The 57,671-nt window shown below is 42.2% G+C and carries 45 protein-coding genes and 1 tRNA gene (1 of these 46 cut by a window edge); 15 read left to right on the top strand and 31 right to left on the bottom strand.

Annotated features, from left to right (window positions below; genetic code table 11):
- Nucleotides 1-708, top strand: the end of a protein-coding gene (locus tag FHW89_RS20920; protein ID WP_172337000.1) for a DNA polymerase III subunit gamma/tau. Its footprint begins 1,104 nt before the window's first position; only the last 708 of its 1,812 coding nucleotides appear in the window; its start codon lies beyond the left edge, outside the window; the stop codon is at nucleotides 706-708.
- Between the two features lie 66 nt (nucleotides 709-774).
- On the opposite strand, the gene FHW89_RS20915 is transcribed toward FHW89_RS20920, so the two are convergent.
- Together FHW89_RS20915 and FHW89_RS20910 are read right to left on the bottom strand one after the other, a co-directional pair.
- Nucleotides 775-1,239 carry a hypothetical protein gene (locus FHW89_RS20915; protein ID WP_172336999.1) on the bottom strand — a complete coding sequence of 155 codons (465 nt, stop codon included), beginning with the start codon at nucleotides 1,237-1,239 and terminating at the stop codon, nucleotides 775-777.
- Nucleotides 1,240-1,296: 57 nt separating this feature from the next.
- The gene (locus FHW89_RS20910) at nucleotides 1,297-2,004 is read right to left on the bottom strand and encodes a hypothetical protein (RefSeq protein ID WP_172336998.1); all 708 of its coding nucleotides are present in this window, start codon (nucleotides 2,002-2,004) and stop codon (nucleotides 1,297-1,299) included.
- 214 nt (nucleotides 2,005-2,218) lie between these two features.
- On the opposite strand from FHW89_RS20910, the gene FHW89_RS20905 reads away from it, so the two are divergent.
- Nucleotides 2,219-3,448, top strand: a complete 1,230-nt coding sequence (locus FHW89_RS20905; RefSeq protein ID WP_172336997.1) for an NADP-dependent isocitrate dehydrogenase — start codon at nucleotides 2,219-2,221, stop codon at nucleotides 3,446-3,448.
- 137 nt (nucleotides 3,449-3,585) lie between these two features.
- Complete coding sequence (locus FHW89_RS20900; protein WP_172336996.1) at nucleotides 3,586-4,566, top strand: type I phosphomannose isomerase catalytic subunit; 981 nt, start codon at nucleotides 3,586-3,588, stop codon at nucleotides 4,564-4,566.
- A 49-nt stretch (nucleotides 4,567-4,615) separates the two neighbouring features.
- Here the strand turns inward: FHW89_RS20900 and FHW89_RS20895 are convergent, their stop codons facing one another.
- The 12 genes from FHW89_RS20895 to FHW89_RS20840 form a co-directional block, all read right to left on the bottom strand.
- Nucleotides 4,616-5,038, bottom strand: coding sequence for a response regulator (locus tag FHW89_RS20895; RefSeq protein ID WP_172336995.1), 423 nt, complete (start codon nucleotides 5,036-5,038; stop codon nucleotides 4,616-4,618).
- A 13-nt stretch (nucleotides 5,039-5,051) separates the two neighbouring features.
- Nucleotides 5,052-6,530 carry a PAS domain-containing sensor histidine kinase gene (locus FHW89_RS20890; protein WP_172336994.1) on the bottom strand — a complete coding sequence of 493 codons (1,479 nt, stop codon included), beginning with the start codon at nucleotides 6,528-6,530 and terminating at the stop codon, nucleotides 5,052-5,054.
- A gap of 449 nt (nucleotides 6,531-6,979) precedes the next feature.
- Complete coding sequence (locus tag FHW89_RS20885; protein WP_172336993.1) at nucleotides 6,980-7,639, bottom strand: DNA alkylation repair protein; 660 nt, start codon at nucleotides 7,637-7,639, stop codon at nucleotides 6,980-6,982.
- A complete protein-coding gene (locus FHW89_RS20880) occupies nucleotides 7,639-8,103 on the bottom strand; it encodes a YciI family protein (protein ID WP_172336992.1) in 465 nt (154 codons plus the stop codon). The genes FHW89_RS20885 and FHW89_RS20880 overlap by 1 nt, the downstream gene beginning before the upstream one ends.
- Before the next feature lie 360 nt (nucleotides 8,104-8,463).
- Nucleotides 8,464-8,880: a hypothetical protein gene (locus FHW89_RS20875; RefSeq protein ID WP_172336991.1), complete on the bottom strand. Its 417-nt coding sequence runs from the start codon at nucleotides 8,878-8,880 to the stop codon at nucleotides 8,464-8,466.
- Between the two features lie 16 nt (nucleotides 8,881-8,896).
- A tRNA-Cys gene (locus FHW89_RS20870) sits at nucleotides 8,897-8,969 on the bottom strand.
- Nucleotides 8,970-9,668: 699 nt separating this feature from the next.
- Nucleotides 9,669-10,598, bottom strand: coding sequence for a type IX secretion system membrane protein PorP/SprF (locus FHW89_RS20865; protein ID WP_172336990.1), 930 nt, complete (start codon nucleotides 10,596-10,598; stop codon nucleotides 9,669-9,671).
- A 57-nt stretch (nucleotides 10,599-10,655) separates the two neighbouring features.
- Nucleotides 10,656-19,145 carry an MBG domain-containing protein gene (locus FHW89_RS20860; protein WP_172336989.1) on the bottom strand — a complete coding sequence of 2,830 codons (8,490 nt, stop codon included), beginning with the start codon at nucleotides 19,143-19,145 and terminating at the stop codon, nucleotides 10,656-10,658.
- 68 nt (nucleotides 19,146-19,213) lie between these two features.
- A complete protein-coding gene (locus tag FHW89_RS20855; protein ID WP_172336988.1) occupies nucleotides 19,214-20,173 on the bottom strand; it encodes a methionyl-tRNA formyltransferase in 960 nt (319 codons plus the stop codon).
- A gap of 30 nt (nucleotides 20,174-20,203) precedes the next feature.
- Nucleotides 20,204-20,743 (bottom strand): phage tail protein, encoded by a 540-nt coding sequence (locus FHW89_RS20850; RefSeq protein WP_172336987.1) that lies wholly within the window; start codon nucleotides 20,741-20,743, stop codon nucleotides 20,204-20,206.
- A 525-nt stretch (nucleotides 20,744-21,268) separates the two neighbouring features.
- Nucleotides 21,269-22,168 carry an AraC family transcriptional regulator gene (locus FHW89_RS20845; protein WP_172336986.1) on the bottom strand — a complete coding sequence of 300 codons (900 nt, stop codon included), beginning with the start codon at nucleotides 22,166-22,168 and terminating at the stop codon, nucleotides 21,269-21,271.
- Nucleotides 22,169-22,212: 44 nt separating this feature from the next.
- On the bottom strand, nucleotides 22,213-23,028 hold the full coding sequence (locus FHW89_RS20840) for an SDR family oxidoreductase (RefSeq protein WP_172336985.1): 816 nt from the start codon (nucleotides 23,026-23,028) through the stop codon (nucleotides 22,213-22,215).
- Between the two features lie 702 nt (nucleotides 23,029-23,730).
- Here FHW89_RS20840 and endOF3 point away from each other — a divergent pair.
- The gene (gene endOF3 / locus FHW89_RS20835) at nucleotides 23,731-24,732 is read left to right on the top strand and encodes an endo-beta-N-acetylglucosaminidase F3 (protein WP_172336984.1); all 1,002 of its coding nucleotides are present in this window, start codon (nucleotides 23,731-23,733) and stop codon (nucleotides 24,730-24,732) included.
- Between the two features lie 117 nt (nucleotides 24,733-24,849).
- On the opposite strand, the gene FHW89_RS20830 is transcribed toward endOF3, so the two are convergent.
- From FHW89_RS20830 to FHW89_RS20805, 6 genes are all read right to left on the bottom strand, one after another.
- Nucleotides 24,850-25,704 (bottom strand): HD domain-containing protein, encoded by an 855-nt coding sequence (locus FHW89_RS20830; protein ID WP_172336983.1) that lies wholly within the window; start codon nucleotides 25,702-25,704, stop codon nucleotides 24,850-24,852.
- A 209-nt stretch (nucleotides 25,705-25,913) separates the two neighbouring features.
- Entirely contained in the window at nucleotides 25,914-27,014 is a 1,101-nt protein-coding gene (locus tag FHW89_RS20825; protein WP_216650647.1) for a phytase, read from the bottom strand.
- A 60-nt stretch (nucleotides 27,015-27,074) separates the two neighbouring features.
- Nucleotides 27,075-28,328, bottom strand: a complete 1,254-nt coding sequence (locus FHW89_RS20820; RefSeq protein ID WP_253952282.1) for a right-handed parallel beta-helix repeat-containing protein — start codon at nucleotides 28,326-28,328, stop codon at nucleotides 27,075-27,077.
- Nucleotides 28,329-28,356: 28 nt separating this feature from the next.
- Nucleotides 28,357-31,122, bottom strand: coding sequence for a TonB-dependent receptor (locus FHW89_RS20815; RefSeq protein WP_172336982.1), 2,766 nt, complete (start codon nucleotides 31,120-31,122; stop codon nucleotides 28,357-28,359).
- 388 nt (nucleotides 31,123-31,510) lie between these two features.
- Nucleotides 31,511-33,091, bottom strand: a complete 1,581-nt coding sequence (locus FHW89_RS20810) for a tetratricopeptide repeat protein (protein ID WP_253952281.1) — start codon at nucleotides 33,089-33,091, stop codon at nucleotides 31,511-31,513.
- Between the two features lie 251 nt (nucleotides 33,092-33,342).
- Nucleotides 33,343-33,501, bottom strand: a complete 159-nt coding sequence (locus tag FHW89_RS20805; protein ID WP_172336981.1) for a hypothetical protein — start codon at nucleotides 33,499-33,501, stop codon at nucleotides 33,343-33,345.
- A 351-nt stretch (nucleotides 33,502-33,852) separates the two neighbouring features.
- Here FHW89_RS20805 and FHW89_RS20800 point away from each other — a divergent pair, with 351 nt between their 5' ends.
- Nucleotides 33,853-34,290, top strand: a complete 438-nt coding sequence (locus FHW89_RS20800; RefSeq protein WP_172336980.1) for a DoxX family protein — start codon at nucleotides 33,853-33,855, stop codon at nucleotides 34,288-34,290.
- Between the two features lie 12 nt (nucleotides 34,291-34,302).
- Here the strand turns inward: FHW89_RS20800 and FHW89_RS20795 are convergent, their stop codons facing one another.
- Both FHW89_RS20795 and FHW89_RS20790 read right to left on the bottom strand, forming a co-directional pair.
- The gene (locus FHW89_RS20795; RefSeq protein WP_172336979.1) at nucleotides 34,303-34,884 is read right to left on the bottom strand and encodes a TetR/AcrR family transcriptional regulator; all 582 of its coding nucleotides are present in this window, start codon (nucleotides 34,882-34,884) and stop codon (nucleotides 34,303-34,305) included.
- 113 nt (nucleotides 34,885-34,997) lie between these two features.
- Entirely contained in the window at nucleotides 34,998-35,753 is a 756-nt protein-coding gene (locus tag FHW89_RS20790) for an SDR family oxidoreductase (RefSeq protein ID WP_172336978.1), read from the bottom strand.
- A 264-nt stretch (nucleotides 35,754-36,017) separates the two neighbouring features.
- On the opposite strand from FHW89_RS20790, the gene FHW89_RS20785 reads away from it, so the two are divergent.
- Nucleotides 36,018-37,850, top strand: coding sequence for a hypothetical protein (locus FHW89_RS20785; RefSeq protein WP_172336977.1), 1,833 nt, complete (start codon nucleotides 36,018-36,020; stop codon nucleotides 37,848-37,850).
- 521 nt (nucleotides 37,851-38,371) lie between these two features.
- On the opposite strand, the gene FHW89_RS20780 is transcribed toward FHW89_RS20785, so the two are convergent.
- The 4 genes from FHW89_RS20780 to FHW89_RS20765 all read right to left on the bottom strand — a co-directional run bounded on the left by FHW89_RS20780 (nucleotide 38,372) and on the right by FHW89_RS20765 (nucleotide 41,965).
- Nucleotides 38,372-39,358 (bottom strand): FecR family protein, encoded by a 987-nt coding sequence (locus tag FHW89_RS20780; RefSeq protein WP_172336976.1) that lies wholly within the window; start codon nucleotides 39,356-39,358, stop codon nucleotides 38,372-38,374.
- A complete protein-coding gene (locus tag FHW89_RS20775; protein WP_172336975.1) occupies nucleotides 39,355-39,930 on the bottom strand; it encodes an RNA polymerase sigma-70 factor in 576 nt (191 codons plus the stop codon). Before FHW89_RS20775 ends, FHW89_RS20780 begins: the two co-directional genes overlap by 4 nt.
- Before the next feature lie 118 nt (nucleotides 39,931-40,048).
- A complete protein-coding gene (locus FHW89_RS20770) occupies nucleotides 40,049-40,624 on the bottom strand; it encodes a porin family protein (RefSeq protein ID WP_172336974.1) in 576 nt (191 codons plus the stop codon).
- Between the two features lie 273 nt (nucleotides 40,625-40,897).
- Complete coding sequence (locus FHW89_RS20765) at nucleotides 40,898-41,965, bottom strand: hypothetical protein (protein ID WP_172336973.1); 1,068 nt, start codon at nucleotides 41,963-41,965, stop codon at nucleotides 40,898-40,900.
- Between the two features lie 338 nt (nucleotides 41,966-42,303).
- Here FHW89_RS20765 and FHW89_RS20760 point away from each other — a divergent pair, with 338 nt between their 5' ends.
- The 3 genes from FHW89_RS20760 to FHW89_RS20750 all read left to right on the top strand — a co-directional run bounded on the left by FHW89_RS20760 (nucleotide 42,304) and on the right by FHW89_RS20750 (nucleotide 43,912).
- Nucleotides 42,304-42,807 carry an RNA polymerase sigma factor gene (locus tag FHW89_RS20760; RefSeq protein ID WP_172336972.1) on the top strand — a complete coding sequence of 168 codons (504 nt, stop codon included), beginning with the start codon at nucleotides 42,304-42,306 and terminating at the stop codon, nucleotides 42,805-42,807.
- A gap of 4 nt (nucleotides 42,808-42,811) precedes the next feature.
- Complete coding sequence (locus FHW89_RS20755) at nucleotides 42,812-43,456, top strand: hypothetical protein (RefSeq protein WP_172336971.1); 645 nt, start codon at nucleotides 42,812-42,814, stop codon at nucleotides 43,454-43,456.
- Nucleotides 43,457-43,558: 102 nt separating this feature from the next.
- Nucleotides 43,559-43,912 carry a DUF488 domain-containing protein gene (locus tag FHW89_RS20750; RefSeq protein WP_172336970.1) on the top strand — a complete coding sequence of 118 codons (354 nt, stop codon included), beginning with the start codon at nucleotides 43,559-43,561 and terminating at the stop codon, nucleotides 43,910-43,912.
- A 100-nt stretch (nucleotides 43,913-44,012) separates the two neighbouring features.
- Here FHW89_RS20750 and FHW89_RS20745 read toward each other — a convergent pair whose 3' ends face one another.
- Complete coding sequence (locus FHW89_RS20745) at nucleotides 44,013-45,908, bottom strand: chloride channel protein (protein ID WP_172336969.1); 1,896 nt, start codon at nucleotides 45,906-45,908, stop codon at nucleotides 44,013-44,015.
- A gap of 413 nt (nucleotides 45,909-46,321) precedes the next feature.
- Here FHW89_RS20745 and FHW89_RS20740 point away from each other — a divergent pair, with 413 nt between their 5' ends.
- The 3 genes from FHW89_RS20740 (at nucleotide 46,322) to FHW89_RS20730 (ending at nucleotide 49,604) form a co-directional block, all read left to right on the top strand.
- The gene (locus FHW89_RS20740; RefSeq protein WP_172336968.1) at nucleotides 46,322-47,017 is read left to right on the top strand and encodes a Crp/Fnr family transcriptional regulator; all 696 of its coding nucleotides are present in this window, start codon (nucleotides 46,322-46,324) and stop codon (nucleotides 47,015-47,017) included.
- 74 nt (nucleotides 47,018-47,091) lie between these two features.
- The gene (locus tag FHW89_RS20735; RefSeq protein ID WP_216650646.1) at nucleotides 47,092-48,999 is read left to right on the top strand and encodes a chloride channel protein; all 1,908 of its coding nucleotides are present in this window, start codon (nucleotides 47,092-47,094) and stop codon (nucleotides 48,997-48,999) included.
- 11 nt (nucleotides 49,000-49,010) lie between these two features.
- Entirely contained in the window at nucleotides 49,011-49,604 is a 594-nt protein-coding gene (locus tag FHW89_RS20730) for a DUF4202 domain-containing protein (RefSeq protein ID WP_172336967.1), read from the top strand.
- Here FHW89_RS20730 and FHW89_RS20725 read toward each other — a convergent pair whose 3' ends face one another.
- The gene (locus tag FHW89_RS20725) at nucleotides 49,605-50,900 is read right to left on the bottom strand and encodes a pepsin/retropepsin-like aspartic protease family protein (RefSeq protein ID WP_172336966.1); all 1,296 of its coding nucleotides are present in this window, start codon (nucleotides 50,898-50,900) and stop codon (nucleotides 49,605-49,607) included.
- A gap of 161 nt (nucleotides 50,901-51,061) precedes the next feature.
- Here FHW89_RS20725 and FHW89_RS20720 point away from each other — a divergent pair, with 161 nt between their 5' ends.
- Together FHW89_RS20720 and FHW89_RS20715 are read left to right on the top strand one after the other, a co-directional pair.
- Complete coding sequence (locus FHW89_RS20720; RefSeq protein WP_172336965.1) at nucleotides 51,062-53,524, top strand: AsmA-like C-terminal region-containing protein; 2,463 nt, start codon at nucleotides 51,062-51,064, stop codon at nucleotides 53,522-53,524.
- 315 nt (nucleotides 53,525-53,839) lie between these two features.
- A complete protein-coding gene (locus tag FHW89_RS20715; protein WP_172336964.1) occupies nucleotides 53,840-54,700 on the top strand; it encodes an RNA polymerase sigma factor RpoD/SigA in 861 nt (286 codons plus the stop codon).
- Between the two features lie 197 nt (nucleotides 54,701-54,897).
- On the opposite strand, the gene FHW89_RS20710 is transcribed toward FHW89_RS20715, so the two are convergent.
- The 3 genes from FHW89_RS20710 to FHW89_RS20700 all read right to left on the bottom strand — a co-directional run bounded on the left by FHW89_RS20710 (nucleotide 54,898) and on the right by FHW89_RS20700 (nucleotide 56,448).
- Nucleotides 54,898-55,089, bottom strand: a complete 192-nt coding sequence (locus FHW89_RS20710; protein WP_076378023.1) for a cold-shock protein — start codon at nucleotides 55,087-55,089, stop codon at nucleotides 54,898-54,900.
- A gap of 275 nt (nucleotides 55,090-55,364) precedes the next feature.
- Entirely contained in the window at nucleotides 55,365-55,742 is a 378-nt protein-coding gene (locus FHW89_RS20705) for a two-component system response regulator (protein WP_172336963.1), read from the bottom strand.
- 133 nt (nucleotides 55,743-55,875) lie between these two features.
- On the bottom strand, nucleotides 55,876-56,448 hold the full coding sequence (locus tag FHW89_RS20700) for a thymidine kinase (RefSeq protein WP_172336962.1): 573 nt from the start codon (nucleotides 56,446-56,448) through the stop codon (nucleotides 55,876-55,878).
- Between the two features lie 72 nt (nucleotides 56,449-56,520).
- Here FHW89_RS20700 and FHW89_RS20695 point away from each other — a divergent pair, with 72 nt between their 5' ends.
- Entirely contained in the window at nucleotides 56,521-57,573 is a 1,053-nt protein-coding gene (locus tag FHW89_RS20695) for a hypothetical protein (protein WP_172336961.1), read from the top strand.
- Nucleotides 57,574-57,671 lie beyond the last annotated feature (98 nt).

The following is a 57,671-nucleotide window of genomic DNA, read 5'->3' as shown; positions in this document are numbered from 1 at the left end:
GTAGCTTCGCCGCTTACAGCAACATCCGCCGCAGACGGGTCATTAAAAAAAAAACCTGATACCTCAGCAGTAACAACACCAGTACAAGCTAACAAAATAGTTAACGAATCGCCGGTATTGAGTGATACACCGCTATCTTATAATACCACAAAACCACAAACCGTTGAAAATAAACAGGTAGCAGAATTAAAAGAACAACCGTCTGCCGAGAAGCCAAAAATATTTATACCCTCCCCAAGCCTGGGTTCGTTATCCATAAAAATACCCTCGCTTACCGATACCGGCAAAACGCCTGAAGAAGAAGCCGATGAGGAAGACCCTTATTTGAAAGGTGATGACCGGGAGGATTTTACCATGGATAACTTTTTACAATGCTGGAGCGATTTTGCCGCCAAGATCAAAACCGATGGTAAAAAAAACCTGGTAACCATATTTATAGCCAATGCCCCGCGAATGCTTAAGCCTTATGAGTTTGAGATAGTAGTGGGTACCAAATTGCAGGAAAATTTATTTAAAGAAGAAAGGCCCGCTTTGCATAATTATCTGCGGGGCCGCTTAAAAAACTTTACCATTGAAGTAAATGCACGTGTAGATGAACAAGAGGTGGTAAGAAAACCATATACAGCGATAGAAAAATTTCAGTACCTGGCTGCCCGTAATCCGCAGCTCGTGGACCTCCGCAACCGCTTTAATCTTGATTTTGATTAGGAGATTAGTGAGTTGTGAGTGAAGAATAGTAAGAAAACTCACAACTCATCACTCACAGCCCAAAACTTATTTTAAAAATTCCGAATCATTTTTAGGATAACCTTCTTCATCCAGATCGTCACGGTCATCTTCCGGAGTGTGTGCTAATGCAGAATCTGCAGGGTCTACCTCTACAATATCGCCCTCGTCAATGTGCATGCCAAGATCGTCAACATCTGTTTCCAATGATCTTTTTCCGGCATATTCGTCATCGGTATCGTCATAGGGGTTGGCCTCGTCATAAGTGGAATTCATATCGTTACCATTTTTAACCGAGGTTTTGTACGGGTCAGGATGATCATAATCCGGATCGTTGCTTTTTACATCATATTCAAAGCTATTATCATCAGGGTTGTAATTAAGGTTTTCCGTGTCGATGGTTTCGCCTAATTCATCCTTTAATGTTCTGTCCCGATCGGCGCTATTATCATTTAAAGCGTCATCGTCTTCATAATCATCATCAAATCCGGGGTTTATATTTTGATTGTTCATCGTTTTTTGCTTTGATTAAATATACCAAAAAACCTTGCCAAAATTCAAAAAGAGCAATTAATAATATATCTGTTTGCGGTACGATATAACACGGCCTATGGCCACTTTTATGCCCAGGCTTAACTGTGTAAACGCGTCTTTATAGCGGCCGGTCTTGTATCCGTCAAGGTTATCATCTAATACCTTGTTGTATTGATAACCCAGGTCTATTTTGATGCTGGGTTCATTGTACTGGTTAAACAACTTTATCTCGTAGCCCAGCCTTATGGGTATATAAGGTATCTGACTGTTATTATCACCCGGAGCTTGAACACCTGCCGGCAATGTGTTATCTCCTCCCCTTTTTACATGGTTCACCAGATACCCAATACCTGTTGAAATGTAAAGGCCTTTAAACGCATTGGCTACCTGACTCTGTGAATAATCTATCACCTCTCCGGCCTGCAGCTGCACCCTTAAGCCAAAGGCCCAGAAATGATTTTCAAATGTACGGCCATAGCCCAGACTGGGGTCACCGGCTTTAAGCTTACCAAATTGGCCTTCGACAACATAGTTTACAAATGGGCCATGGTTATATGTAAAATTAAACTGGGCAGATGGCGTGTATTTTAAAGCCTTGGTTACATCTGTACTGATAGGATAATTGAGACCGACCGCGGCGCCAACATCATATTGTGCATAGTCGTAACCTAATTGGGCTTTTGCTAAAAATGCGGCTGTACATAAAATAAACGTGAGGGCTGTTCTTAATATCAGTTTTGTCATAAATAGACATTAGGGGGCTATTAATTGGCAATCTGTTTTAATTACCAACGTTGAGTTTCATCAAAATAGTATCTGTGCCTGCAAACACAATAAACTTGCCATAATAAACAGTTAGTCAAAACTAAATCAATAAATTTCATTTGCTATTAATGGAAATGGTAAAGTCTATTTAATATATTTGAAGCCATTAAAATAAAAAACAACAACATCAGGTATGTCAAAAATTAAAGTAGAAAATCCGGTAGTTGAACTGGATGGAGATGAAATGACCCGAATTATCTGGAAATTTATCAAAGACAGGTTGATAATTCCTTATCTTGATCTTGATATCAAATATTATGATCTGGGTATCGAGTATCGTGATGAAACTAATGATCAGGTTACTGTTGATGCCGCAAATGCTATTCTAAAATATGGCGTAGGTATTAAATGTGCCACTATTACACCTGATGAAGCCCGTGTAGAAGAGTTTGGTTTAAAACAAATGTGGAAATCGCCAAACGGAACTATCCGCAACATTTTGGATGGTACCGTTTTCCGTGAACCCATTGTAATGTCCAACGTACCGCGCCTGGTTCCTAACTGGACTGCCCCTATATGTATTGGCCGTCATGCATTCGGCGATCAGTACCGTGCTACCGATTTTGTTACTAAAGGAAAAGGTAAACTAACCGTAACTTTTACTCCCGAAGATGGTGGTGCAGAGCAATCATACGAAGTGTATAATTTTAAGGGCGATGGTGTAGCCTTAACTATGTATAACACGGATGAATCTATCAAAGGATTTGCACACGCCTGCTTTAACCAGGCATTAATGAAAGGCTGGCCTTTATATTTATCAACCAAAAACACCATCCTGAAAAAATACGATGGTCGTTTTAAAGATATTTTTGAAGCGATTTATCAGCAGGATTACAAACAAAAATTTGCTGAGGCCGGTATCACTTATGAGCACCGTTTAATTGATGATATGGTTGCATCTGCTTTAAAGTGGAACGGTAACTTTGTATGGGCTTGTAAAAACTATGACGGCGACGTACAATCAGATACCGTAGCGCAAGGTTTTGGTTCATTAGGTTTAATGACCTCTACCCTGGTTACACCAGATGGTACCGTTATGGAAGCCGAAGCTGCGCATGGTACAGTAACCCGTCACTACCGCGAGCACCAGGCTGGTAAACCAACTTCAACAAATCCTATCGCTTCTATCTTCGCATGGACAAGAGGTTTGGAATTCCGTGGTTTGTTGGATAACAACCAGGAATTGGTAAACTTCTGCAAAACTTTAGAGCAGGTTTGTATCGAAACTGTTGAAAGCGGCAAAATGACCAAGGATTTGGCCATCACCATTAAGCCAAAGGTTGAACATGGTACAGATTACCTTTACACCGAAGAATTTTTAGCTGCAATTGACGAAAACCTGAAAGTTAAATTAGGTAAATAAGCAATAGTTAAAACTATAGGAAAACCCGCTCTTTACTAGCGGGTTTTTTTGTGCCTATAAGTTTTTAGTAAAAAAAGCTGAATCGGTTTACCTGTTTCTTTTTTAACTACTAACTTAGCGATATAAAAACAAAACCGATGTCAGCATTATATCCGTTAAAATTTAAAACTATTTATAAAGACAAGATATGGGGTGGTCAAAAGATCAAAACCTATTTACATAAAGATTTTGGTTCGTTACCAAACTGTGGCGAAACCTGGGAAATATCGGGTGTAAAATCTGATGTATCTGTAGTTGATGATGGTGCGCTCGCAGGTGAGTCGCTTGCCGATCTGCTGGAGAAATATCAGGGCGAATTGGTAGGTGAAAAAGTTTACGCGCATTTTGGTAATATATTCCCTTTGCTGGTAAAATTTATCGATGCCAATGAAGATCTGTCTATCCAGGTGCACCCGAATGATGAACTGGCCAAAAAGCGCCACAATTCATTTGGAAAAACCGAAATGTGGTATGTAATTGAAGCCGACCCGGGTTCAACACTGATAGCGGGTTTTAATCAGGAACTTACTGAGCAAATTTATCTTGATAAATTTAATAACGGGCATCTTACCGATATTTTGAATAAAGAAGATGTTACAGCGGGCGATGTGTTCTTTTTACCGGCAGGCAGGGTACATACCATTGGTAAAGGTTTGCTAATCGCCGAAATTCAGCAAACATCTGATATCACTTACCGTATATATGATTTTGACCGGGTTGATGATAAAGGCAACAAGCGCGAACTGCATACTGAAGAAGCCCTGGCCGCTATCGACTATAAACATTACCCAGAGTATAAAACCAAATATCAGCCTAAAAAAGACGAAACGGTAAAACTGGTTACTTGCCCGTACTTTACAACCAACCTGCTTGATTTTACACATGGTACTTCTAAAGATTACTCAGCATTGGATTCATTTGTGATCCATGTGTGTGTGGAGGGGGATTATACTATCAAGTACAATGAAGAGGCATACACTGTAAAAATGGGTGAATGCATCCTGCTACCTAAAAACATTGACCAGGTTGAGCTGGAAACAACCGGTGGCTTTAAAATACTGGAAAGTTATATTGAATAGTATAGCAATGAGTACAGGTACCATATTAAAGTACCTGTACTAAATTCTTCTACTGTCTTGCTAATCCTGGCAAATCTTTGAAGATCTTTTGAAGTTGCTGAATATCCACCGGTTTGTAGATATAATCGGAAATTGAAGCGATATTTCTCGCACGGTCAATATCATGCGAGTCAATAGAAGAGCTAAGCATGTAAACGGAGATTTTTTTCCCCAGTTGTGATTTTATTTCCTCAAATTCTTTCATAAATTCCCACCCGTCCATTACCGGCATAACAATGTCCAGAAATATGATATCCGGTAAATCACCGGCGTTATTTGGATCTCTTAAATAGGTAATAGCTTCATTACCATTGCTAAAATTAGTAACCTGAGCGTTCAGTTCTTTTATACTAAGTAGCTTTTTAAATCCGTAAACGTAAATTTCATTATTATCAATAATACAGGCACTAACAGGAGGACGGGCTATGATCATTTATCAGTTTAAATTATACCAGTTTAATGGTAAATTTAGTGCCAATATTTACCGTACTTTCAATTTTGATGCTACCGCCAAGTGCCTCAACCTGGTTACGGGTAATAAATAAGCCTATACCTTTGGCATCTGGATTTTGATGAAATGTTTTGTACATTCCAAAAACCTTATCACCATACCTGTCAAGATCTATTCCTATGCCATTATCTTCAAATATCAGGTAAATGTGGTTTCGCTCTTTTAATGTATGGCACTTGATATGGGGCTGCCTGTCCGGATGACTGTATTTTAGCGCGTTTGTAAGCAGATTTTGTAAAATACTCTCCATATAAGCCGGTATATAGCTTATTTGTGGACACTGGCTAAAATCATATTCTATGCGGGCATTAAACGCTTCTATATTATTTTTTATAGCCGATTGAATGTTGTTAAAAATAGCCTCAAAGTTAATTATACTCCGCTCATTGGTAATTTCGGTCTGTATCTTAACAATTTCGTTCAGGTGTTCGATAGTAGCGTTTAAACTACCGCTGATCGATTTAATATGCGCGAAGATCTCCGTACGATCCTCTGCCAATTCTGTTTCTTCATACAGATTTACCATGAATTGCAGATTACCCGTATGCGAACGCAGATTATGTGATACGATATAAGCAAAATTTTGCAGGCGCCTGTTTTGATCAGTCAGCAAATTGAGGGATGATTCCAGACTCAGTCCTTTACGTTTATTGCTGTCGATATCCTGTAAAATACCCCTTATTGTAACGCATTTGCCATATTCATTAATAATAGGCACACCTTTGGCCCGTACCCATATCACGTGGTTTTTAGCTGTTCTGAATAACAGTTCCAGGTCATAGGGTTGGCAAAATTCCAGCGCGTTATTAATGGCGTTTTGGACAACAGGGCGATAGGGCGGTTCAAAAAAGCTTACCGCTTCTTCAATGCTGAGTTTTATTTCGGTTTGCAGCTCAAAAATATCGTATATCTGCTTGGATAAAGTTAAATTAAGGGTAGCAGCATCAATTTCCCAACTACCTAATTTAGCTATCTTAATAGTATCGTCGTAATGCTGATCATTGCGCGCGGCCTTCAGTTCAGCTTGTTTATACAGATTAATATTGATAATGGAACCATAAATGATCTGTCCACTTTTATCATATTGCTTTTTGATAGTGCTTTCAAACCAATGATACCCTGATGACTTGGTAAGTAATCTTATTTGAATAGGTTTAGCAGGATTAGTATTCAGATCATTTAAAGCGTTCAGAAAAACAGCTTTGTCCTGGTGATATAAAAGGTGATCAAAGAAAATGTGATTGGAGCATTCAATTTCATTGGATTCATATCCTAAAATACTATAAAAACCTGCCGACCATTTAATGACCCTTGTATTAATATTATATTCCCAAATACCTGCATTAATGTTATCAATTATTTGAGCAAGATGCAGCCTGCTGTCATCAGAAAACTTATCCTCAGAAAAACTCATATAAATCAATACCTACTCATTTATTTGATAACAACATGCTCTCTATAAGAAAATTATGTGCCATAATTTAAAATCACGGAAATTACAACCATACGTTGTGTGTGTTTTTTTTCTGATCGGCAGTATTAAGTCTAAATTAACAGACTTCAAATATAGTATTTGAAATTATATAAACAACTCTAATACTGGCAATTAGCAAATAAACTTTCTTGTATTAAAATATTGTCATTTGAATGGGTCAATGGCTCAAAATAGTTGATTTGGACCACGTTTGATTACAGTTTGCCTGCATTTAATTGTAAAAAGATATTACAATTATGATTTGAGCCCTGATTTTTTTAAAAAATGTTCATAATGGCATTGCCGAAGAAAAATTGAGACGCAAATGTGATATTTTTTAGAAGAATGTCCTGTTTTTTATCCGTTTTTGCGTCAATAATAAATTATAGTTATCGGGGTGTTAGTTCTGCCAGCGCATTAGAGGCAGTCCATTTGGCTGCTTTGTGTTCTTGCTTTGAAATATTTCGAGCTGTTTGTATAGCTATCATTCTTAACACATCATTCCTCTTCCCGATCTGCCTAAGAGCCCAATTCACCGCTTTTTTCACAAAATTTCGGTTATCCCAAGCCTCTCGCTCAATAACCGGCATTAGTGCTATAAATACCTCATTAACAGCTTTTTTATCATGCACTGCATATTCAGCCATAAGCACAAAACCAGCGCGTTTTATAAATTCCGCTTCGTTAGTGCTAAACTCAAGTGCCTTGCTCATGGCAAAAGGGGTACGGTCAAACAGGTTGCCGCATACCTGATCACATAGGTCCCATGAATAAAAATCTTTTGTCCAGTTGTCTATCTGCTCTTGGGTAACCTGGGCGGGGTCATCAATTAACGATGCCAGCAGGCGCGCCTCGTGCAAACCTGTAGCCCAAAGGTCAAGAGCAAGTTGATGATCTTTTTTAATGGCTTTGGCCAGCTTGCGCAGTTCAGGAAGACGAACGCCTATAGCTTTTGTATTATCAATGCCATAACGCTGCATACCAACCAAATAGGCCGCATCGGCCTTTTCTTTCAAAAACCCAATAACCTCATCAACATCCTCCATCATCAATTGGTGATGCTTTTGCTTTGCAGCTTGTTATGAATATTAACAACCTCCAGCAAGGCTGCAGAACAGTAAAATGGATGTAATTCCATCACCAGGCTACCTGCTTTTATAGCGGGATCGGTTTCGGTTAGTTTTTTGGCTTCCTCAAGCGTTTCTACATTGAAAATAAATATCCCCCGGATAGGCTGATTATCCAGAAATGGGCCTGCCACTACCAGTTTTCCCTCTGCTGCCAAACGACCAATGTTTTTTAAATGTGCCATTTGCAATTGCACGCGTGCCGCTGAATCTTTGAGCTGGGTTGGACCTTCCTTTAAAAAGGCAAGTACATATTTTTTCATTCCGTACTGATCGGCACCCAGTTTTTTGGCAAGCGCGGCGTCATAAACAGGTTTAGCGGTATCTTGTGCAAAGCAGTTGATGCTGAAAGCAATAATAGCCAAGAAGAGAATAAGCTTTTTCATCTTAATATACATTTAGGTTCTATCAAATATAAAAAACAGGCAGCTTTACCCGGTAAATTATTGATACTATTAATTTACCAGGTAAAGCTGTCTTTATCATGACTAACGGCCATTCTTAAAATATGGCCAGGAATGTATCATTGAATATTATATAACCACCATACGGAGTCAGGATAATCCCGTGCTGATTTACAATATTCATAATCAGGATCGATGGTTTACAACTATAAAGGAGTTATGAAGGGCAAACGTATTTAAGATCGTCTGCACTTATTTATTACATAATTCACTATTGATCTGACGAATAAGCGACACTTTAACTATAAATCACAAAAAAAATTAATCTTTTTCACTTTATAATCAATTTAAAGGAAGCGTTTCTACAGGGACATCCCAATGGGCGACGACCAGTTCAAAACGTCGCTGTTCAGCTTTTATATAACTATCCTGATCAGGGAAAAGTTGTTTTTTGTAGGGATCGACAATACTGTAGTCTAATGCCAGATGCTCCGTTTTAAAAGTAAGTATCACTTTAAAATCCCAGCGGGTGTCCTCTCCGCTATGTATGATCGGCACTTCGGCTTTAATACTCAATATATCTCCTTTTTCCTGTAGCTTTTTAAGTAGCGGATAATGATTCTTTTGCCAAAGCGTGATAAACTCATCAGCATGTCCCCACTTCAGTTTGTAATAGTTCTCTATGGTTAGCGGCTTTTCCTGGGCAAAGGCCATATTGCCACATATTAACAGCAGCAACAGTAATAGATTTTTTTTCATTGTTTCATTGTTTTTGAGGCGTGGGGACGGATTCGAACCGTCGTAAAAGGTTTTGCAGACCTCCGCCTAAACCACTCGGCCACCCCGCCTTAAAGCTATCTGTAAATAGCACAGGCATGCAGTATTTAAATCCTTACATCAGTAAACCGATTAAAGAAAATAAAAGCAGGAGTTACAACAAGCACCAAGAATTTTAATAGGGGCTGATTGTACATGGGGTGATTGATATGGCAGCAAAGCAGGCAATTGTAGTAACATGATATATTATTAATTATGCTAGCAAATATAATTATTAATTTAATAATATACTATATCTATAGAATTTATAGATTATTAATTATATACCTTTTTTTGACCACTCGTGTATAAAACTTTGTACTGCCGGCTGGGTTAACTACGGCTCTTGTTGTATAGCATCACTGCGGAGCAAGTTGTACCAACCGGTTTAAGCAGGTCGGGCATCACTTCATTGGTCGGAATCTTGCTCTGATTATTCTTGATTGGTAGCATAACCAACACATAAGGCCTGCCCGAGGCAACGAGCCATTTAAGGTAAAACTTAAAAGAAGCACCATTTGCTCAATACCCACAACTCCAGATTTTACGGCATTGGTATATGTGTGGGATTAAACTGGATCAGATCGACTGATTCAAAGTCCATTAACTTTTCCCGACTCACACAGTCCCCTACAATATCCAAAAATCCTAGAGAGTGGATCTTTAAAGATCTATAAAAGGATAGATTATTCGCTAACTTTCCCTCCCGGATAACAACTATCGGCAAACCTTTATTTATCCCTGCGGAACAGCTTTAGCCTTAAGCCAAGTTCAAGGGCACCGGTGGTATACCCAGCAAGCTTTCCGGTTTCCAGATTATAAGTAAAGTTAAAAGCAAAGGCCTTTTGGTCAAACACCAAACCAAGCCCAGTGCTTTGATTGCTATGATATATGGCCTGCAACGATACAAAGTAGTTGCTCATGGTAAAATTAAAACCGGCATCAACAATATCCTTTGCACCTTTAATTTTCCGATATGCGGTAAGTGGTTCAATCAACAAATCGGTGTAACCGCTGCTTACGTATATTTTATAACTGGCGGCGGCAAAAAATTCCACACGGTCCACATCGATACGTTCGATAGAGTTTTTGAAAAAGGCAGCTTTTAAATTGGGGATAGCCCCTTCTAAAAATAAATTATCGCTGGTGTATGCTATACCAAAATCTCCATCTACGTAAGGTTTAGCCTGGTTGTACCGGGCTATCTGTTCATCTGTTTCATCGCCTACAATCTTGTTCATGTCAATACGGCCATCGTTAACGCCCAATGAAAGACCAAAATTCAATTTCTGATTCCTGTCGCTAAGCGGCAGGTGATAGGCGTAGGTGCCCATGGCGCGGGTTTGCCTAAGCAAACCCGACTGATCGTCTGTAATATTCAACCCCAATCCAACCCTATCTGTAGCCTGGTAATCGGCGGTAAGTGTTTGTGATTTTGGTGAACCCGGAAATGTGTTCCATTGCTGGCGATAGCCTAAATTAATATTCAACCCCTGATCCAGCCCGGCCATAGCAGGATTGATCAAATACCTGTTCTGGAAATACATGGATTGAAAAGGATTTAACTGTGCCCTGCTGTACATAGAGAAGCATGTAAGCAGCGCCATTAACAGCAAAGCCTTTTTGAATTTTATATTATGATGTTGTTGAAGGTTTTTCATTTTATTTATAATTTCTTTTGATCTGCGGTTTTTCCTGTTTATCTGATTCTGGTTATTTTACCTGTCGTGGATAATGGTGATAAATCCTTTAAACTGACGTTTTTGCGGCCCCAGGTCAACAATGTAATAGTACGTTCCCTCTGTAAGCGGAGCGCCGCCATAAGTGCCGTTCCAATCATTAGTGTAACCATGCTTGGTGTAAACTGTACGTCCCGCCTTATCAAAAACAGTAACCGTGTTATTAGGGAAAAGCTGGATATCAGCTATCACCCAGGTATCATTCTTACCATCGCCATTAGGGGTAAGTATATTACTGGCAACAATATTCCTTTGATCTTCACCCCTGTAAATAACCAGTGTGTAGGTATTTTTAGTGATATGATCCTGAGCGGTTACCAGGATACTAATGGTATTATTACCTACATTAAGCGGAATGAAGAATGACTGCCTGTCATTTGGTGCCGATGATCCGTTAATGGTCGCCGTAGCCGTTGGGTCAAAAGTGAGTGTGAGACGTACTCCCTGTATCTCATTATCGACCTGAGCGTTATAGCTAAAATTGTCCGAATTAAATGAAGGTGTTAAGGTACCGGATGTTGGAACCAGGTTAATCAGCTTAGCATTGCTAAGTGGTATAACCGTTAATTTGCCCGGTACATAATTAAATGAATAATTAGCTGATATCGCACCGCTTGCCGTAATAGGATATGAACCTGGCAATGAATTAGAATTAGCCACTGTAGCCAACACTGGTAACTTGGTCAATGCCGTCTGATCATCACCATTTACAAAACCGCTGTAAACCGCAGTGAACGCTGGATTGGCGACTCCATATAAACGGCTTTTATTTTCAACCGTAATCGTTAGCGTAGCTTTATTAACGGTTAATGTTCCGGATACGTAAACAATTTGATAATTGGTGCTGGCGGCCCCGCTTACCGATATAGGATAAGTTCCAGCTGCGGACAATGGTGTTGCGGTTGTGGTCACAATTGGCTGTGTAGTTAAGTTACTATTATTTTCACCATTCACAAATCCACTATAGCTGATGTTCAGTGCAGGGTTAGCCGAGCCGTAAATTTTCCTGGCATTATTAGCGGTAATAGTGAGCGTTCTTAGCGTAATAGTGAGGTTAGCTCCAACATAAGTGAGTGTATAATTACCGTTGAGCGCCAGACTGCCTTGCTGAATAGCGTAAGTACCTACCTTTTCTCCGGCCACACGGGTAAGTGCACCAGTAAATTTATCGGTGCCTACTAATGCTCCATTAGTGATGGTATAAGTTAGTGCCGGATCAATAGCACCGTAAACCTTCGTTTGTGCATTGGCGGTAACTGTGATAGCCGCTTTGCCAATAGTCAGATTAGCACCAACGTACGTCAGCGTATAATTGGCATCGAGTGCCAGTGTACCTTGTTGGATAGCGTATATGCCCACCTTTTCACCGACTGCACGGGTAAGTGCACCGCTAAATTTATCTGTACCTACCAATGTACCATTAGTGACCTTGTAGGTAAGTGCCGGATCAGCTGCGCCATAAACTTTAGTTTTTGCGTCAGCAGTAACTGTAATAGCTGCTTTGCCGATACTAAGGTTAGCACCAATATAAGTGAGTGTGTAATTATTGCTAAGAGCCAGACTGCCTTGCTGAATAGCATAAACTCCCACGTTTTCACCGGCAGTACGGGTAAGCGCACCGGTAAATTTATCAGCCCCCACTAATCCACCGGTGGTGATCTTGTAAGTCAACACCGGATCGGCCGCACCATAAGTTTTGGTTTGGGCATCAGCAGTTACGGTGATCGCCTCTTTGCTAATGGTAAGGTTAGCGCCTACATAAGTAAGGGTATAATTGCTGCTAAGCGCCAGCGTACCTTGTTGAATAATATATATGCCTGCGTTTTCGCCTGCTGCACGGGTTAATGTGCCTGTAAAGTTATCCTTGCCAACCAAAGCACCGGTCGTGATCTTGTAGGTGAGCAGAGGATCAGCTGTACCATAAATTTTGTTTTGGGCATCAGCAGTTACTGTAATAGCTGCTTTACCGATGGTTAGGTTAGCACTAACATATGTCAACGTATAGTTGCCGTTAAGAGCCAGAGTTCCCTGCTGAATAGCGTAAGTACCCACATTTTCGCCGACTGCACGCGTTAAAGCTCCGGTAAATTTATCCGTACCTATTAACCCTCCGGTCGTGATCTTATACGTCAGCACCGGATCTGCCGCACCATAAACTTTGGTTTGCGCATCCGCAGTTACAGAGATCGATGCTTTGCCGATAGTAAGGTTTGCACCAACATAGGTTAGTGAATAATTGCTACTGAGTGCCAAAGTTCCTTGCTGAATAGCATAAGCGCCAACATTTTCACCAGGAACACGAGTCAGCCCACCAGTAAATTTATCTGTACCTACTAATGCACCGGTTGTGATATTATAAGTCAGTGCCGGATCAGCCGTACCATAAGTTTTGGTTTGCGCATTGGCCGTTACGGTGATGGCGGCTTTACCAATGGTTAAATTAGCGCCTACATAAGTGAGCGTATAGTTATTGTTAAGCGTTAAAGTGCCTTGTTTAATAGCATAGACACCTGCGTTTTCACCCGCATCACGGGTAAGCGTACCGGTAAATTTATCTGTACCTACCAGGGCTCCTGTCGTCACTGCATAAGTCAAGTTCGGATCGGCCGCACCATAAACCTTATTTTGCGCATTGGCTGTTACGGTGATGGCTGCTTTGCCAATAGTAAGATTGGCACTTACATAAGTAAGCGTATAATTATTGTTAAGCGCCAAAGTACCTTGCTGAATGGCATAAGTACCCACATTTTCTCCTGCCACACGGATGAGCGCACCGGTAAATTTGTCCGTACCTACCAGGGCTCCGGTAGTCACTGCATAAGTCAGGGCCGGATCAGCTGCACCATAAACTTTGTTTTGTGCATTGGCCGTTACAGTGATAGCAGCCTTGCCTATAGTGAGGTTAGCACCCGCATAGGTCAGCGTATAGTTGCTGCTAAGTGCCAGCGTTCCTTGTTGAATGGCGTAAGAGCCTACATTTTCGCCTGTGGCACGGGTCAATGAGCCGGTAAAGGTATCCGCAAATTTTAACGCTCCGCTGGTGATCTTGTAGGTCAGTGCCGGATCGATAGCTCCATAAACCTTGTTTTGCGCATCAGCAGTAACGGTAATAGCAGCTTTGCTTATGGTTAAATCAGCGCCCACGTAGCTGAGCGTGTAGTTGCTGCCAAGCGCTAATGTACCTTGTTGAATAGCGTAAATGCCCACGTTTTCACCGGCGGCGCGGGTTAACGTACCTGTAAAATTATCTGTTCCGACCAATGCCCCGCTGGTAATTTTATAAGTCAGTGCAGGGTCAGTTTCACCGTAAATTTTATTTTGTGCATCGGCGGTGACGGCGATAGCCGCTTTGCCGATCGCCAGGTTGGCTCCTACATAAGTTAGCGTATAATTGCTGCTAAGTGCCAGGGTACCTTGCTGAATAGCGTAGGCTCCAGCATTTTCACCGGGTGCACGTGTCAACACACCGGTAAATTTATCAGTACCTACCAATGTACCGCTCGTGATCTTATAGGTCAGTACGGGATCAACTGTCCCGTAAACTTTTGTTTGTGCATCAGCCGTTACGGTGATTGCCACTTTACCAATGGTTAGATTAGCGCCAACGTAAGTCAGCGTATAATTACTGTTGAGCGCCAGGGTACCTTGTTGAATAGCATAAGTACCTGCGTTTTCACCTGCCAAACGGGTCAGCGCACCGGTAAAGGTATCCGCAAATTTTAGTGCTCCGCTGGTAACTTTGTAAGTCAACGCCGGATCGGCTGCACCAAAAGCTTTATTTTGTGCATCAGCGGTTACGGTGATAGCCTGTTTACCTATGGTTAGGTTAGCGCCTGCATAAGTGAGGTTATAATTGCTGCTAAGCGCAAGGGTACCCTGCTGGATAGCATAGGTTCCTGCATTTTCGCCCGCAGCGCGGGTAAGTCTTCCGGTAAAGGTATCCGCAAATTTTAACGTTCCGGCCGTGATCTTGAAGGTTAATGCCGGATCGGCTGCGCCATAAGTTTTATTTTGTGCATCGGCGGTTACTGTGATGGCTGCTTTGTTTATCGTGAGGTTGGCACCTGCATAAGTCAGCGTATAATTGCTGCCGAGCGCCAAAGTACCCTGCTGAATAGCATAAGTACCAGCGTTTTCACCGGGTGCCCGGGTAAGTGCGCCGGTAAATGTATCCCCAGGTGCCAATGCGCCACTGGTGATCTTATAGGTTAATACCGGATCAACATCGCCATAAGTTTTGGTTTGCACATCAGCGGTTACGGTAATGGCCGTTTTGCCAATGGTGAGGTTAGCGCCTACGTAAGTAAGGCTATAATTACTGCTGAGTGCCAGGCTACCTTGCAGAATAGCGTAAGTTCCTGCACTTTCACCCGGGGCACGGGTAAGCGAGCCGGTAAATGTATCGGCAAATGCCAGCCTTCCGCTGGTAATACTGTAGCTCAGGAACGGATCTGCAGCGCCGAAAGCTTTGGTTTGCGGATTGGCGGTAACGGTTACATCGGCCTTATTAATGATAAAGTTAGCGGTAACAAAAGTGAGCGTATAGTTATTATTGAGCGCCAGGCTTCCCTGCCTGATGGCATAAGTACCCGCATTTTCGCCCGGTGCACGGGTAAGGGAACCGGTAAATCCATCCGTACCTACCAATGCGCCTGTGGTAATGGCATAGGTTAAAGTAGGGTCAACGTTGCCATAAATTTTATTCCCCGTATTGCCAGTAACCGTAATAGCCGCTTTGCCTATGGTAATATCCCCGGCAACATAGGTGATGGTATAATTCGCCGGATTAAACGTACCACCTGTAGCAGCACCTGGCACTATGGCACCGGTATAGGTATTTACCGCGGCCCCTGCTGCTGCACCAGTTCCGTAAGTGAGTGTTACACTGCCAATGGTTTCGGTACCCGCCAGTCCGGTTGACGTGAAAGCTATAGAACCTGCGCCGCTGGTAAGGGTTTGTCCGTATGTTTTGGTTTGGTTACTCGCGGTAATGGTTAGGGCAGCCTTGTTCACCGTTAAAGTGCCTGGCTTATACGTAAAAGTATAGTTATGTGCTGCCGCGCCGCTCGGTGTTATTGGATAAGTACCTACCGGCGAATTGGTCACTGCCGGCGTTGTTAAGGTAGGAGCCGTAGTTAAACTTGCGGCATTATCTGTGCCTACAAAGCCGCTATAGCTTACGCTCAGGAGCGGAATACCAGCGCCGTAAATTTTATTGGCATCATTGGCGGTTACGGTTAGCGTTGCCGGATTTACCGTTAGTGTGCCTGGCTGATAAACAATGGTATAGTTTGATGATACCGCGCCACTTGCTGTTATGGCATAAGTACCTACAGGCGAGTTTGGTGTTGCTGCAACGCTGATAACGGGCAGTGTGGTTAAGCTGGATGGATCATCAGTACCTACAAAACCGTTGTAGCTTACCGTAAGTGTGGGAATAGCTGCACCGTATATCTTGGTTTTGTTGACTGCTGTTATAGTTAAAATTGCCTGCCCTACGGTGAGTGTACCGGTTGTATAGGTAATATTATAGTTAGCTGCGTTAAAAGTACCACCCGTTGCCGCACTTGGCACGATGGAACCCGGGTAAGGACCTACTGGCGCCCCTGCTGCAGATCCTGCGCCATAAGTAATGGTTACACTGCCTATGGTTTCTGCATTAGCCAACCCGGTTGAGGTAAAATCAACAGAGCCCGGTCCACCGGTAAGGGCAGTTCCAAATGCTTTGCCTTTATTATTGGCAGTAATGGTTAATGCGGCTTTGTTCACCACAATATTGCCAGCTATATAGTTAATAGCATAGTTGGCCGGATTAAATGTACCGCCGTTGGCGGCGCTGGCTGTTATCGACCCGGTATAGGTGTTAACCGCGGCATTGGCGGCAGCACCTGTTCCGTAAGCAAGGGTAACATTGCCAACAGTTTCTGTGCCTACCAAACCGGATGTGGTAAATTCTGTAGCGGTGGCACCGCCGGTAAGGGCCTGGCCGTAAGTTTTGGTTATATTTTTGGCGGTAATGGTCAGTTTTTTAGCGTTAACCGTGCTGGCCACCGTAGCTACATTTACACTGGATACACCAGCGCTGCTCAATATTACATTACCCGAGTAAGTGCCCACATTGGTGTTGGCCGCTAACCTGATGTAAACCGGTGTTGAAGGAATATTTCCAGCTGCACCAATGGTAACCGTCGGTGTAAATGTGGTGTTATCACTACTCACCTCAAAACCGGTTGGTGCGGTAACCAGTATACCGGCGCTAAGATTTACACCCGATACATTGAACGAACCCGAAGCTGAAGCTGTGCCGTAAGTGGTGGTGAAAGCTGATAATGTACCGGTTGTATTGATGGCGGCTGGGGCTATACTTACAGTTTTACTGACTGGATTGCTGCTCAAAGTACCATCATTTACTGAAAAGGTGATGGTCCTGATGTTTGCTGTAGGGGATGCCTGCGTGTTCCTGTAAACTATTGAACGCAACGCGGCCTGCCACTGTGCAGTAGTAGCCGTACCGCTTGCTGATTGCATGGAAAGTATACCGACGAGATTGTTATATGAGCCGGTAATATCACCCGTGGCCCCACTGGCTGTAAACACCAACCTGTCTTCTGCCGAGTGCAAGCCACCGGTAATGGATACTATACCAGAAGCTAAAGTACCACCGTCATCACTCACTGTAATTACCGGATCAACAGCAACATCCGTACCTGAAAATACAGTTGTGCCTGCTGATGCAACTAATACCGGGGCCTGGTTAACCGCGCTGATAGTAAAGTTTGCGGTGGCCGTAGCACAAAGCGACGGGGTTCCGTTATCGCACACCTGGTATTTAAAACTGTCGGTACCAACATATCCCCCATTTGGCGTATAGGTAAAGCTGCCGTCGGCATTCAACACCACGGTACCATTTATAGGAGCGGTTACCAGCGATGCTGTTAGCTGATTGCCATCTGGATCTGTATCATTACTGAGTACATTATTACTGGAACTGGCATTTTGATTAAGTACATAATTATCATTCGCGGCCACAGGAGCAGAATTCGCATGTGTAAGCGTTACGGTAACCGTGTTGCCACTCACCTTACCGTCATTAGCCTTATAGGTAAACTGATCATCAGCCGTACCGGTTGAATTGTAAGTAAAACCGCCGTTTGCCCTTAAGATTAGCGAACCATGTGCCGGGCCGGATACCAATACAGCCGACAGGGCATCGCCGTCGGCATCCGTATCGTTGCCTAAAATGCCAGGAGTAGGAATAGTCAAGGCCACGCCGGTACTAAAGCTATAATTATCAGCCACCGCTACCGGGGCGGCGTTAACATGCGTCAGTGTTACCGTAACCGTGTTGCCATCAACCTTACCGTCATTAACTTTGTAGGTAAACTGATCATTAGCCGTACTGGCTGTGTTGTAGGTAAAACCACCGTTAGCATTTAATACCAGTGAACCATTGGCCGGGCCGGTTACCAATATGGCCGTCAGGGCATCGCCGTCGGCATCCGTATCGTTACCTAAAACGCCCGGAGCAGGAATGGTTAAGGCTACCCCTGTGCTAAAGCTATAATTATCAGCCACCGCTACCGGGGCTGTATTAACAGCAAGCGTAATAAAGGTTTTATCGGCGCCATAAGCAGTACCAATACTATTGGTAGCATAAGCCCTCACATGGTATGTAGTACTACCAGCCAGACCAGGCGCGTTTACAGAAATAGCACCGGTACCTGTGCCATTGGTTATTTTAGTATTAGCAATAGTGGGGTTGGCCGTGGTAGCATAAACTACCCCTTTTTCGTTCACTGTAGCGCCGCCATCGGCAGTTACATTGCCTGATAATGTAGCCGAATTGGAAGTAACCGCAGCCGGGTCGCCCGTGGTTACTGTTGGTAGTACTGCGCCAGTAGAGATAACCACATCATCAATACCAACACCAAAGGCTGCAGGTTTATCAGAGGTAAATCTTACTTCATCGATATTAACAAAGGCTCCTAATTGCGATTCCGGTATATTCACCAGCGCCACTGCGCCGAGGGCTGCTGTTGATGTTGATCCCAATTCGCGCCCACCCTTGTAGGCATGCAGGGTAATTACCTGGTTGCCACTGGCTGCGGCACCTACAGATGTTGGCGTAACCGATATACTCCGCAAGGTAAATAAGGAGCCGGAAGCCGTTAGTATCCGCGCAAAGTTAAATGTTGCATCCGTGCCTACCTTTTGCATGCGGATGAAGGGGTTACCGCCCAGGGCCGAGGTCAATATGCGCTGTTCGCCGGTTCCCTGGCACTGTAATACCCAGCCGTTGGCCACACTGCAATTGGCATTGGTGAGGTTAAGATTGGCGATGACATTGTTATCGGCCAGTATAACACCTGAGGTAGGGAAACATGACCAGTCGAATGTTTGAGCCGAAACCCGGAAGCCGGTTATGATACTTAAAAGGGCAATACAAAAAACGAGTAGATGTTTTTTCATTTGAATAAGGTTGGTAATGATAGGCCGGTATTTATTGTTACCTGCCTTTAATAATTTTATTGTAGCTATTAGTTTGTTTCTGCTGCTGTTGGGGCTAAATTCGGTATGTTGTTTACGAAGCTTTGTCCGCTTTTTAAACCGTAAGCACCGGCAAACCTGGCCGGCACATAATTATTGCCCATTTTAAAAAAGTTAATATTCAATAACCGCTCGCCTTTGCACATCACCGCGAACGTGCGTTTATTAACTATGATAGTACCCGATGGATAAGAATAGTGATTGGCTAAGCCAACGGACGCGTCCAGTATTTTCAGCTCCTGCCCGTTAATAAGTGAAATAGCACCTATATTCCAGGGGGTACAGGCTTTTATGATATCCATAACCTCTGCTGCATCCATCTCTTGCCAGTTAATAAAAACATCTTTCAGCTCAGGTCGCGGGTAATATGCCGCAAGGTTCTCATCCTGTTTAATAAGCGGTAATTTGTTGCCGCTGTTAATTCCATTCAGTACGGCCAGTACGCCTTGTATCTGTAACTGGCCAAACAATTGGTGAATGTTGTCGTAGTTATAATGTGGTTGATTGGGTATATTTTGTCGCCAAATAACAGGGCCGCTATCTAACTGATCTGCAAGCACATGAATGGCCAGTCCAATTTCCTGACCACCATTCCGCAACTGCCAGAAAACCGGCGATGGCCCACGAAATTGTGGTAATGCGCCAAAATGAATGTTATAAGCCCCATAGGGTACTTGTTCCAGGTATTGTGTTTTAACAATATTGCTATAGCCCGAAAAAAAAACAATATCCTGTTGTTGCAACCAGGCATAAAGGTTGGTCTTATCGTGCTCAAAAGTAAGCTCAATGCCAACAGCATTGCAATACCTGATAGTTTCGGGCGCGTTGTTCTCAGGCGCTGTGGAACTACCTACGTAAAGCATAAGCCCTGCTTTCGCCTTATAAGTGGATAAGGCCGAAAGCAGGGGCATATACAGTGTTGTTGAATTGGATACAATACCTATTTTCATCAGTTTACTGAACTGTATATTTTTTAGTTGTTAGTTGCGCGACGGAAATATCCCCTCCAGCGCGATAATAAAAGTTACTGCCAGGTATGGTTCCATATTATCATGTGGCTGGCTTCCGCCGGTTGGGCCGATAGCATTAGGAGCCATAATTGTATTGATACCCGATGCTGCCGTGAAATTTAATGGCGCACCACCAACGTCGGGGTCTGATGATACAGCCAGTACCCCGCTTGTTGGCGAAGGCTGATTACCAGTGTTGGTGCTTGCATTAAGTGAATGAGTGTGTATCGGTATTTGCGTATTTATTAATGTAACGCTTTCTTCGCCACCCAGTTCACCCAGATTTCTGGGGGTTAAACCAGGACCGTTTCCCCAATGCATAGGCGAACGCCCGCGCAGATCGGGTAAGGCAAAAGTGTTTATGCCATCGCCACCATAAGTGGTGCCCAGAATAGCGAAAAGCGCGCTGTACCTTGCAATAGGTAAAAGCTGGCCGTTACAAAGCGCCCAGCCGCGTGGTGCAAAATTGCCGGCAAATAATGAAATAGTACCAAGAAATGGATTGTCCATAATTTTAAGTGATTAGTGATTGGTTGGTTTTGGTTTATTTATTGTAAAAGGTTTTACATTCTTTAAAAAAAGAACATACTACACCAATGCCATACTTAACAAAGCATGACGCTGGTACATAAATGGACTTATCTTAAATTGTAGGGGGGATGCTTTGAGTAATCTTCATAATTTAAAAAGGTTAGGGTTTAATACTAAAGTAAATATAAATACATTTAATATTATTATTCCCAGTTCTTTTTATTCACTTTTTTCATTTTTAATGAAATTCCCTTAAAAAACCAGCCTTAAAATCAATATTTAGTGAACAAAAAAATTAAAATGGCAATAATTCACTATTGTAAGTTATGATAGAAGATATGCTTTCATATTTTAAAGCATTATACTACCTCAGAAATAAGCAGAAATAATATTTCCGTTACAATGCTATATAAGAAAAGCGAAATGTGTTCAAAGATTAACACTTTTCGCTTTTTACAGGCAGGGATGCGTCAACTGGGTTTACTTGCTTACCGGTATTGATGTTCAATTCAAATGTCGGTAATCACTTGGAGCGTAACCTGTTTTGCTTTTGAATAACCTGGTGAAGTGTGAGGGATGTTCAAACCCCAATGTATAAGCAATTTCACTGACTGATTTTTGCGTGCTCCACAATAGCGACTTGGCTTTTTCCACCATTTCCAGATGGATATGTTCCTGTGTGGTTTTACCGGTAAAGCGGTGCAGCAGATCGGATAGGTAATTGGGCGATAAATTCATTCGCGAAGCAAAATAACCTACATTGGGTAAACCAGAATTCATTGGCGTTTCCCCTGCAAAATAATCTTTAATCAGTTTTTCAAACTGCTGCACTACATCGGTATTCACTTTTTCGCGGGAATAAAACTGGCGGTCATAAAAACGGCTGCAATAGTTGAGCAGCAGTTCTATATTAGCCTGGATCAAACCAGTAGTATGCTTATCAATATTCTGTAGGTACTCTTTACGGATATTTTGGATACAGGTGGTCAGGATATCCTTTTCATCCTCAGACACATGTAACGCTTCGTTGGCCTCATATTGAAAAAAGGTATAATCGATCATCTTGCGGCCCAATACACCTGTATTAACCAGGTCCGGATGAAAAAAAAGTCCCCAGCCTTCCTCTATGTTCATATCAGGACTTGCAGTTACAACTTGCCCCGGTGCTGTGAACATTAAAGATCCTTCCCTGAAATCGTAATAAGAACGGCCATACTTCAATGTACCGGTGAACTTCTTACAAAAAATGGTGTAAAAACTTAACCGATAAGTAAGCAGTTCCTTTGGGCGATTTACCTGGTTGCTGCCTACATCAATCACCGTAATTAAAGGGTGTTTTGGTTTGCCTACACCATAAAACTCGTGCAATTCACTGATGGATTCAATATCGACATAGGGTGGCATATGATAAATTTAGTTATTAAGTTACGAATTGACCGTTTAACACATCATTTAATGAAATATCTGCGCATCTGTCGCATATAGTCGGGGTCGCTATTTTGATACTTGGTATCGATAAAGAAGTGAGCATCCGCACCAACTACATAACGCAAGCAACCGGTATCATCGGTGGCTGCTTCATAAATGGTTTGAGCAACTTCTTCGGATGTGGCTTTGCGCAAATGAGCGGCAGCTTCTGCATAATGATTAAAGAATCCGGCAAATATGGGATCATAAGCTGCAATATCATTTTTGATCATATCAACCGCACCACGAAAATTGGTGGCAATACTGCCAGGTTCAACAAGCTTAACAGCGATGCCTAAAGAATGCAGCTCATGCGCAAGTGATTCGGAAAGCCCTTCCACAGCGAATTTAGTGCTATGATATAGGCCCCCAAAAGGAAATGTTATCAGCCCACCCATCGACGAGATATTAATAATGGTGCCGCTGCCCTGCGAACGCATGTGCGGTAATATAGCCCGGATAACGTCTATCAGTCCAAAAAAATTCACATCAAATTGCTTGCGGATCTGTTCGTCAGTAGCTGATTCGAAAACACCAATCAACGCGTAACCTGCATTATTGAGAAGGGTATCTATGCGGCCGAAACGGGCGATACCTTCTGCAATAGTATTATTAATAGATGTCTTGTCCTGTACATCGAGGCGTGTAACCAACACGTTGTTTAGTCTGTTAAGTTCCTGCTCTTTTTCGGGCGAACGCATGGTGGCAATAACGTTCCAGCCTTTTTGTTGAAATAGTTTGGCGGCATCGCGGCCAATGCCAGAGGATACGCCGGTAATCAATATGGTCTTTTTCATGATCTGTGTCTTTTGTTTAAACAAAGTTCCGGATCACTCGCCTATCTGGCTTGACAATATCTACGCAATGCTTAACAATTTTACGGTAAAGTAAAGAAACACTCCTATCCATTCAAACAAGGATAGATAGTAAAGACAATATATATTATCGAAAAACTTAACAAATTATCATACTATGAAATTCATACACAAACGTTTGTGTGATGATTTCAAGCTCAATTTATAAGTCTAATTAAAAATGCGGCCGTAGGTAATTTTATTTAACTCAATTTACCGGTGGTAAAACTATTTATCTACCACAAAAATTCCACATTGTTTAGAGCTTTGAAGAATGTTACATTAAACATCTCTCGTTTACGCAAACGTTTGTGTAACAATAAAAATACAAGATCACATGTTTTTGATTTACATTCACTTAAGTGTTAGTTAGGTTATAACACTGGGTTATTACGCAAAAATACCGGCGCCCCTAAAAGCCGGTAATTAAAAAATTAGCTTCTACCTGGAGTGAGACCTGGGTATGGTTGATTAAGTGGTTAGTATAAGGGCCCTTTTCAGGAAGGGTCCTTTTTTAATCTTTTAAACTATCCGTTACTCCCCTTCCGAAAGTACTGCCGGGCGATACCATGTGCTTTTAAAAGCGAATATATCAAGGACACTGAGACAACCAATTTTACCCATATCCCCCTTTAAAAATCAATTATGAAAAAAAACATTATTTCCTTAACCGGGCTTTTGATGCTTTGCCTGTTAGTGCTCGCATTCGCTCCATCTTGTAAAAAAGACAGCCAGGCACAAGCTCCGGTAAACAACACCGTTAAAAGAGCAGTAACCACCAGCGCCACCACACAAAAATTTATTGCCTATTTTGTAACCGACGGCCGAAATCCTACTTATAAGCTAACTGATATTCCTGACGGCGTAGACATTGTGGTGTTGTTTGTAGTTAAACTTCCCAATTATATTGATACCATAAAATATCCGGCCAGCGGCGGCTACATCGGTGCTTATAAATCCTATGGCTCTTTTTACAGTGATATTAAAAAACTCCAGGCAAGAGGCATTAAAGTAATACAAAATATTGATGATGAATCAAGCTGGCAAACCACCAAGCCCGCTGGGTACGCCAGTGCATCGGCCTACGCTTTAAAAATGAAACAGGTATTGCTTGATCAGCTGCATTTAGATGGCATAACTTTAGATGTGGAACACAGCGGTATAAAACCTTCTCCAATTCCTCCTTTCCCAAAATATTCTGAGATTGGCTATTATGGCTGGTACAGCGCCAGCATGGCTGCCAATGCAAACTATATCAATTGCATTAAAGAAATGACCAAATACTTTGGTACTACAGCCGGTAATGAACTGGAAATAGCATCGGGATTGGATTGCTATGCCTGGAATAATATAGCCAGCAACTTTGTAAACAACTTTACTTATTTCGGCGTACAATCTTACGACGGTGATTCAACCCGCACCCAGTTAATGAATAATTATGCTACGGGAACCAATAAAATACCATCGGGCAAAATGGTTTACGGACACAATGCCGAAACTCCAAGCTCGCAAAGCGATGCTATTAGCATTGCCAAATGGACTCCAACCCAGGGGCAAAAAGGAGGCGTATTCGTTTATGCTTTCAATAGTGACCCAAATGGTTACGGCGCCGCAGTATTGGCCGCGGTGAAAGGTCAACAATATTAAAGTCGGTCGAATAGGAACGATTTGCCTGAGCTCAAATGAAACAAGCCTGGAGCAATCTCCGGGCTTGTTTGTTGTATAAAGTTTAGGTTGTATTTATTTCTTATTGCAGATACGGTTTCAACCCATGATCAATGGGTGCAGCGATCTTTGTTTAAATCGTTCTGCGGCACCTTTATTATAAAATTGTTTAAAGTGAACCAGGTTTCCGATGTCATTTAATCGCTGGTTCATGGTTACATGGTTATTTAGTTTACGTAATACCTGAAAATCATCCCGTAAAAGATCATTTTTTTGAAGTATCCCCTCATCTAAAGCATCCTTTATAAGTTCGGCCAGCTTCAGGTTAGCGAATACGTGTTCCGGCTTTTTAAAATAAGCCTCGTTTAAACGGCGAAACTGATTTTTGATCCATTCACCCGCCGTTTCAGACTTCACCGCCATGCAACCATCCTGAATGGTAAGCTCCTTGATAAAATTCCGGATCTCGGTTAACCCGATAAAATCAGCCTGATACAGATCCCTCAGGGTGTAGTCAACTCTATCAGCACAAAGCGCTGGGAGTGGCTGCTCCAATATGGTATAGGCTTGTTTAAATAAGGTAGTGCTGTTAAACCCGTATTTTTTGAGGATGACGGGAATTTCTGAGCGGTTGATCACCTCGTCGAATATGGTTTCATGATAATCTTCATTGATGTTGTCAAACACATAATCAGCCACATGCGAAAAAGCGGTATGTGAAACATCGTGCAGTAAAGCTGCTATTTGTTCTTCAATATCCCCGCCAAAATGTTTTACCAGGTAAAGCACACCAACAGAATGCGCATAGCGTGTTTGGTTTAAAGCCGGATTCACCATGAATATAGCCCCACCTTGATGAATGTTTTTTAACCGTTGCACAGGTGCCGACAAGATCAACTCTTCCAGCACTGGCCCAACTTCAAAACTACCGTAAATCTTATCCTCAATTTTCATATCACGTTTTTTATACCCCATTATCAAGTCTGATACCGACCTTATTTCATGATACAAACCTATATCAAATTTTGTTAAAATGCTAATATTATTAGTATTTTTATTGCAAGTTTAAACGGCTTTTATATTGCATTACTCTTATTTTAGAAGTACGGATAAAACAGAAAAGGTCGCCCTAAGGGCGACCTTTTCCTATGGATAATTATAACCTATTTTACCTTCAATTCTTTACCTGCAATATCTTCCCAACGATAGTAATGGAAAGTTTTATCGTTACTCATCACCACAAAAATACCATGTTTAAAGGTAGTATTAAGCGGTGTGGTCACTACATCAGATCCATCACTTTGCTGAGCAGCAACATTCACAATTTTCACTAGTTTGTGTTCAAATGGATTTGCTTTTGTTCCTTCACGACTAAAAATCTGGAAACGGTTGGCCCCCTGGTCAGATACCAGGATATAGCCTGTTTTATCTGTCAGTTTATAAATGGAGATACCTTCATGGTCAGCCTCAAAACCCGAAGTGCCAAATATAGCCAACTGTTTGTCGCCTTTATCCGGATCGGCATAGTATTGGCGCACACCAACCTGCTCATCGGAATAATAAATATAACCCAGCTCATTATCTACCGCTATCGATTCAATCTCTTTTTTACCGCTGTACTCGCCAAACTTGCGCACCAATGTCGCTTTAATATTTCCAGTTCCATCATCTTCCAATAAATACTGCCAAATATACCCGCCATCTTTCGGGCCGTTTTTGCGACCAACCACCGCGTACATTTTACCATTTTTTGCGGTGTAGATAGATATACCCATCAGGTCGCGGTACTCAAAACCAGTTTCGCCTACAAATGCGTCAATACCGCCATTATCCACAGGCTTCATATCCGGCAGGGAATATATCCGCAGCTTATGGGTCATACGTTCGGTAGTAATAGCAATATCTGTGAGTTTACCACCCAACATCAGGCCATAAGCCAGATCGACATTGTTTGGGCGCTTTAATCCACGCACCACTTTGTCTTTCACAATTTTTCCTTGCAAATCGAATACATAAAGCGCTCCTTCGCTGTTCTTATCGGTACCGATGATGAGGCTTTTAGCCGGATCCGCAGGATTTACCCAGATAGCGGGGTCATCCGTATCAAACAATACGGTATCAGTAATAATAACAGGTTTAATAGCCTGCGATGAAACTGCTGGCATCATATTTCCTTTGTGATCACGTACCTGACTTTGGCCACAAGCTGTATTAAACAGCATTACCCCTGCTGCTATAATTATATAACTGCTTAATTTATTCATTAATTTATCTTAAAAAACAGCCCGGCCATATAGCCGGGCTGCATAGTATGCTACATTCAATTATTTTGTACCAAAAGCGCCGATGTAATTAGCCGGATCTGGCGATACATAGGTTACCCCATTTACCGTAATACCTACCGCATGGTGGCGCGTAAAGTTGGTAATACCATGATTTAAGGCCGGCGAACCGCTTTGCAAATGAAAATCCCAGGCGGTATTAAATACGGCGTTGAGTACCGGGGTAGATTCAGGATAATTCACAAACTTAGGGTCGTTGTCGCCTGCTTTGGTACTAATGATATCATTAATACCGGCAACAATATCTTTCGAGGGCTGGAACTGATTTACCGTGATTTGATCATAACCATAATAAAGGTTATTGCTGATCACCGAACGTTTATCTTCCGGAGCCTTAGTATCTCTTTTTATACCGAAACGCGTATTGGCAAACAGGTTGTTATATAAATCGGCGTGTACTGTACTCTCTAACCAAATAGAACCGCCCTTGGCCGATGGCCTGCGCCAGCCTGTATTGATCATGGTATTGTTATAGGCAATGATATATGCCTGCGGGTTACGATCGCCCGCGTTTGACAATTTGAGGGCATTGGTATTGGCGCTGTAAACCAGGTTAAAGCCTACATCAGCCAAACAGCCCGATTTAAAGTTCATTGCCTCGCCACCTGTTACGCCCGTTGTATAGAAAGTATTGTTGGCAAAAATGATCTTGCCGCCTTCAATATAGGTACAGTCTTCCTGGAAATGACGAACAATGGAGTTAACCACAATCAGCTTACCGTTCACATTGGAAAACCATAAGGCGGGTACGTTTTCGCCGGCAACAGCTTTATACAAACCCTGTTTTACCGAAGTTGAGGCATCTGATGTGGTATTGCCGCCGTACTCCAATATGGTATGATCCAAAACCAGTTCCTGGCAGGTTTTAGCTGCCAATATTCCGCCCCACAATTTTCCGAATTTTTTGGCGTCGGTTTTATAGGCATCGTTCACCGTAAATTTTATCGGATTATCTGCAGTACCCCTTGAGTACAGGTTGCCTTTTACTATAAATTCGGGTTTGGCTACCGTATCCATCAATACGGTTACCCCTTCTTCAATGATCAGTGATTTCCCTTCGGGAATGATCACATCCCCTTTAATAACCTGGGTACTGCCTTTTGCCCACACGCCGGATATCTCGCCCAGCGCCGAACCGTCGCCAGAGCTGGTATCCACATCCAGGTTGGCTTTTCTACAACCGCCAATGGCTATGGCCGATAATAGCAGTGCTGTAAATATTGGTTTTAAGTTCATCTTATTTTTGATTAAAATGATTAATGTTTTAAAGTTTATAGCGCACACCAATCAGGTATGTCTGTTTGTAGTAATCACTGCGAATTAAAGTATGACCATTTGATTCGTCTATCCCTTCTACATTCGCGTTGGCTGCATTGGTACCTTTTATAAATAATTTATTGGGGGTATTTAACAGGTTACCTGCTTTTACAAAAACGCTTATGCCACTTTTAAATCTCTTTTCGGCAGAGGCATCCATTTGTATAAAACCTTTTTGCCACAGGTCATTATCCAGAAATTGCGATACCGTGTTGATCCTCGGACCGGTATAACTTGTAGCCAGCTGTGCATCCCAGCCTTTTTTGGTATCCTTATATAAAAGGGAAACATTTGCAATATGCTCCGACTGTCCGTAAAGTGGCCTTGTTTGATTTACAGATTCCAGTTGTGGGTTGCCATTGGCATCAATGTACCTGGAGCTTTTTGGCGTGGTAATGCGCGAGTGTGTATAGGTATAATTGGCTTTTACACCGAATTTGTTAAAGAATTTTATAAAATCAAGTTCTAAACCATAGTTGTGTGCTGTACCAAAATTACCCGGAGTGTAATATATATCCTGTCCGCGTGTAGCATCCGGTTTAAAAATATATTCGATAGGATCTTTAATGGTTTTATAAAAACCACCAACCAGCAATTGTGTGGATGCACTTGGGAAGAGCTCATATCGTAAATCAAAATTATCGGCTATAGCGCGTTTCAGATCAGGGTTACCACGTTCCTCATACTCTTCATTTACTATTTTGCTGGGCACTATCTCATAAAAGCCAGGCCGGTTAACTGATCTGAAATAAGACGCGTGCAATTGCTCTTTATCAGTTAAAAAATATTTTAAAGTAAGGCTTGGCAATACATCGGTATAAACCTGACTACCCTGCGGCCGTGGCTCACCCTGCGGGAAAAGCATATTATACCCTTGATCGGTATGCTCAACCCGCGCGCCACCAACTACCTGAACTGTTTTGGTTGTAAATTTAAACATGCCATACCCTGCACTTATTTTTTCGGAAGCATCATAGGTTAAAGGATTGTTTACCGCGCCGGTAGGATTGGTTACGTTAAAAGATAAGTCGGTATAATTTTGAAAATCCTTACCGTATTGTAAATCGGGGTTAGCCGCAGTGAGTGCATAATTATTATAAAAGCTGCTGCGCTGCTTATCGCGGTATAAACCACCCGCAGAAAAATCAACATTTACACCCGCTACCGGCGCTGTGTAAGTCAGGTCGAGATAACCGGCCTTGTCTTCATCGGTATTACGTTCCCAGCGATGGGTAAGCGAAGTACCATTGGTGAGGAAGGTAGGTCTGTTAATAAAGTTTTCACGGACACCGTTCAAACTGATCGTCGTGTTATCGGGCACTTCGTTTTCGGCTGATGAATACACCGCCGACCATTGTATTTTTAATTTATCATCAAACAATTTATGATCGCCCCGAAGCATACCATTATAAATTTGTTGCTCGGTTAAGCGGCTACGGGTTGAATAACTGAGTTGCGCGTTACCTTTCTCAGGTTCGTAATTAGTCGAAAAATTGGTTGAAATCTCATCGCGTACCTGTATATTGGTCAGGTTAACATAGGTATTGAATAAACTCAATTTATTCCGGCTGTCAATCACATAATCAACTTTGGAGAACAGGCCGTAACGCTTTTGTTGTTCCGAATACAGCCTGTCGCTTCTGCTGGTAATAGAGGCAAATTTATCTGTACTAACAACCTGCGAATTGTAAAACACGCTATTGCTGCCCCGGTAAGTATTTTGATAACTACCGGCCACAAGTACACCTAATTTATTATCAAAAAAACGTTGGCCCAGGGTTAAGCTGCCAACCACATTCGGAACAGGATGTTTTAAAGCATAGCTTAAAGTACCTTTTGAGAAATCATTTTGAGTGGCCTGGTAACTCTTGCCATGTATCTCCGAAGGTGATTTATAGTTGATACCGGAGTAATCATAGCTCATAAACTTCCGATCGATAAATAGCTGACTATACCCTGCGGCAATATTGGCATTCACGGTAAGACGGTCGGGAGCATCTTTCATCACCATATTAACGGCGCCACCAACCGCGTCGCCTTCCATATTAGGCGTAAGGCTTTTGTAAACCTCCAAACGATCCAACAGATCTGATGGAAAAATATCAAGCGGAACGTAGCGGTACTTATTATCCGGGCTCGGAATCTTTACGCCGTTAACCAGGGTGTAGTTATAGCGTTTGTCCATACCACGTAAAATGGCATACTGTCCATCGCCATTGCTGTTACGCTCAACAGACACACCCGATACACGGGCAATAACATTGGCCACCGTTAAATCGGGCGATATTTCGATAGCCTTGCCTGATACTACGTTCAGTACCTGGGTTGATTGCTGCTCCAACCTCCTGGCTGTATTCTCAGAGGAGGCATTCTTTTTGGTAGATATGGTAACTTCCTGCAGCGATTTACCCGCTTCTTCCAGATAAATTTTCAGCTGTAAGTTATCCCCTTTTTCGATATCCACTTCCTGTATTACAGTTTTAAACATGATATAGGAAACCCGGAGATTAAATATACCCTTGGGCACATCTTTTAATTCAAATGAGCCATCCAACCCGGTAGTGGTGGCTTTATTGGTTTTGTCGAGACTAACGGTAGCGCCTACCATGGGTTCGCCGGTTTTACGGTCATACACATGCCCCTTAAGCTTGGTAGCGTTAGCAGCGGTAACGCATAGCAGCAGGAACAATAAGGTTTGTAAATATTTATTCATTTTTGTGAGCGATTGATACAATTGTGAATTGATTTTTTTTTGACGCTGCAAAAGTGTTTAAACCATACTGATGCCTGCGAATATTTGTCGTTACAAAAAGGAAACACCGTTACAAGCATCGTATACACGAGGGCAACAAAAAATCACAAACAACTCATTATCAATTATATAATAAATAACAAAACCTCCATTATCATTAGTTTACCGTTACATTAAGAGAATATTAAGCACTTATAGAGAGCGGTGAGTAGTTAGTAGAGAGTAGTTATCAAAACAGTTTGTCATTCTGTCTGAATCAGAATTAACTCTGTTGAGGACTACGCCGTTTTCAGAATTAAAGGATTTTCTGAATTTGATTAGATTACCTGCCATTTTTCTAAACCACTCACTACAAAGCTTGTATAAAAGTCGACAGATTATCACCCTGTTCCAGGTTGAGCTTTTTGCGCAGACGGTAGCGGGCAACACGCAAACTATCGTTAGAGATGCCTAATAGTCCGGCAATATCTTTGGAGTCCATATTTACTTTAAGCAGGGCTATCAATCGCATATCCGTTGAGGTGAGATCGTTGGTATGCTGTTTCAGTTTGTCGAAAAATCGCTGGTGCACCTGCTCAAAAGCCAGCGTAAACTCTTTCCATTGCTGCTCATGGTTAAAGCTTTGGTTTATTTGCTGGATAATCTGCTGCATTTGCTTTTTCTGATCGCGCTTGTCATCCTTAACCATAACCTGCAGCGTATTACGCATACTTTCCAGCAGCTGGTTATTTTTGATAAGGTTTAAAGTATGGGCCGATAACTCCTGGCTTTTAAGCTCCAATTGCTGCTTCAGACTTTCTTCTTCCAACTGTTTGTTTTTCAGTTCAAGCTGCATCAACTCATGCTGGGCCTCAAATATCGATTTGTTTTGCTCGGCCAAAACACGCTGATCCCTGATCTTTAATCGCTGCCGGCTAAAGGTTACCAGCCCAAGTACAATCAGCAGTAGTACAATGGTAACTATGGCAATGGTAATTATCTGGTTTATCTTGCGGATATTGTTCAGACGTGTAATTTCATCGCTCTTCTTATCCATATCATACAACACCTGTAAAAAAGAGGTTTGTTTAAGGCTTTCCCCCGAATATACCTCAAGCGAATATTTACGACTTAACTCCAGATAATGATAGGCACTATCCATCTGATGCAGCAACTGATATCCCTTACCCAGGTCGCGGCAGGCCGAGGCCAGCTGATACAGGTTATCATTTTTTACCGACAAAGCATAAGCCTTTCGCGATTGCTCAATCCCCTGCGCGTATTTACCCGTTTTACGTAAAATATCGCCAATGTTATTGATCACCTCAATACTGGCAACCTCATCATGGTGCTGCCGGTAAATCTCCAGCGATTTTTTAAAACAAGAGTAAGATGAATCATAATTGGCCAGATCCTCATGAATGCTGCCCAGATTTTCATATATTTTTGCCTGCCCGTAGTTATCCCCTATCTGGTTATAGGTACGCAGGGCCAAATGCTGGTAATAAAAAGAGCTGTCGTACTGATGATGTTTCTCGTACAGGTGACCTATCGCGCCAAATATTTCGGCTTGTCCTTTTTTATTATCCGTAGATCTGTAAAGAGCCAGGGCTTTATTATAAAGCTGAAATGATTTGTCAGAGCGTTTGTTATAATAATACAGGATGCCCATTTTGCCCATATTATCTGCCAGCAGGTTTTTATTATTTTCCTGGGCGAATATTTTATCGGCATGTAAATAAAAATCGAGTGCCTGCGCGTAATGCCCCTGGTTAAAACATATTTGCCCCATTTGCTGCAATATTTTGGCGGCTGCCAGGTTATCATTATCCTGAACCGCTTTGGCATGCGCTTTTTTAAGTACAATAAGCGCCGAATCGGGATGGGGCTGTCCTAATGATTGTAATTGCTGAAGTTGGGTATTTTTTTCGGTTTGGGCACGGGCGAGCATGCTTAAGCATACAAGAATTCCCAACAATACCGACATAAATTGCGAGGGCCGGGCATAAATGCTAACCATACATTAAAATTGAATGGGTGATCATAGTATTAAACAGGGCATTAACTCGCTATTAGGAATAGCAAACAAAGAAAACATTTTAATGTAACCTTAATGTTAACAAATAAGCAGATTACATTAACGAAACATTGAAATAACAATTAAATATCAATAAGGTAGCAGCGTTGGGGTTGGGGTGCTATTCAAGCGTTTGATTTATGCTCATCATGCTTTTCGGGCCTGATCTCGGAACGGTTCATTTCTTCCTCCATCTTTTTCCTGTCTTTTTGATTTTTCCAGGCCAATAAAACCACAAAAGCCAGCGCCAGTAAAATAATCAGAGCTATTATGGGGTAGTTCATTACCTGTAAATTGGTTTGGACGTAGAGGAAGGATTCGAACCTTCAGCGTGCTGCCATCCAGCGCTCTACTAATTACCATAAATAAATTATGGCCTTCTTTTAACTCAAGGGCAAAGCTAAACAGGTAATACTACCCCTCGGTTAAACCTATATTAATTAATTGTTTTAAGATGAAAATTAACAATTGATCTTACAACTGTTTAATCAGGGTAATATGATGATATCATTTTCTTATTTTTTTAGTACAAGAGCTGTTGCCATAAATATGTCAATTTTAAAGGCGTAACTACTTAAAGCCTTTGGGTGTGTAAATGTTATTTAACTTTACCCCTACCTTAACATACTATCATCATGAATAACACTGCTAAAACACCACAATTATTTTTGCGTTTGGCCCTGGGTATTGGTTTTATACTCCCAGTATTGGACCGATTAGGTGTATTGGGCGAGGCAGGCATAAACGGCAACGCCTGGGGCAACTGGGCCAATTTTATAACTTATACCAATACACTGCTCCCATTTTTGGGCAAACCAGCTGCGGGTATTATGGCATTGCTGGCTACTATTGCCGAAGCTCTGTTTGGCGTTTTACTAATCATCGGCTATAAAACCAGACTCACCGCTTTAGGAAGCTTCGCGCTTACATTGACATTTGCCTTGAGCATGGCCATTTTTGTTGGGCCGAGGATACCATTCAACTATTCGGTATTTGCTGATAGTGCCGCAGCTCTTTTGCTGTCAACCATCCCCGTTTATTACTGGAGCGTGGATCGTTATTTAAAAAAGTGATCGGCCACCCTGCTATTTTAAAGCGGCGATAGCTACATCGGCAATATCCCGGAGTGTTTGCTCATCGGCACCGGTGCGGGCAGCTACCTTGATGCCGGTGATATTGGCAAAAACAAACCGGGCCAATGTACGGGCCATTTTTTGGGTACCAAATTGCCCTTGCTGTTGCCCCTGTTCTATCAGTTTAGTCAGCGCATTTTCTACGCTCATGTTATTGTTATTTACCATGTCGCCTATTTCTTTATCCTGCCCTGCCAATTCAACAGCGGTGTTTACCATGAAACAGCCTTTCAGCAGCTTATCTTCCACACTTTCCCTGATCAGGCCGTCGAAAATTTGCTTTATGGTAGCTTCCGGGTCTGTGGCTTTGGCGAGCATACTGAGCATAGCGCCGGTTTGCTGGGTTTGATACAGCGACAAGGATTTTTTAAACAGCGTCCTTTTATCGGTATAGGTATTGTACAAACTCGACCGGTTGATGTTCAAACAATCTACCAAATCCTGCGCCGATGTGCCGTTGTATCCTTTTCTCCAAAAAAGTTCTGCCGCTTTCCCCAGCAATTCATCCTCATCAAAATCTTTTTTACGTGCCATGGTCAATCAATTTAAAAAATCAAGCCCTGCTTATCGATCAGGCAAGCAGGACATGAGGCAAAGTTAATCAATTCAATAATTTGAAACAATCGTTTCAAATACGGGCAAATTTTTTAATAGATAATAGCGTTCACTGTTAAGCCGCCATCAACGGTAATTTCGGTACCTGTGATAAATGAAGCATCATCAGAAGCAAGGAACCGTACTACGTTGGCAATTTCCTGGGGTTGTGCAAAGCGGTTCAGCAATATTTTTTGCCCCAAAGCAGCGCCAAATCCATCAACCTGCTCCTGCTCCAACCCTAATTTGTCATACAGTGGTGTTGCAACCGGGCCGGGAGAAATAGCGTTTACCCTGATCTTACGTGATGCCAGTTCGCGGGCTAATACCTTGTTAAATGATAATACGGCTGCTTTGCTTGCGGCATAAACACTGCTATCCGCCACACCCAAAACTGCATTTACCGAGGTATTGAATATAATAGAAGCGCCATCATTCAGCAAAGGAATAAATTTTTGAACGGTAAAATAAACGCCTTTTACATTGAGGTTCATGATGCTGTCATAATGATCTTCGGTAGCGGTTTCCACCGGACTAAAAGCTGCGATACCCGCGTTCAGGAACAGAATATCTACCTTGCCAAATTGGTCTTTAACGGCTTCAGCCAATTGATCTATCTGTTCAATTTTGCTTTGGTCTGATACAATGCCTGTAGCACCCAGTTCTTCGGCTGCTTTGTTTACGGCATCACGATTACGGCCGGTGATCACTACGGTTGCACCTTGTGCTATCAGTTCTTTAGCTGCTGCATATCCAATACCGCTGTTACCCCCTGTAACTACGGCAATTTTGTTGGTTAAATTATTCATTTTTTTATGTTTAAGATTTCTGTTTTGAAATGTTGAATCAAAGATAAGTATTTTGAAACGATCATTTCAAAATAAAAATCAATATTTATTTATTGCTTACAATGCACTGACATTTAGGGAATAAAATGGTTAATTTTGCCGTATTCAAAACACGGCCGAAGATTTCTTTGTCACTATTTAGCAAAACCGGCATCTAACCTAAAATAATTTAAAAATTGGGTAAGGGTAAAAGCCCTTGAGCGTGTTACATATACGCCATGCTTTATGTTGCCTGTAACGGCTCATAAAACTGACGCGCTATACACACAAAGCATCTATAAATTAATGACCATCAACCAAAAACTAATCACCCGTGGCCTCGCGCTTTTTATACCCGTGCTTTTTTGCACCAAACTTTACGCTCAGAATAACCTGATGAAGGAAATCTCGATCGGTGAGATCAAACAACAACGAATGGGCACCGTACTTGATAAGATAGCCAGCAAGGGCAACTTTTACTTTGCCTACAATAACAAAAACATTCCGGCTGATAGCATGGTATCCGTGGCCGGTTACCGCGGAACACTTTTTAGCCTGCTGGATAAATTACTGGGCGATAGCTACGAGTTTAAAGAGGTACCCGGGTATATTGTATTACGACATGCGCCCGGTAGGTTGTACATCACCGCCGAGGTAGATAAGGAATTCGCAATAGTTAAAGGTTATGTAAATGATGTTTCGGGACAGAAAGCTATAGCACAAGCCAGCGTTTACGAAAAAAATCAGCTGGTATCAACCTTAACCAACGACAAGGGTTATTTTGAGCTCAAGCTTAAAAACCCAACCGGCCCGCTCTCCTTAAGCGTAAGTAAGGAGAATTACCGCGATACGGCTCTTTATATATTGCCTGTAGTGAATGTGGACTCCAAACATAATAACAACAAGAATTATAAATATTACCCCGATGAAGGTTCGGGAAACGGTGTAGAGCATAGTCGTTTTGCCCGTTTCTTTATCAGCTCCAAACAACTGGTGCAGGGCATGAACCTGGGCAACTTTTTTGCCACAAGCCCCTACCAGGTTTCGCTGGTGCCCGGCCTGAGCACGCATGGTATGTATAACAGCCAGATCATTGATAAAGTTTCCTATAATTTGCTGGGTGGCTATACTGCCGGTATTAACGGTGTTGAGGCAGCTGGCATATTTAATATTAACCGTAAAGATGTAAAAGGCTTTCAGATGGCCGGGATATTTAACGTGGTGGGCGGCAGCCTGAGTGGGTTTGAAATAGCCGGAATTTACAACAATGTGCTCAACGATGCAAGCGGTATGCAAGTGGCCGGTATAGGTAACAGAACCCATAAATTTAAAGGCATGCAGGTGGCTGGTATAGCCAACCGCGATCAGGATGCAAGTGGCTTTCAAATGGCAGGGCTTTTTAATAGTGTAAAAGATTTTACCGGCGGTGTACAGGTAGCAGGCTTGTTCAATACCGGGCAGCAATCCAGTGGCGTGCAGTTTGCGGGCCTGTTCAATTGGTCGACAGGGCAAACGGGCTCACAAATGGCAGGCCTTTTCAACGTGGCCAAAAAGGTAAAGGGCTTTCAGCTTGGCTTTTTATTTAACGTAGCTGATAGCAGCGACCACCCCATCGGCATCATCAACTTTATAAAAAATGGCGAAAAAAGTTTGGCCATCAGCACAGATGAAACATGGTTTACCCATCTTGATTTTCGCTCGGGCGGCAGGGTGATGTACGGTTTAATTGGTGCCGGTTATAAGTTTGGCGATGCATCATCTAAAGACGCTTCATCCAAACATGTATTTGATATAGGTTTTGGCGCTCATATCATCAATCATCCCCAATTTTCCCTGAGTAGTGAGTACGTGGTACAGATCTTTACTAAATCCTATCAGACCCAATCTTTCAGGCTGCTAACTGGCTATAAACTTACCAAACTGTTACGCCTGTTTGCAGGCCCCACATTCAATATCAGCGGCTCCGATCCCAATGACGATGTCCAAATACGCGGCTGGGAACTGAGCAAACACATCAGCAATGATAATATCACCACTTTAAGTATTGGCATAACCGGCGGCCTGCAATTTGTTTGGTAATAAAAAAAAGAGACGCGTGTGATGCGTCTCTTTAGTTATATGAATAGGGGTAAAAGAGTAATTGAAAAACGGATGTCAAGGAGCCCCGTCGAAGCATGGTAGGCAGGCTCCTGCGCTTCGACTTTCACATTATCATGTCATTGCGAGGAGGAACGACGAAGCAATCTCCTCCTATGCATATTGAACGCGAGGAGATTATTAATGGTGTTAATTATTCTTTTAAGGCATTAATGAGCTCCCTCCGGTCGGTTGTCCATACTACGCTCGCATGATATAGTTTTTATAAACCCTCTGCCAATCCAGGCATCCACGGTTGAACCAACGCGAATCGATACAAAAAGTGGGTTTACACATTTTCTTCGAAAAAATTATCAATTATTTGATTATCAATAATATAAATCAATATCAACCCTAAAAAGTGTAAACCATGTAAACCCACTTTTTGGTTAATTTAAGATCATGGAGTATCCGGACAGATCAAATAAAAGAGGCTGATCATGATTGATGATCAGCCTCTTTTATTATCTGATGATGAAAGTATTTCCCACTTCTATTATATTCATAGCAGGGGTTGTGCCTTTTATAGCCTCCAATACATTACTCAACGGATCGGACCATTTAATGGGGATGGTGATGGGGATATTGCGCATGGCGGCATTCTCAATTTTGATATTGGCGCCGTAAGCCCGATTCAATACATCAACCAAACGCGATAGCGGTACAGCATTAGCGTTATATACGGGCTCCCTGTAGTAGCCATACAGGTTGTCGGTATTCTCTTCAACTTTCCATTGTTTATCCCCGGGCTTGATGCTTACCATCTGGTTGCGGGTTAGCCTCACGGCGTTGCTGCTCCGGCTTACCTGTACAATGCCGCTTTCTACAATAATTTCAGTGTTGCGCTGTTTGCTTTTTACGTTAAAGGCCGTGCCTACATCTTTGATGGTAACATCATTCACGTGCACGGTAAAGGGGGCTGCCTCATTGTGCTTCACATCAAAAAATGCCTCGCCGGTAAGGGTGATCACCCGCTTCGATTTAAAAGTACCAGTATAGCTTATGCCCGAGTTCTTGTTCAAATGCACTACCGACCCGTCGGGCAAAGTATCTACCCGTACCTGATTGTTTGCCTGGATATTCACTACCTGGTTGGCGGCATTCTGCTGGTATAAAGCATAACCTATCCAGCCACCACCCAGTACCAGTATGGCAGCTGCGGCTATGCGCAGCCAGTTGGTGCTGGTGTTCCTGTTCATGGGAACCACTTTGGCAGGTTCCCGCTGTGCTGTCGCTCTTATTTCTTTAAATTTCTCCCAGGCCTCAGCCTCATTTAGCGGACTTACCTCTGCCAACCGTTTACCGGTTTCCAGGATAATTTTTACCTCCTCAAATTTTTTGGCATTGGCATGATTAGCACTCTTCCAGGTTTCAATCTCCTGCCCTTCATGGGTGCTGGCCTCTCCCAAAATATATTTGATCAGTATATCTTCGCTCATATCCTGTTTCATGATCTAAACATATTAAATAGCATAAATGCAATAAGTGGTAAAAATTCCTTCATTTCTTTTCTTAATATCCGTAGCGCTTTGCCCATGTGAGTTTCTACAGTTTTTATGGATATATCCAGCTGGTTAGCTATCTCCTGGTATTTTAATTCCTGGAAGCGGCTCAGCTGAAATATGGCCCGGCATTTTTCGGGCAGTTTGCCCAGGGCATTGTTTAAATGGTGCTCCAGTTCGCTCATTTTTAGCTTGCCCGCCGCATCATCTGTATCGTTCTTCATGGCATACGCTGTTGAGGTTTGATATTTTAATTGAACTTTTTGTCGCCTGATATAATTCAGGCAGTCATGATATACCGATTTGTACAGGTACGATTTAATGGATGTTTGAATATGCGCCCACTCGCTTTTTTCCCACAGTTTCAAGAACAGCGACTGTACAATTTCTTCCGCCACATCCCAGTCCTTCAACAATGTGAAAGCATACGCGTGGAGTTCCCTAAAATGTTTTTTGAACAGCTGCTCAAAAACGGCCTCGTGTTTATTGATCAAATCGGCCGTCGTCTCCTTATTATCCATTATGGGCTTTTTAGATTAGAATCAAGAGCCAAGAGTCAAGATAAGGACAAAATTAATTCGTTTGTTATTGTTTCCTGTCTTGTCTCTTGACTCTTATATCTTGACTCTCTTTTATAAGCTATTGAAATTTAAAACCAACCCCCAGGCTAAAGATATTGGCTTTTTGACCAAGCTCTTTATTCACCTTGCTTAAACCCAGGCTATAGCGGGCATCAAAAGTAAGGCTGCCGATATCAACACCTGCATCAATTACACCACCGGCGCTAAATTTCTTGTATTTAAATCCTTCCGGAGCAATTGGTGTTTTAAGATTATAATACAGATCCGGACCTGCTGATATCCTGAAATTCAGATCGGCAGTATTCACAAGTTTGTAGCCTACCATTAAAGGTACGTTCAATTGCCTGAATTTAGCTTCGTACTGATTAGAATTAAAACGGTATTTATCGCTGAAGGTTACATAGTTTAACTCCGGCTGAAAATATAAGGTTTGTCCGGCCCTGGCAAATATACCCGCGTTAAAACCTATTTTGCCCGATTTATCGTTTATAGCGCTCAAGCCTGTTTTTAAGGTAGAAAAGTTAACACCCGCCTTGATACCAAATTCAAGATCTGATGTCGACTGCGCCTTTGCAGAACCTATCCCTAAGGTAACCAGGATAGCTGCTGTTGCAAATAATTTAATTGCTTTCATTTTTTGGTTTTTGTTTGTGATCATCTTTATCTGTTTATTATTTTGTTATTCGATAGTATGACACGCCCGGTAAACTTTACCCTGACTGTGTTTTGAAAAAATTTTGTTTTAGACCCTTCTTTATTAAATTTTAAAGCGCCGGACCGGTGCGATTCCCTCCCTTGGGAGGGGGCAGGGAGGGTTTATTCGTAATGCATATTGCATAAACCCCTCCCTGCCACAACTCAACCCATCACACCCCTCCCGTGGGGAGGGAACTTATCAGTGAGGCTATTACAAACCCACCTGTATGCCCGCGGTATAACCCCAATAGAATCCATGCAGGTCGCGGCCATCATGACGTGTCCAGCTGTTGATATATTTGGTGGTCATACTGCGGCCTTCTTCGGTATTGGTATTTACATAATTGATAGACGGACCGGCGAATATCTCTACCTTATTGGCTATCCGAAATGATGGCATCAGGCGGAACGTCGACTTCCAGTACTCATCCCCATCCTTAAAACTTTCCAATCCGCCGTTAACCAATTCTGTATTCAGGCGGAACGATTGAATAGTTAACACATGCGCGCCAAAACCAGCCTCGTAGGCATACTTTTGTTTTTTATTCTTGAAATTGTAACCAATACCCACAATCCCGTAAAACACCTTACCACCAGAGCGGAAGGTTAACAACGCGGTTTGATTTTGATCGAAAGTAGCGCCAAGACCTTTCTCGCCGTTTTTGGCTATGTTGATGATCCCTACCTGTGTACCGGCGCTATCCGCAATGTTCATAAAGCCTATTTGTGTACCTTTTGATTTTTTGGCCAGGTTCATAAAACCAGCTATCTGCGTGCCCTTATTATCGCGGGCTATGTTCATAAAACCGGCAAGCTGCAGGGTTGAAACATTGCCGCCTTTATTCAAAAAACCGGCTATCTGGGCGCCGCTGCTATTCTTTGCGATGTTGGCAAAACCGGCTATTGCTACCCCATTACCGCCGCCATAAGTATTTAAAAATCCGGCTACCATGGTGCCATCAGCATTTTTAGCAACGTGGTTTGAAAATCCGGCTATCTGGAAACCACGCGCGTCATTGTGGATGATATTGGTGATACCGCCAATGGTAACCCCGCGCTCGGCGGCCGATACACCGGCGATGAGGTTTAACGAAAAACTATTGGTGTCGCGTGGAGCGCTTGTCCAGTTGCTGCTGAGTGGGTAAACCAGGCCAACATTGGTACGGGGCCGGTCATGATCCTGAGCTTGTGCATTGGTGCCCACAAATACTATTAAACAAAACGTCCATATTTTTAAAATAGTTAATAAGATGCTGTCATTGTAAGAGTAAAAATTCATAACTGTATTATTTATCGTGTATTTGCAGCTATGACACACTCCATAAACTTTACCCTGACTCTGTTTTGAGAAAAAAAATCAGGAATAGAATCAAGAGATAAGAATCAGGAATCAAGACAAGTAAAATCCTATAGATTTATATAGGGAATAGAATCAAGGGATAAGAGTCAAGAATCAAGACACGTAAATACAAAAGACATAATTTGCGAAAGAAATGAGATAACGCGGACAGGTTCTTCCCTCTTGATTCTTGACTCTTATCTCTTGATTCTAAAAAAACTGTAACATTTTACCCCCCCGTGCGAATAATTGGTAAAACACAATAGATAGGTACTTCGATGAGTAATCAACAAGAGGAAATATTTTTATCCATAATTGAACAGAACAAGGGAATCATCTACAAGATCGCCAATTCGTTCAAGAAAGATGAAAATGATAAAAAGGACCTGGTGCAGGAGATCATCCTGCAGCTTTGGCGGGCCTTCCCCTGTTTTGATGACCGCAGTAAGCTGTCTACCTGGATGTATCGTGTGGCGCTAAATGTGGGTATCAGCTCGTACCGGAAGGAGAAAAAAAAGAATGACGTGATCGTTCCACTGTCCGAAACGATGATGGATTTTAGCGAGGAAACAGAGACGTCACCCGAAACACAGCTTAGTCTCCTGCAGCAATTTATTAACGAACTGAAGGAGCTGGACAGGGCCCTGATGCTGCTATATCTGGAAGAAAAAAGCGGCAAGGAAATAGCCGAAATACTGGGTTTGTCTGAAGCTAACGTGCGCACCAAAACCAACCGCATTAAAGAACAATTAAAACAAAAATTTTCAAAAATTAACGCTTAATACAATGGAAGAGTCAATGATAAAACAACTGTGGCAGGAGTATGATCAGAAGCTGGAAAAAAGCCTGCAGCTCAATTATAAGATCATCAGGGAAATGCAAACCAAAAAGATCGAGGACCATATCAACTCGTTTCGCCGCAACCAGGTTTTGGGTGTGGGGGTAGGCATATTATTTACCGTTTTTCTGGGCTTCCTGGTGATCAATAGTTTAAACAATATCTATTTCGCTATCTCCATCGGCCTTATCGCCCTGTTCAATATTTTTGCCGTGGCCGCTTACATCAGGCACCTGGCCATGCTGGAGCGTATAAGTATAGCCGATAGCATAACCCACACACAGGAAAAACTGGCGGCTATACAAAGTTCGTTGAACATGGTCGGCCGTATCATGATATTGCAAACCCCATTTTGGTGTACGTTTTGGTACAATCAGCAGTTGGTTGATCATGGTGGAACAACGTTTTGGGCTATCAACCTTACCGTAGTCGCTTTGTTTACTATACTATCCCTCTATCTGTTCAATGCCCTAACCTATAAAAACATACACCGCAAATGGGTACGGAGCTTTGTTGAAAGTTTTGGAGGCAAAAAGATCATCAAAGCTATGGAGTTTTTGAAGGAGATAGAGGAGTATAAAACGGAAGGTTGAGGGAGAGAGGCAAGAATTAAGAGATAAGAATCAAGAAAAAAGGAATATGATTATTTATTTCCTAAATTGTTGGACATTTTCTTAACTCTTGATTCTTGTCTCTTGATTCTCAACCTAAAACGCATATATCTCCCCGCCGACAAAACCGATGGCCTGCGCGTACTGGTGGACCGCCTGTGGCCCCGCGGTGTTACCAAAGAACGGGCACAAATTGACCGTTGGATGAAGGACGTAGCCCCGTCAACCGAATTGCGCAAACAATTCCATGCCAACCCGCAAAACTGGACAGAATTTCAGCACAACTACATCGCCGAACTGCAGCAATCAAAAGAAGCGGTTAATGAATTGATCGAACTGATCAAAACGCACGATACAGTCACGCTACTCTATTCCGTTCATGACGAAAAGCAAAACCATGCAGTAGTGTTGCGGGAGTTTTTGTTGACATTCATATAAACGCGTCATTGCTAGCGCAGCGTGGCAATCCCCGATTTGTAGAGCCGCTCTGTATTTTGGGGATTGCCACGCTGCGCTCAATAACGTGGTAGCTATAAATTTAAAGCCCTCTTCTTTGGATCGGGTTGGCTGAGGTTTTCCTCCCCTTCAGCAGCATTTTCATGCGCTGGCGTTTAAGCGATATTTTCACATAAGGTTGCTGTGTTTTATCAGCCTCCATTTTAAAGGCCGAGATGATATCCCGGTAGGATAATATACTCGTAACCTGGTTATCGACTGATGATAGTACAGGTAACACTTCCACATCAGTTTTCGACATCATCTCCATTGCATACCGCAGCGTATCGGTGCTTTTAACGGAAGCCCAGGCCTCTTTTTTAAGCAGATACTGTAATGGCGAAGCAGGGTCAAGATCAGTTCTGTAAATATCCGTCAGCTTTAAAGTACCGTTAAATTCGCCATCGTTATTTACTACAACAAGGTAATTATCGTGGATATTATTAGTACTTGCCCAGGCACGCACATCGGCAATGCTGTTGTTAAGATTGATGACTGTTGCTTCATCGCTGATCACCTGCGAAACCACCATTTTCTGCAGCAGATCGGGTTCAAAGGAATCTGGCGTAAAAATACCTCTGCGGGCTATTTTTTCGGTCATGATAGTATTTTCCATCAGGAAAAATGACACCATATAAGCAGCCGTACAAGCGCCCAGCAAAGGCAGCAGCGCATGCGATTGCATCGTAGCTTCCAGCGCGAAAGTAATACTGGTTAAATACGCCCTCGAAGCTCCCGCGAACATGGCCGACATACCGATGAGCGCCGCCATCGGGATACTGATACCCGAATTAGGGAATACCAATAAAATAAGCGTGCCCGTGAGCGCACCTGCCGCTCCGCCCATCGTGAGTAATGGCGCCAGAGTACCACCGGATGTACCGCTACCCAGCGCGATGGCCCAGGATAAAAATTTCAGGAACAACAGGTTACAAATAATGATCAGCGGCCATTTGCCCGATAGCAAACCCGTAATATTATCATACCCTACACCCAGCGTATGCGGCGCGAAAAAGCCGATAACACCTACCGCAAGGCCGCCGATAGCCGGCCACCAGATCCAGTGAATGGGCAGTTTTTCAAAATTATCTTCAATAACGTATACTATTTTGGTAATGCCCAATGATAAAAAGCCAATAACGATACCCATAAAGCTGTAAATACCCAATGCCAGGTTTGATGGCGTCGGCAAATCCGGCATGGGGAATACCGGTCCTGCCTCAAACAACAAATGATGACCCGCCGCTCCAGTTATACAGGCTAAAGCCACAGGCAGGATGGCTTTTGGGGAAAATTCAAACAGCAACAACTCAATAGCCAAAAACACGGCCGCTATAGGTGTACCAAATATAGCCGACATGCCCGCCGTTGCCCCTGCTGCCAGAATGATCTTCCGCTCATTAGCGGTTATCCGGAACAACTGCCCCAGGGTTGATCCTAAGGCGCCGCCTGTGGCTATAATAGGTCCTTCGGCACCAAACGGCCCACCGGTACCTATAGCAATAGCCGATGATACCGGTTTCAAAAAAGTTATAGCCGGGTTAATATTGCTTTCGTTCACCAATATCTGCTCCATAGCTTCGGGGATACCGTGCCCCCGGATAGCTTTCGACCCGTAAAAGGCCATAATACCCACCAGTATACCACCAATGGCCGGGATAATAATAACCCATGGCCCCAGATGGTTACCGGCAGGCGAGTGAAATCCCAGACTGAACGATCCATAGAAAGAGATGTTGGTAACCAGGTTGATCAGAAAGATCAAAACCTTGGCGATAAGACTGATAGCTACGGCCACCGCTACCGATAAACAAGAAATAAATACGAGTCGCTTTTTTTGAATGATACCGTTTCCGGAATTAGATGGGTTCTCTATATAATTTAACGCGGGCGATATGGGTATCCCGGCTTTACCTGTAGCTTTTTTTAATGATTCCATTTTTGCGATGCCGGCAAATGATTATTTGGGCCAGCTTTTCGGGGTACAAAATTAGAATATTTTCATTACAAATATTGCATAAACAATATAAATAAAACATTAATTTTACATTTTAATATTAATTGTATTATTTAAACAATAACTCACATGTAAGTTATTGTGATGAGTAGAATCGACTCGGTCTACGCTTTTTAATACACGCGTCATTGCGAGGTACGAAGCAATCCCCGATAAGCAGAGTGGCTCTGTATAGCATAGAGATTGCTTCGTACCTCGCAATGACGCGCGGAAATTGTAATGTATCCCCCTCTATGCGCAAAGCGGAGAGAGGGGTGACAAGCGCAGCGACATCGGGGTGAGTCGCTAAACTTAGGTTAGGCTAACAATTAAATAATTATTATTGCACAACATTTATGACAAAAGCCGCCAACACCTGCGATCTGAGCACCTGTTTTTTGTGCCGCAACAGCCTCAAAGACTGGCTACCGGCTATAGGCGCCCACAAACAGAACATCACCTTGAAAAAAGGGCAACAGCTGTTTAAGGAGGGCGATGACGTAACCGGCATATACTTTATGTATCAGGGCGTGGTAAAAGTCCACAAACAGTGGGACCAGGAAAAGGACCTCATCCTGCGGTTTGCCCAACAGGGCGATATTGTAGGTCATTTAGGTTTGGGCGAAACATCAACCTACCCTATATCGGCAACTGCTATTGAACCGGCAATTGTTTGCTACGTTGCTATGGATTTCTTTGAATCGTCATTAAATGTAAACAGTCAGCTTACGTACAAGCTCATGAAGTTTTTTGCCAATGAGCTGCAGGAATCGGAAAAACGAATGCGAAACCTGGCGCATATGCCGGTAAAAGAACGCATTGCACAGGCACTGCTCTCTCTCCGTAACCAGTTTGGCTTAAATACTGATGGTTATGTGGATATTGAACTCACCCGGCAGGATATCTCCTCCTACGCAAGCGTTGTGTACGAAACGTTTTTTAAAGTAACACAGGAATTTATCCAAAACAAGCTTATCACCCTCGACGGCAAAAGCTTCAAGCTCCTGAACGAGGATGCTCTGAAAGAAATGACTTTGGGGCGGAAGAGGTAGCAGCTTGTTCTGTCATCCTAAACTTGTTTCAGAATCCCTCAGGACAGATATAACTACCATCTAATTTACCCGATTTGAATATCTTAAACTCTTGTTCTGAATTTATACCTAAATTGCAGCCGGGAGGTTTTTCATTGAGCAAGTACAGCAAATTAAGGCGGTTTCATAACTTTTTTAAGTTTCAGCGCGATTTCCGGGCCAACAGTGTTCAAAAGGTCAGGAGTTATGAGGTAGTGCTGCTCTGGCTGCGAAACAATCTTTCGCACAGTCATTTCCTGATACTATCGGGTATCCTGGTGGGCTGTACGGCGGGTTTGGCTGGGGTTGTTTTAAAAATGCTGGTGCATTATATCCATTATCTCATCACCTCCAAATTCCAGTTCGAGCAACAAATCGTGTTTTATGTGGTATTTCCCCTGCTCGGTATTGTGATCACTACACTCGTAGTACTATACATTTACCGGGGCAACGACCGTAAAGGAATCCCAGCCATACTGTATGAAATAGCACAGAACTCCAGCCTGGTATCACCGGTAAAAATGTACTCCCAGATAGTGCAAAGCGCCATTACGGTGGGTTTGGGTGGTTCGGCGGGTTTAGAGAGCCCTATCGCGGTAACGGGTTCGGCCATTGGTTCCAACTTCGCCAAAACCTACAAGCTTGACTATAAAGACCGTACACTACTATTGGCCGCAGGTGCTACGGCAGGTATAGCTTCGGCATTCAATGCCCCTATAGCAGGGATGATGTTCGCCTTTGAAATATTGCTCACTGGTGTGGTTTTTACTGATTTTATTCCTTTGGTGGTAGCTGCTGTATGCGGTAGCCTGGTATCAAGGATCATTCTGAACGAGGAGGCCTTATTTCAGTTTACATCCCGCAACCCATTCAACTACAAAAATATACCGTTCTATATTGTACTGGGTATTGCCTGTGGTTTATATGCCCGTTATTTTGTGGTGATATCGCAATGGGTAGAGCACCAATTTAAACACCTCAAAAGGAGCAGGTTGCAAAAAGCCATCATTGCCGGGTTATTACTATCTATACTCTGTGTATTGTTTCCGCCTCTATTTGGTGAAGGTTATTCGACCATTAAGGTGCTGGCTACGGGTAAGATAGAGGCGGTGGTAGCGGTTAGCTTTTTTAAATACTTCACTTTTCATGAGTGGTTTATTTTGTTGTTTCTGGGCTTTATTTGCCTGTTAAAAGCCTTTGCAACCTCCATTACCATCTATGGCGGCGGTAATGGCGGTAATTTCGCGCCATCGTTATTTGCAGGCGGTACGCTGGGCTATTTTATAGCGGTAGTATGCACACAGATGGGTATCCCGAATGTGCCGGTAACCAATATGGTTATTGTAGGCATGGCCGGGGTAATGAGCGGCGTGTTGTATGCCCCTTTGACGGCCATATTCCTGATAGCGGAATCCAGTTCGGGGTATGATCTTTTTATACCGTTGATGATCGTTTCGGTGATATCGTTCCTGATTGCCAAACGTTTCTCGGCCATATCGCCCGATCTGAAGCAACTGGCCGAAGAGGGCAAAATATTTACCCGTGAACACGATCAAAACCTGCTCCTGCTATTGCATACGCCCGATCTGATCGACCATGACGTACAGGAAATCAGCATTTATGCATCATTCACAGAATTAATTGGATTGATCAGCGTAGGTAAGAAAAACTTCATCGCCGTAACCAATGAAGATCACGTACTGGAAGGTATTATCCTGCTGGATGATATCAGACCTGTGATGTTCAATAAAGAACTTTATGATGAACTAAACGTACAAAAAGTAATGGTTACCCCACCCGCTATTATTGATGCCGGAGATGATGTGCGGGAAATTGTCAGGAAATTTGATGAAACCAATACCTGGAACCTTCCGGTGGTTGATCAGCATAGATTTGTAGGCTTTATATCCAAATCAAGTGTTTTAAACCGCTACCGGCAATTGTTGAAAGAGTATTCTGGTTAAAAACTATAATCATGAGTAAATTAAGCGCGGCTTTTGGGCAATTTGATGCCTATAATCAAAAAGATCCTCACACTTTTACCTGGGAAGGCAAAAGTTATCCGCAGGAATATTTTTTGGCCATTAAACTATATGATTGGGTAAAACAATTGCAACCTGATGCCAACGAGGAATTATTATTGGCCTCCCGGAGCCAGCATATCGGTCGCTGGGAAATCCCCCGTAATACCTATCCCGATGGCCGTGAGGCTTATTTAAAATGGCGTAAAGACCTTGCCCTGCACCATGCCGAAAAATCTACCGCTATGATGGAAGATGCAGGTTATACTCCAGAGCAAATTGCCCGGGTGAGGCAGATATTATTAAAACAAAAGATTAAGGTTGATCCTGATGTGCAAACCATGGAAAACGCCCTTTGCCTGGTTTTTCTGCAGTTTCAATATGAGGATTTTCATCCTAAGTACGAAGCCGACAAGGTGATCAATATTCTCAAAAAGTCACTGCTAAAAATGGATACGCACGGGCACCAGTTTGCATTAACCCTGCCTTATTCTGATCAGGGGATGCATTATATTCAGGAGGCTTTGAAACTGATCAACAGCAACTAATCATTTCGCCGGTTCTTTTCTATCACCAAAGGAAACAGATGAATTTACAAAATTGATGGTCATACTGGTAAACTGTATAAACATATCCTGCCCTATGTTACCATAGTAATATTTGTCGCTTACCTGGGCTGTTTCCAGGCTTACCTGGGTATTGCGGAAGAGTACCGGCTTATGATCAACAGTGAAAGTGAGTTGAGGCACCTTGATAATATTCATTCGTCTTGAACCACCGGCCCCTCCCATTTGCAGGCTGTCTTTTTTGGAAATGCTATCCAGCTGGGTTTTAAACCGCTTATAAAAATTATCGCTAAATAAAGTCCCCTGTGCGCCGGTATCAAAAGTAAAAGGTAATGCCTTGCTCTGATAATCCATATATATAATGGGCTGCAACAGATCAAGCGCCAGGTTATGTGGCACAGGCCTTTTATCAGCCACTAAAGGTATATGCATAGTATCCCTGGCAATGGTTATTTCTTCCAATGCTTTAATAATGGGCAAGCCAATAATTCCGTTTATTTTATAGGCCCCGCCCGCAAAACTTAATGCGCTATCCGGAAATATCAGGAACAAGGCGTTATTGATCTGCACTTTACCAATATGTAAATGTTTGGCCATGCCTAATTTCACTTTGCTGCTCACACCGTTCATGCCACCGTCTATGCGCACTTCGGAGCTTTTAATAACATCCAGGTTCAGCTTTTGGGCATAGGTGGCGGTTATGGTTGATATATTGGCGCCGGTATCAAAAATGAACAGATAACTGCTATCCTGTTGCTGCACCGGGATATTCCACAAACCGGCCATATCTTTTTTTACCGGGATGGCTGATGAAGCTTGTTTCTGCACCTGCTGAACAGGAGTGTTTGCAAGCGCGGCCCATATCTTGTTTTCGTCCAGCTGATCGGTTAATTCACTTGGGCTAAACATGGCACGGTAATCCTTAACCAATTGTTCGGCAGCTGTATGCGCCCCTTTGTATTGACTTAGTTTAACATAATTATCATAAGCAATACGGTGCAGGTAAAACTGCAATTTACTGTCGCCTGCCCCTATTTTACCGGCAAATATTTTTTTAAGCAATACGCTTGATGTTTCGGGCTGATTAAATACGTTGGCTAAAAATGCCTGATAAAGCATCCGGTTATTTGCCGATAAATGAGAGGTGCTTAAAACCTGCTCTAATTGCGTATATTGTTTGGTATATACCAGCTCATTAAGTTGCTTTATCTGTGCTGATAAGGGCAATTCAATGGCAAACAGCATTATGGTTAAGGTTAACAGGCAGCGTATTTTCATTTCAACGGAATAAATTATTAAGATATTTAAGGCAAAGTTTTGTTACGTCATATTGTTTATAATTTCCTTAAACTTTGTAAAAAAGAATATACTTTTCACAACAAGGAGCTTTGTTTTCAAACAATTAGATTGTTTAACCCTTTATTGTTAAATTAATAAATATGCCTAAGTGGGTTAAAACATTATTAAAAATATTAGGTGGTATTATAGCATTGGTTATAATAGCCTTTATCATTGTTACTGCTTATGTGATTTACAACAAGCAAAAAGTGCTTACCATGATCACTACCGAGCTTAACAAAAACATCAATGGCACGCTTACCATCGGCGGGCTTGACCCTACCTTTTTCAAGGGATTCCCAGGTGTGTCTGTGGCGCTAAAAAATGTAACCTTAAAAGATAAACTGTGGGCCAGCCATCGCCATACACTGCTCAGCGCGAATGATATTTATGTTTCTGTAAATGCCGGCGCTTTGCTGAAGGGCACAGTCGATATCAATAAAATAGAGATCAGCAATGCCAAAATTGATCTGTTTACAGACAGTACAGGCTATAGTAATACTGCCGTTTTTAAAAGCAAGAGCCCTGAAAATACGCCAAAAACCAAGGATAAGAGCAACTCATCAACCCAAATAAAACGCTTTGAATTAAACAACGTTACCTTTGTTGTCGACGACCGGAAGGCTTATAAATTATTCCAGTTTGAAGTGCAGGATATTGATGGCAGAATGGATTATCCTGCTACAGGCTGGAGGGCTCACCTTCAACTAAAAACGCTGGTAAAAAGTTTCTCGTTCAATACCAGAAAAGGGAGTTTCATGAAAGACAAGCTGCTTAATGGGCCTTTTGATATCGGCTATGAAAACAAAAGCAAACTGATCACCGTTGCTCCTAACAAATTGGATATTGGCGATGATACCTTCACTATTGGTGCACAATTTAACCTGGCTCAAAAATCCACAGACTTTACCATAAATATAGCTAACGATAATATCCTTTGGAGAAGTGCATCAAACCTGTTAGCGGCCAATATTACTAAAAGCCTCCGGATGTTTGATCTGGACAAACCAATCGCCGTAAAGTGCGACTTAAAAGGTAGTTTTAACGGAGGCGGAGATCCTTTGATCTTTGTTACCTGTAAGGTAAAAGATAATACATTAACTACTCCGGGCGGCAATATAAATAATTGCAGTTTTAATGGGGTATTTAGCAATAATTATATCAACGGCAAAGGGTTGGGCGATGAAAATTCGGTTATTAAGCTTTATCATTTCAATGGCGATTACAAGGGTTTGCCTTTTACAGTTGATACCGCTTTTATTAATAACCTGAATACGCCGGTAGCCACCGGTATATTCCGGTCAAAATTTGACGTGGAAAAACTTAATCCCGTTATTGGCGAGCAGAGCCTTAAGTTTACAAAAGGTACCGCCGATATTACCATGGCTTACAAAGCCGACCTGGTAAATTACGAGTTAAACAAACCTGTGCTGGACGGTGTAGTTAACATCAAAAATGCTGATGTTAGTTATTTACCGCGTAACCTTCATTTTAAAAATACGGGTATAGCACTGAGATTTTATAAGAACGATTTGTATATGAATAATATCCGCTTGCAAACGGGTAATAGTGTGGTAAATATGCAAGGAAAGGTGAGTAATTTTTTAAATCTGTACTACACAGCCCCTGAGAAAATACTGATCGTATGGCAAATAACAAGTCCGCAGTTACATATAGCCGAATTTTTAGGCTTTTTGAATGCCCGCCAAAGCGAAGCGCCGGCTAAAACAAAAAATACCAAAATAAATTTGAACAACAAACTCAACACCGCATTTGACAAAGGCAGGGCCGAATTGCATCTGCGTGTTGCCAAAGTTTATTATAAAAAGTTTTTAGCTACCGATGCCACTGCCGATCTGTTGCTGGATAATAATATTATAAAAGTTCAAAATGTTAGCGTTAAAAACGCGGGCGGGTCGTTAAAACTGGCCGGCAACCTGGTACAAAATGGCAAGGTGAATAACTTTTTGCTTAACACGCAGGTTGATAATGTAAATGTAAGCAACTTTTTTGAATCGTTTAATGATTTTGGCCTGAAGAGCTTTTCATCAAAAAACCTTAGAGGATTTTTATCGGCGCAGGCTCATCTTACAGGCGGGATCAATAATGATGGTAATCTGGTACCACGATCATTAAAGGGAACAGCCACCATCGATCTGCAAAAAGGGGCCTTGATTAATTTTAGCCCGATAACAAGTGTAGGGAAATTCGCGTTCCCTTTCCGCGATCTGAAGAATATCACCTTTTCAAACCTGAAGGGTAAGTTTGATATTGACGGCGATAAGATCAACATCAGTCCTATGCAAATCAACTCGAGTGTGCTCAACATGGATGTAGCCGGCGTATATTCCCTTTCAAAAGGTACCAATATAGCGCTTGATATACCATTGCGTAATCCTAAAAAAGATACCGCTATAGTTGATCAAACTGAACGAAATAAAAAACGCATGAAGGGTATTGTTTTACATATATTAGCTACAGACGGCGACGACGGCAAGATTAAAATAAAATGGAACAAGAACAGAGCGAAAAAAGAAGAGACCAGCGCCGAAATAACCAACTAAATTAAAAAAAGGCTATAATAAACCGTTATTACATCCTTGCGTCATGTAATTTTGACACAATAATAGCATTTAATTGAGTATCTTTGTGCATCCATTTAAGAGATCATACATTTGATTAAACATTTATTGGTTACTAACACCACGCTTCGTACTGCAATAACAGCATTAGCCAACCCTCGTAACTATCCCGGGTATAGTAAAATTTACGGAAGCAAAGTTTAATTTAATTTATTTTTTAATACCGCCCGGTTAAAGCTAACCGGACAAAAATCTTATCGGACTGTTTATTAGCTTGAAAAAAATCTATTCAAAAAAATGAGACAACTTAAAATATCCCAATCCATTACCAACCGCGAGTCTCAGTCGCTTGAAAAGTATCTGCATGAAATAGGCAAGGTAGATTTAATTAGTGCGCAGGAAGAAGTGATCCTGGCACAAAAGATCCGTGAGGGCGACCAGGCCGCATTAGAAAGGTTAACCAAAACTAACCTTCGTTTTGTGGTGTCAGTAGCAAAACAGTATCAAAATCAAGGCCTTACTTTGGGCGACCTTATCAACGAAGGAAACTTAGGCCTGATTAAAGCAGCCAGACGTTTTGATGAAACCAAAGGTTTTAAATTCATTTCATATGCCGTATGGTGGATCCGCCAGTCGATATTATCGGCAGTTGCAGAGCAATCACGTATTGTGCGCTTACCTTTAAACCAAATTGGTTCATTAAGCAAAATACATAAAGCAGCTTCAAAACTAGAGCAAGAGTTTGAAAGACAGCCTACACCAGAGGAATTGGCTGATGACCTGGAAATATCTGTTGATAAAATAGCCGACTCCCTGAGTAATGCAGGCCGCCAGATATCTATGGATGCTCCGTTTATCCAGGGCGAAGAAAACACTTTGCTTGACGTACTGCAAAGTACCGATGCGGCAACTGATACCGAACTGATGATGGACTCACTATCACAAGAGATCAAACGTTCATTAAGCATCCTTGCCGAACGCGACCGCGAGGTGATCATCTTATTCTTCGGTTTAGGTGGCTACGCTCCGCATTCTTTGGAAGAAATAGGCGAGAAATTTAACCTGACCCGCGAACGTGTACGCCAGTTAAAGGATAAAGCTTTGATGCGTTTGCGTCATAATTCCAAATCAAATCTTTTACAATCGTATTTGAACTAATATTGCGGGCGCACAGCGCCCAAATTTTATAAAAAAGGCTGATGGTTTTACCATCGGCCTTTTTTGTTTCTATTTCTCCTTCCTTGTATGTCATCCTTCGCTATCGCTCAAAATGACAAATAGGCAAGAAAAATCCAAGCATAAAAAAAGCACCCACACAATGTGCAGATGCTTGTACGATTTTATAATGATAGTTATTAACCTACTTTTACATTTACCGCATTTAAGCCTTTTTTACCTTGCTCTACATCGTAGGTAACACTGTCGTTTTCACGGATAGTGTCAATAAGGCCTGAGGCATGTACAAAAACTTCGGCACCACCATTACTTGGTGTAATAAATCCAAAACCTTTGCTTTCGTTGAAAAATTTTACTGTTCCTTGCATTATATTTTTATTTAATTAAGTAAAGATACGGTTAATAATTAACAATTAATTATAAATAAGCCAATTAAGTTTTAATACTTTATATTAACCTGATAAACGCTTCCTGAAAAAGCATCTGCCAGCAGCTAAATATAACCTTAAAACAGGCGATTCCGATCAATACTTAGTGTAATAATAACACAGTAAATTTTCCTTTAATATTTATCTGTTTTTTACAAATCCGGATAAAACTATGCTTAGTATCACCTCTGTTATCGCAATCTTAACCTTTGATACGCTTAAAGATCTATTTTGATATGGCGCTTTACAACCTCTGTTAATTGAGTAAGGTCAAAAGGTTTTTGAATGTAGCCATCCGCTTCGCCTGCTTTGGCAATTTCCTTTAAGTTATTTACCGCCGAAATAAGTATTACCGGGATATGACTGGTTGCAGGATCATTCTTCAAAGCTTTGCTCAGTTGCTGCCCGCTCAGGTCGCTTGTCCAGTCGGTAAGCCAGTTATCAAGCAATATCAGATCGGGCTCCAGCTCGCTAACTTTTTTTAATATCCTGGCATTATCCGAGGCAATTACCTCGTAGCCTGCTTCCTCCAGCACATATACAATGGTATCCCTGATGTCTTTATCATCCTCTATTACAAAAATTTTTTTGGCCATAGATGCTTTGCTTAAAGCAGGAGCAATTAATTATAATTAATAATTAAACCACATCCTGCCTTAAATATAAACACATGATGTGCTACCTTTTGTTTTGGAAAAGAGGGATTTATAGCAAAATAATTTTGATCTTTTAGCTATGGTAGCAAATACGGCATCGAGGCTCATAGCTTTCCTGTTCGCCAAGGAGTATTTTGGCTTCGTCTGGAACCAAACGATATGAATAAAGCGCCGGATTACCACATCTCACACAAACAGCATGTAATTTGGTAACCGACTCGGCAATGGCCATAATAGCTGGCATTGGACCAAACGGGCGGCCCTTAAAATCCATATCCAAACCTGCAACTATTACACGAATGCCTTTGTTAGCCAATATGTTGCAAACTTCGGGCAGTTCATCATCAAAAAACTGGGCTTCGTCAATACCTACAACATGTGCATCGCTACTGAGTAACAATATGGCCGAAGCGCTATCAACCGGGGTTGAAGGTATAGAATTAGCATTGTGTGAAACCAGGGCATCTTCAACAAAACGGGTATCGGCTTTAGGGCTAAATATCTCTACTCTTAGCTTCGCGATACGAGCACGGTTAAGCCTTCTGATGAGCTCTTCTGTTTTACCAGAAAACATAGATCCGCAGATCAGTTCAATACTTCCGCCTAATTCACTTTTACGTTTAAAAATTTCCTCGTTAAATACCATTCTGACTATTGTGGAGGGCAAATATCAGAATTTAATCCTATTTTTGATAAGCATTTTTCTAAGATTAAAGCCATGAAGCAACTGGATGTATTTAAAAAGATAGGTGGAATTTTAAAAGAGCTTAATGACCAATATAATTACCTTGAAGCCGAAAGCAGCGAACTGAACGAATTGGAATTGGAGCTGTTTGTTGCTAACGCCCATTTTTTAAAAGATCATGCCGAAATATTACGCCGGTTGCATGAGCGTGCCAACCCGGTTCTGCCGGTACCTGTTGCCGAAAAACCCGAACCGGTAATAGAAATAAGTAAGCCTATTCCATTGCCTCTGCCTCCTCCGGCACCTATTGAAAAAAAGCCGGAGCCAGTAACCGAGCCCCGCTATTTTGAACCCGTTGTACAACAAAAACCTGTTGCCGAAACCAAACTGGAGTTAAGCCAGGATATTCCAGCAATACCTGTTCAGCCACCGTATAACCCTGTTCAAAACGAGCCGGAGCCTGCACCTGTACAGGAAGAACAGCAGTCTGCTCCAACCATTGATCTGAAGGTCGAAAGTACGGGTGATACCTATTCATTTGAGCGTCATGAACAAGAGCCGGTAAAAGAAGAATTGGAGCTTGAACAAGCTGCAGAATGGGAAGATGAAGAAGATCATTTTGAACAGGAAGAGCTTACCGAACAATTACCCCTGGTAGAGGCAGATACTCAACCAGTTGCCGAACAGGAACTCACCGTAACCGATGCGGAACAGACTCCAGATCACGCCAATAAAGGCAAAGCCGTAACCGACGATAAAGTACTGACCATTAATCAAAAAATATCGGCATTAAAAGCCGAAAAAGATAAAGTAGCAGCAACCACGTCACCTGCGGCTGTTTTACCTATTACCGATCTAAAATCGGCCATTAACCTGAATGATAAATTACTTTATATCAAAGACTTGTTTAATGGTTACAGCCTGGCCTACAGCGAAGCTATTGAAATAGCCAACCGCTTTAATTCATTTGATGAAGCGGAGCGCTTTTTGAAAACCAACTATGTTGTAAAAAACAACTGGGAAAGCAAACCCGCTACTGCCGAAAAATTTTATGCTCTGCTCAAACGAAGATACCCAACAGGCTAAAGGCTAAAGGCTAAAGGCTAAAGGCTAAAGGCTAAAGGCTAAAGGCTAAAGGCTAAAGGCTAAAGGCTAAAGGCTAAAGGCTAAAGGCTAAAGGCTAC

Origin of the sequence: Mucilaginibacter sp. SG564 (assembly GCF_013149275.1) — a bacterium.
In the GTDB taxonomy this organism is placed as follows: domain Bacteria; phylum Bacteroidota; class Bacteroidia; order Sphingobacteriales; family Sphingobacteriaceae; genus Mucilaginibacter.
Note: the sequence above shows the minus strand (reverse complement) of the source record. Positions and strands in the feature narration are given on the sequence as shown.

What these genes read in the sequence shown, in the direction of transcription:
- FHW89_RS20855 (WP_172336988.1), bottom strand. Translation starts at nt 20,173, where the DNA reads ATGAAAATAGGTATTGTATCCAATTCAACAACACTGTATATGCCCCTG.
- FHW89_RS20740 (WP_172336968.1), top strand. Translation starts at nt 46,322, where the DNA reads ATGACAAAAGCCGCCAACACCTGCGATCTGAGCACCTGTTTTTTGTGC.
- FHW89_RS20915 (WP_172336999.1), bottom strand. Translation starts at nt 1,239, where the DNA reads ATGAACAATCAAAATATAAACCCCGGATTTGATGATGATTATGAAGAC.
- FHW89_RS20800 (WP_172336980.1), top strand. Translation starts at nt 33,853, where the DNA reads ATGAATAACACTGCTAAAACACCACAATTATTTTTGCGTTTGGCCCTG.
- FHW89_RS20865 (WP_172336990.1), bottom strand. Translation starts at nt 10,598, where the DNA reads ATGAAAAACCTTCAACAACATCATAATATAAAATTCAAAAAGGCTTTG.
- FHW89_RS20790 (WP_172336978.1), bottom strand. Translation starts at nt 35,753, where the DNA reads ATGAATAATTTAACCAACAAAATTGCCGTAGTTACAGGGGGTAACAGC.
- FHW89_RS20765 (WP_172336973.1), bottom strand. Translation starts at nt 41,965, where the DNA reads ATGAATTTTTACTCTTACAATGACAGCATCTTATTAACTATTTTAAAA.
- FHW89_RS20795 (WP_172336979.1), bottom strand. Translation starts at nt 34,884, where the DNA reads ATGGCACGTAAAAAAGATTTTGATGAGGATGAATTGCTGGGGAAAGCG.
- FHW89_RS20780 (WP_172336976.1), bottom strand. Translation starts at nt 39,358, where the DNA reads ATGAAACAGGATATGAGCGAAGATATACTGATCAAATATATTTTGGGA.
- FHW89_RS20730 (WP_172336967.1), top strand. Translation starts at nt 49,011, where the DNA reads ATGAGTAAATTAAGCGCGGCTTTTGGGCAATTTGATGCCTATAATCAA.
- FHW89_RS20745 (WP_172336969.1), bottom strand. Translation starts at nt 45,908, where the DNA reads ATGGAATCATTAAAAAAAGCTACAGGTAAAGCCGGGATACCCATATCG.
- FHW89_RS20755 (WP_172336971.1), top strand. Translation starts at nt 42,812, where the DNA reads ATGGAAGAGTCAATGATAAAACAACTGTGGCAGGAGTATGATCAGAAG.
- FHW89_RS20760 (WP_172336972.1), top strand. Translation starts at nt 42,304, where the DNA reads ATGAGTAATCAACAAGAGGAAATATTTTTATCCATAATTGAACAGAAC.
- FHW89_RS20860 (WP_172336989.1), bottom strand. Translation starts at nt 19,145, where the DNA reads ATGAAAAAACATCTACTCGTTTTTTGTATTGCCCTTTTAAGTATCATA.
- FHW89_RS20815 (WP_172336982.1), bottom strand. Translation starts at nt 31,122, where the DNA reads ATGAATAAATATTTACAAACCTTATTGTTCCTGCTGCTATGCGTTACC.
- FHW89_RS20785 (WP_172336977.1), top strand. Translation starts at nt 36,018, where the DNA reads ATGTTGCCTGTAACGGCTCATAAAACTGACGCGCTATACACACAAAGC.
- FHW89_RS20885 (WP_172336993.1), bottom strand. Translation starts at nt 7,639, where the DNA reads ATGATGGAGGATGTTGATGAGGTTATTGGGTTTTTGAAAGAAAAGGCC.
- FHW89_RS20705 (WP_172336963.1), bottom strand. Translation starts at nt 55,742, where the DNA reads ATGGCCAAAAAAATTTTTGTAATAGAGGATGATAAAGACATCAGGGAT.
- FHW89_RS20720 (WP_172336965.1), top strand. Translation starts at nt 51,062, where the DNA reads ATGCCTAAGTGGGTTAAAACATTATTAAAAATATTAGGTGGTATTATA.
- endOF3 (WP_172336984.1), top strand. Translation starts at nt 23,731, where the DNA reads ATGAAAAAAAACATTATTTCCTTAACCGGGCTTTTGATGCTTTGCCTG.
- FHW89_RS20880 (WP_172336992.1), bottom strand. Translation starts at nt 8,103, where the DNA reads ATGAAAAAGCTTATTCTCTTCTTGGCTATTATTGCTTTCAGCATCAAC.
- FHW89_RS20810 (WP_253952281.1), bottom strand. Translation starts at nt 33,091, where the DNA reads ATGCTCGCCCGTGCCCAAACCGAAAAAAATACCCAACTTCAGCAATTA.
- FHW89_RS20770 (WP_172336974.1), bottom strand. Translation starts at nt 40,624, where the DNA reads ATGAAAGCAATTAAATTATTTGCAACAGCAGCTATCCTGGTTACCTTA.
- FHW89_RS20825 (WP_216650647.1), bottom strand. Translation starts at nt 27,014, where the DNA reads ATGAATAAATTAAGCAGTTATATAATTATAGCAGCAGGGGTAATGCTG.
- FHW89_RS20875 (WP_172336991.1), bottom strand. Translation starts at nt 8,880, where the DNA reads ATGAAAAAAAATCTATTACTGTTGCTGCTGTTAATATGTGGCAATATG.
- FHW89_RS20715 (WP_172336964.1), top strand. Translation starts at nt 53,840, where the DNA reads ATGAGACAACTTAAAATATCCCAATCCATTACCAACCGCGAGTCTCAG.
- FHW89_RS20820 (WP_253952282.1), bottom strand. Translation starts at nt 28,328, where the DNA reads ATGAACTTAAAACCAATATTTACAGCACTGCTATTATCGGCCATAGCC.
- FHW89_RS20830 (WP_172336983.1), bottom strand. Translation starts at nt 25,704, where the DNA reads ATGAAAATTGAGGATAAGATTTACGGTAGTTTTGAAGTTGGGCCAGTG.
- FHW89_RS20890 (WP_172336994.1), bottom strand. Translation starts at nt 6,530, where the DNA reads ATGAGTTTTTCTGAGGATAAGTTTTCTGATGACAGCAGGCTGCATCTT.
- FHW89_RS20895 (WP_172336995.1), bottom strand. Translation starts at nt 5,038, where the DNA reads ATGATCATAGCCCGTCCTCCTGTTAGTGCCTGTATTATTGATAATAAT.
- FHW89_RS20700 (WP_172336962.1), bottom strand. Translation starts at nt 56,448, where the DNA reads ATGGTATTTAACGAGGAAATTTTTAAACGTAAAAGTGAATTAGGCGGA.
- FHW89_RS20905 (WP_172336997.1), top strand. Translation starts at nt 2,219, where the DNA reads ATGTCAAAAATTAAAGTAGAAAATCCGGTAGTTGAACTGGATGGAGAT.
- FHW89_RS20775 (WP_172336975.1), bottom strand. Translation starts at nt 39,930, where the DNA reads ATGGATAATAAGGAGACGACGGCCGATTTGATCAATAAACACGAGGCC.
- FHW89_RS20695 (WP_172336961.1), top strand. Translation starts at nt 56,521, where the DNA reads ATGAAGCAACTGGATGTATTTAAAAAGATAGGTGGAATTTTAAAAGAG.
- FHW89_RS20900 (WP_172336996.1), top strand. Translation starts at nt 3,586, where the DNA reads ATGTCAGCATTATATCCGTTAAAATTTAAAACTATTTATAAAGACAAG.
- FHW89_RS20725 (WP_172336966.1), bottom strand. Translation starts at nt 50,900, where the DNA reads ATGAAAATACGCTGCCTGTTAACCTTAACCATAATGCTGTTTGCCATT.
- FHW89_RS20850 (WP_172336987.1), bottom strand. Translation starts at nt 20,743, where the DNA reads ATGGACAATCCATTTCTTGGTACTATTTCATTATTTGCCGGCAATTTT.
- FHW89_RS20910 (WP_172336998.1), bottom strand. Translation starts at nt 2,004, where the DNA reads ATGACAAAACTGATATTAAGAACAGCCCTCACGTTTATTTTATGTACA.
- FHW89_RS20840 (WP_172336985.1), bottom strand. Translation starts at nt 23,028, where the DNA reads ATGAAAAAGACCATATTGATTACCGGCGTATCCTCTGGCATTGGCCGC.
- FHW89_RS20845 (WP_172336986.1), bottom strand. Translation starts at nt 22,168, where the DNA reads ATGCCACCCTATGTCGATATTGAATCCATCAGTGAATTGCACGAGTTT.
- FHW89_RS20805 (WP_172336981.1), bottom strand. Translation starts at nt 33,501, where the DNA reads ATGAACTACCCCATAATAGCTCTGATTATTTTACTGGCGCTGGCTTTT.